Origin of the sequence: Streptomyces sp. NPDC007084 (assembly GCF_040703595.1) — a bacterium.
In the GTDB taxonomy this organism is placed as follows: domain Bacteria; phylum Actinomycetota; class Actinomycetes; order Streptomycetales; family Streptomycetaceae; genus Streptomyces.
The window spans coordinates 103,614-157,582 of record NZ_JBEYFY010000008.1; the positions used below are offsets into that span (position 1 = coordinate 103,614).

Sequence of the window (53,969 nt, forward strand, 5' to 3'; positions counted from 1 at the left end):
CCCACACGGTTCCTGGGGGGGCCTCCCACCAATTATATGGGGGGGGGGGGTCAACAACCCCCACCCCCCCCCCCCCCGGTCCCGCCAAAACCCCCCCACCGCACCAACTAGCCGACGTAACTCTTCCGGCTACGTGATGCACATCACTATGCAGCTTGATGAGGTGTCAAAATAACTGCAGGTCAGCGCTGTTAATCGGAAGTGCCTCGGAAGGAAAGTCAGGAGCATCAACGCTCGACAGGCGGCCCTCCGCATCGCGCGCCGCACGGCCGCACCGCAAGCGCACCAGATCGAGCGGGGAACAGCTGGGAACCACGGTGTAAGCAGTCGGCCACGACGAGGCCGCATGGCGGCCGTTCGCCAAGGTCAGCGGCAGAATCGGCCCCAAATGCCCGCAGCTTCCCAAGCTGATAGCTCAGGCATTGTGGTTGCGGGTCGACCGTCGTGGCTTGCTCTGGTCGACGGCACCGGCAACGTGGTGGAGGCCGGTGGGGCGCAGCGAGGTATACGCGCGCGTGATCAGTCGGCGTCGTCGCTGTCGTGGCTGACTGTCGTCGGCTGGGGTAAGAACCAACCCGTTTCCAGTTCTGAGCAGACGTCATCGGTCACCCACCTGCGGCCGCCGCGTCAGGCGTCTGCATCCTTGGCACCATGACGAACCCCGAGGTCCCGTACGTGAAGGTGCACTTCCGGCTTGAGATCGAGAACGACTGGCCCCCGGCGTCGGTGGAGAGTCTGTGGGCGGTTGACGAGGGCGACGGCACCGCGCGGCTCCACAACATCCCGTGGTTCGTTCGCGGCATCGCTTGCGGGGACGTTGTGGCCACCGAGCCCGACGAGGAAGATGTGCGGTGGGCCGGCGAGGTGGTCCGGCGTTCGGAGAACTGCACCATCCGCCTGATCGTCCTCCGAGACGGCGGTTCGGGAGCAGCACGGCAGAGCGTGATCAACGCGTTCCGCGAACTCGGCGTCGACGGCGAGGGCATCGAGAGGTTCCGCATGGTTGCCTTGGACGTCCCGCCCACCGCTGATCTCGCCAGGGTCCAAAGGCTGCTCCAGCACGGGGTGACCGAAGAGTGGTGGCACATGGAAGAGGGCTGCATCACCGCGCAATGGCGAGCCGCCTCCGCCGGCTGACGCCGTTCACGTGACCCATGGCTGGGCCGTCCCTGGGCCGTCCGAGGCTGCTCAGCAGCGGCCAATGACGACCAACGGCGACCATCAGGCGCACGAGCCCACCGCCCCTGACCAGCAAAAACCCAGCTCACCAAGATCCCCGGCAAGACCCAGGGCAAGAAGAAGTAACCCGACACCAGTAAGCCCCCGCCCTGCCGTTTCCCGGCAGGGTGGGGGCTTACTGGTGGGGCCGGGCCGCGTGCCCCGCCATCGCCACCCCCGGCAGCCCGGCTCGTGCGCGTCAAGGGTGTCAAAGCCGGCCTGCCGCATGGCTGGCTCAAGGGCATCTGCCTTGTCGCCGGCCTCCCGCCTGGATCGATGTGGCGCCCTTCGCCGAGGCATTGGTCCTGCTTGCCGAGGCCGACGCCCTTCACTCAGGGATCAACTCCTGACCCGAAAGACCATTCGTGGGGAGTTCTCAGCGCGTCGCATACGCGCGGATGAAGGCGTGGGCTCCGTTGACCATGATCTGGCGGATCTGGTCAGGGTCGGCGTTGGCGGGGACCGGTTGGCGTTCGTAGGCCAACAGGAGGGTCAGGGCGCCGAAGTGATCGGCGGCCAGGCGCGGGTTGTCCGTGTCCAGGAGTCCGGCATCGGCAAAGTGGGCGATGCGTTCCGCGAGCGCTGCCTGCATCGGCGCCGTCTCGATGTCGTCCTCGGTCGTCGGCGTCCGCAGACGCTCCTGGGCGACGAGGGCGAACCCGGCGGAGAAGTCGGCGGAGCCGACGACGGTCGCGCCGAGGTCGACCGCCAACGCGATGAACGCCGACTCCAGTTGCGGCACCGTCGTGATCGGCGCGTCTTCCGGGAGGTGTTCCTCGATAGCCCGGCGGCCGGTGGCCAGCAGTGACTCCGACACGTCGGAGAGGATGGCCAGGAAGAGCCGCCGCTTGTCACCGAAGTAGTCGTACACGGTGCGTTTTGAGACGGCCGCACGGGCCGCGACGGCATCCATGCTGACGCGGTCCACACCCTCGCGGACGAACAGGTCCCGGGCAGCGGTGAGGATCGCCTTCCGCTTCTCCGAGGACCCCTCGCGCACCGTCTTCTCCATACCGGCAGGGTTCACTTCCACCTCCGGCAGGCAACCCTACACTGCCCGGTTTACCTACTGCACTGCACGGTGTAGTTTCCTCGGCGTAGCGCCGCCCAGACCTCCTGAAGGGAGGAAGCGCCCATGCCGCAAGCACCCGCCGTCATCGGCAATCTCGTCGAATCCGCCCTGGGACGCCCGGCTCGTCTGCTCGACGTGAGTGAGCCCGCCCCCGGCTTCCTCGAACTGGAACTGCGGGCCGAGCCACCGCCCGGCGGATGGCATCCGAGCAATGCTCAGGACTTGGGGATCGGGTTCCCGGGGGTGCGCGAAGGGCGTACCTTCCCGGTGATCTACAAGACACCGAGTAGAGGTCCGCGTTGCGCGCGGGTCGGGAAGGTACGCCCTGTGCTCCGCGTAGTGAACGCCGACGGATCGACCGAGTCCGGCTCCCTGATCGACGACATCGTCCGCGAGGGCGCCCGGCGGATGCTGGCCGCGGCCCTGGAGGCGGAGGTTGACCAGTACATAGCCGAGCTGGTGGGCGAGCGGGATGCGGCCGGCCGCCGGCTGGTGGTCCGTAACGGCCGCCACCGGCCGGGGAGCATGGTCACCGCCGCCGGTGCGGTCGAGGTCAGCGCGCCGCGGGTGAACGACCGGCGGGTCGATGCCGCCGGCGTCCGGCTGGACGGCGTCAAGGAACTGATCGCGCTGGCCGAGGGGCTGCGCGAGTCGAGCGAGTCATGGGCCGATCTGCTGCGCGACTGCCGCCGACGCGGCATGTGTGATCCCGAACTCGTGGTCGGTGACGGCGCGATGGGCCTGTGGCGGGCGCTCGCCGAGGTCTTCCCCGCCGCCCGGCAGCAGAGGTGCTGGGTCCACAAGGCGAAAAATGTGACAAACGCGCTGCCGAAGTCCGCCCAGCCGGGCGCCACCAAGGCGATGCGGGAGATCTGCAACGCCGAGGACCGCGCCCACGCCGAGAAGGCGATCGCCGCGTTCGCCAAGACGTACGGGGCGAAGTTCCCCAAGGCCGTCGCGAAGATCACCGATGACGCCGAGGAGCTGCTGGCGTTCTACGACTTCCCGGCCGGGCACTGGATCCACCTGCGTACGACAAATCCCATCGAATCTCCCTTCTCGACCGTGAAGCTCCGGACCAAGGCCACCCGCGGCGCGGGTAGCCTCGCCGCCGCCCTGGCGATGGTGTTCAAGCTGGTCGAGTCCGCTCAGGAACGCGGGCCATCACCGGAGCCCACCTCGTCGCCCTCGTCCGCGCCGGCGCCCGCTTCGAACGCGGCCACCTCGTGGAGCGGCCCGAGGTGGCAGTCGCGTGACACGGCCCCACTATGACGCTGCCGACCGATGACTCCCAGGTGGTGGACCTGGGTCACCAGGGGACCGGTCCGGTGTCGCGTCGGTAGGAGCCCGTCTCGGCACGATCGCCGAGGGTGGCCAATTCGCAGATGACCCGGGCACCTTCGGCTGCGGTCCGCTCGACTCCGGGCATCCCCTTGGTGAAGTCGGTGCGGCAGGGGCCGGGATCGGCGGCGTTGACGAGGATCCCATCGGGACGCAGTGCCTTCGCGTACTGCAGCGTCACTTGGTTGAGGGCGGTTTTGGAAGCCGGGTAGCCCAAGAGCGCGGGCATGTTGGCGAAGTAGTGACCGGGATCGCTCATGCGGGCCAGCGATCCGAGGCTGGAGGACACGTTCACGATGCGACCGGATGGCGAGCGCCGAAGCAGCGGGATCATTGCCTCGGTCACCGCGATCACGCCGAACACATTGGTGGCGAAGACCGCACGGACCGCGTCCAGGTCGACGTGGCCGGCAACCTGGAGACCCGGGTCGCCGGCGATGCCGGCGTTGTTCACCAGGACGTCCAGCCGCCCGTACTCGTGGTCCACCCATGCGGCTGCGGCGGCGATCGATGCGGCGTCGTCAACGTCGAGTCCTACGGCCACGACGTCACCGCCACGAGCACGCATCGAACGGACGGTCTCATCCACGCTCTCTGGGTTGCGGACCCCCAGGAGTACTCGCATCCCTCGATCGGCGAGGCCGTTGACGACCTCGAGCCCGATGCCGCGCCCTCCGCCAGTGACCAGGGCAAGCGTCTTGTCGTCGTTCATGCCCGCAACCTCCTACTTGGATGTTTCTTCCAATTAGTAGCCTAGCCTGAAGTGGAGTAGAGTTCCAGTTATGTCCATGCCTCAGCGTGCCGACGGACGGCGGAGACGGGAGTCGCTGCTCGATGCGGCACTCGACTCGTTCGCTGAGCATGGCCTTCTTGGTGTGGGCATCGAGCAGATCCGCAGACGAGCGGGCGCAAGCCCATCGAGCGTCTATCACCACTTCCGCGATATCGGCGATCTGACCGCCGCGCTCCTGCTCAGGACCTTCGAGCGAGTCACAGACCACATGTACCAACGTGTCACTGCCGCGAGTACGGCCGAGGACACGGTGCGGGGTCTGGTCGATGCCTATCTCGAATGGGCTCTCGAGCATCCCAACGAGGCGCGGTTCATGTACCAGGCGATGGCCCTGGAACTCAGCGGGGAAAGGTATCGCGAACTACTCGCGGCCAAGGCCCTACTCCAGCGACCGCTCTTCGCGCGCCTGCAGGCACTCTCCCAGGCCGGCCAGCTACCTCCGTGGCCGCCGGAGCACCTCCACTCGATGCTGCTGGGAGCAGCCCACGACGCCTGTCGACACTACCTGTCAGGCGCCGAGACGGACCCGGCCTGGATGCGCGCGACACTTCCCGGTGTCGCCTGGCGATCACTGCAATCGGGCGAGCGGCACGACGGCACGGAAACCGTGGCACCTACGAATCAGGACGAGATGGTCAGGCCGCCTGACACACCGATCCACCGGTCTTGACTACTCCTCATGGCATCCCGGCCACGAGATACAGGTCCGCGCCACCCCACCCAGGGGCGTCGCTACACCGTGCGAGCGGTGAGCGTCACGGACTCCGGCGCCGAACGCATCGCCGTCCTCGCCGCCACCGACGCCGAAGGGCCCGGCACGACGTGGATACGCCGACTTCGTGTCGGCAGCCGCACGACGGTGCTGGCCGGTCGCCACCGGCCGCTCCGCGAGTACGGAACCCGCCGCCTCTACCTCGGCGACGGCTGCGCCCTCGGCACCCTCGACGCCTGCGCCCAGGGCGGCGGTACACCGATCGTGGCCGTCGAGGTACCGGCGGACGCCGTCGAGCCCCTCGCCGGCCGCTGGCCCCGGTACCGCTTCCTGCCCGCCGCCGGAGCGCCGGGCGACGCACTGCAGTCCTGGCTCGAACGGGCCGTCCTCAACGACGAGTTCAGAGACGTCGACGGCGCCGTGCTGCTGGGTCACGCCCAGTCGATCCAGCGCCAGCGGCAGGTGCTCACCGACAGCCTGAACCTGCCGCGCCGTGCCATCACCACCAGGCCGTACTGGGCCACCGGCAAGGCGGGACTGTAGTAGCGCCCGCCGACATGACCTGCGCGGAGCGGTACCCGGGCCGACCCGCCCGCCCGCCCGGCCGTAGGCGTACATCCGGGAAAACCCGACAAACCCGAAGGGCTCAACATGACCGAGGCGCACCGCTCCCACCGCAACCGCTCCGTCCTCGTCTCCGGGGCGAGTATCGCCGGTCCCGCGATCGCCTACTGGCTGCACCGGTACGGCTTCGACGTCACCGTCGTGGAAAAGGCAGGCTCGGTGCGCGGCGGCGGCTATCCCATCGATATCCGCGGCACCGCCCTGGAGGTCGTGCGGCGCATGAACATCCTGCCCCGGCTGCGGAAGGCGCATGTGAACACGCAGCGCATCACCTTCGTGGACGCCGACGGCAGCACCATCGCCGCGCTGAGCGCCGAGAGCATGGCCATCGGAGCGGACGGAGACCTTGAGGTACAGCGCGGCGACCTGACCGAGACCATCTACGACGCCGTCCGCGAAACCGCCACGTTCATGTTCAACGACTCCATCGCCGTCCTCGACGACCGCCCCGACGGCATCGAGGTGACCTTCCGCAGTGGTGCGCGCCGCACCTTCGACGTCGTCATCGGGGCGGACGGAATCCACTCCCACACCCGACGGCTGGTCTTCGGCCCTGAGGAGCCCTTCCACCACTACCTCGGCTCGTGCTTCGCCGGTTTCACCGTGCCCAACCACCTCGGGCTCTCCCACGAGGGCATGCTGTGGAACACCCCCAGCCGGCGAGCCGCTCTCTACGCCGCCGGCTCCGGCGGACAGGTGTTCGGGCTGCTCTCGTTCCGCCGCCCCGACCCGCCCTTCGACGTCTTCCGCGACCCGGACGCGCAGCGCGAACTGGTCGCCGACGCCTTCCCGGACGCATCCTGGGAGATCCCCCGGCTGGTCGCCGAGATGCGAGCCGCCGAGGACCTGTTCTTCGACGCCATCAGCCAGATACGGATGACGCACTGGTCCCGAGGCCGGGTCGCGCTGGTCGGCGACGCCGCCTACGCCCCGTCGTTCCTGACGGGACAGGGCAGCAGCCTCGCCCTGGTCGGCGCGTATGTCCTGGCCGGAGAACTGGCCACACATGCCGACCACGCCGAGGCGTTCGCCGCCTACGACAGGGTGCTGCGGCCGTTCGCGACCCTCAACCAGGAACTCGCCAACGGGGGCGACACCCCGCTCTTCCCCGCCACCGAGGAGTCACTCCAGGAGCGCAACGCGGCCCTCCGCGCGCTCTCGTCCCTCCCCGCCGAACCGGAGCAGGCCACGTACAGCGCGCTCACACTGCCCGAGTACGAGTAACCCCCGTGAGTGAGTGCGAGGTCGGCTACCTGGACCCGTACCCGTTCGTACGGGGGGCACGGCCGGCGGTGTCCACGCGTACCGTCAGGGGCGTCACGCCGTCGTCTCGTACCGCTGGGAAACCTCGGCCCAGTCCTCGGCCCACCAACCTGCGAGGCGGTAGATCTCCCCGGCCCTCGGGTCCCGGGGCTTCGCCGAGCGCAGGTGGTCGAGCAGGCCAACCTTGTGGCGGCGCGCTGCGATGACGTACGCGAGTACGTCGTCGCCGGTGACGTGGTCGTGGTCCGTTGCCCACAGGGCGTATTCGGGCCAGAGGAGGCCCGCGTAGTCGTGGAACTCTCCTAGGTCCTCCGCCGAGTCGTTCCACGCCTCCAGGTAGGAGTCGAAGTCGTCGACGGAGGCCCGGCCTTGGAGTACGTCGTCTATGAAGGTCATGCCTTGATCTTTCGTGCGTTTTCGAAGGGCCTCGGTGAGCGGCGGGGCGGTCGGCTCACCAGCGCCGCGATCGTTCGGGCGCGGACTGCGGGCGGCCCCCTGCCCGCGGGTTGTCCGCGAGGCGCGGGCCGCTTGTCAGCCCGTCTGTACGGCGGTTGGAAAGGTACAGGTACGTCCAGGCTCCGTACGTCGTGGAGTTGACGTTGTCGCCGGAGTAGTTGTTGATGTACGAGCCGCGCACGTGGACCTTGATGCCAGCGGCGCCGGGGGCGTCCAGGGCGACGGCGGACCTGCCGTTCGAGGCGAGCTTGAAGTACTGCGGGCCGGCCTGAAGACCGCGGTGACCTCGGTGTCGAGTGACGTGGGCCGTCCTCGGCGCGGCTCGCCGTGCGGCTCAGCTCGCCGTGCGCAGGCCGTCTCTCGACCGGCAGTCCCGGCAGTCCCGGCAGTGGCCCGGGGCCGGGGCGCGGAAGGCTCGTTCGCAGCCGTCGCAGGTCTGGAAGGGGTGAACTGTCCAGGCGCGAGTGGGGAGGTCGGGTTCGGAAGTTCGGGTCTGGACCGGCAGGGGGGTCGCCCGCAGGCGGTATGCCAGGAGGCCCGAGGGGCGGTTGAGGAAGCGGTCGGGGAGGCCCGTGGTCAGCAACTCCGTGATCCTGTACGGCTCCACGCCCGCCGCGAGCCACTCCGTCACCGCCGGAGCCAGCCGGCACGCCTCCGCCTCCGAGAGGATCAGACGCGGGTCGACCCTGCGCAGGGCGGCGAGCACTGCGACGGCTGCGGGGTCGGCGTCGGCGAGGGAGGTTCCGGCCGACGGCACCGGGCGCCCGTCCGGTTCTCCCGACTCGGGCGTCGACTCCGCCGGCTCCGCCAACTCCGCCGACTCCGAAGAGTTCGACGAGTTCGCCAGGATCGCCGCTTTCCGCTGTTTCAACGGGCGTCGCGGACCTGGGGGTTGAGGAGTGTCGTCCGGGTCCGGGTCCGGGTCGCCGCCGGGGACGGTGTGGAAGTACGTCCGCGTGCGGATCTGACCGGTGGAGATCCGCTCCTTACGCCGCTCCAAGTACCCGGCGTCCTCAAGCTCCCTGAGGGCCCGTGAGATCAGGATCTCGCCCTCCGTGAAGTGCTCGCACAGGGCGGCGATGCTCACCGGGGAGCCGTCCGGCAGGGAGAGGATGTACGCCGCGACGCCGATCGTGACCGCGCTGCCGCGCCGCTGTGCGAGGGCGTTGGCGATCACGGTGAAGTCGGCGGTGAGGCGGGTGCGGACGTGGATCACGCCGGAGGTCACGGCTCCGGCGTCGGCGCACAGGCGCGCGTTAGACTGAGATTCAGCCATCGGGAAGTTCTGCTCTTCCTGATTGGTCAGGCCCTCGTTCGGGATTGCCGTCCCGGCCGGGGGCCGTATCTGTTTGCGGTTGTCGCGGCGAACGTAACCGTCCGTATCCCTCCGCCGCAAGCGCGTCACTCGGACGGGTGACATGCGCGGGAGGGTGGGTGGGCGGGTAGTTCTTTCTCCCGGTTCTTAGGGAGGTCAGCGGGCCGCCGGTCCCTCGTGAACAAGGCCCCGGCGGACCCGGATCGCGGAGGCCGACCGGGGCCCGGCTCGCTCAGGAGCGCCGGTCGCCGGCCCTCAACTCCGTGACGAACACGGCCCAGGCGTCGGTGTCGAAGGTGAGCGCGGGTCCGTGGGGGGCCTTGCTGTCACGCACGGGGACGACGCCGGGGATTCCGTCCAGCACCTCCACGCAGTCCCCGCCCTCCTGATTGCTGTAACTGCTCTTGCGCCAGGCGGCGCCGTTCGGAACGGGACGGGACCTTCGCTCCACGGTGGTTGCCCTCCATCACGGATCGGATCATGCCGAGTGACATGAGCGGGGGCAGCGCCGCTGCCCGCAGCCGATTGTAGGTCAGGGAAAACTTCCCCACCTCGGCTGAATCCTCGATGAGTTGGCCGTAGTGCGCGCCTTCGGTGTAGGCCGCTTCGGTGCCGTCCGTAAGGGTCAGGATCGTCAACGAACCGCCCATGGCGCCGTGTTCGCCCTGCTCGAAGGGGAGTACCTGCACGGTGATGTTCGGCTCTGCCGCCGCCACGAGCAGTCGCTCCAACTGTTCGCGCATGACGGCGGGCCCGCCGACGGGCCGCCTCACCACCGCCTCGTCCAGGATCACCCACAGGTCGGGGCGGTCGGCCGAGTCGAGCCGCTCCTGACGCCCCATGCGCGCCGCGAGCCTTTCCTCCAACGTGGCTTCGCTGCTGAGTGTCAGGCCAACACTCAGCACGGCCCGCGCGTATGACTCGGTCTGGAGCAGACCCGGCATCACGTGTGCCGCGTACACCCCGATGGACACCGCCTGCTCCGAGTACTCCATGAACTTCCGTGACCAGTCCGGAAACGCCTCCCGGTACACGTACGGCCACAGCTCGATCAGCAGGTTGTCCGCCTTGAGCGCCTTGTCGAGGGCGCGTGTCAGCTCCAGCGTGGGCTTCGCTCCGGAAGCCCGTTCGATCTGGGTGATCCGGGTACTCACGACGTGGGTCTTGCGGCCCAGCTCCTCCTGGGTCAGCCCCGCTTCCATGCGGAGTCGGCGCACCCGCGAGCCGAAGAGCGCCGCCATCGACGTACTGGGGTCAATTCCGTTGGCCAAGGCGTCACTTCCGTTCCTTACGAACCGAAAGGTAAGGCTGCTGCACCTTCCGAGCGTAGGGGGGACTGACGACTCTTGAGTACGGAACGTGACGACTCGCGCGCGGTGCGGGACGACCCAAAGATGACGGCAAGGACGGACACGCTGTGCTGACAGGAACGACCACCTCGGACGAAGAACCCCCGATGGACGTCGACGCGGACGTGGACGCGGACCCGGATGCCGGGGCGCTCACCGCGCGGTTCGTCTCCTCGCCGCGCGGAGCCCGGCTCGCCCGGCGGCTCGCCGTGCGGCGGATGGAGGAGTGGGGGTATCCGCCGGAGTCCGACCCTTCCTGCGCCGTCGCCCTCGTCGTCGGGGAACTCACCGCGAACGCCGTGCGGCACGGGCACGTCCCGGGGCGTGACTTCCGGCTCCGCCTCGGTCTCGCCAAGGACGCCGGGCTCGTCCGGATCGAGGTCTGCGACGCCGCCGCCGCGAAGCAGCCACTCGCCGCCCCGCCTTCGGCGTACCCGGACGGGGAGTCCGGGCGGGGTTTGCTGCTCGTGGACGTCCTCGCCGCGCGCTGGGGCTGGACCCCTCGGGAGCCCGTGGGCAAAACGGTCTGGGCAGAGGTGCCTACCGAGCCGGTCGAGCCGACCGAGCTGGGGGAGGGGGCGATCTGAGGGAGGGGGCGAGCTGAGGGAGGGGACGATCTGAGGGGACGGGGCCCGGGGGAGTTCAAGGACCCCCGGACCCCCGGGCCGTACAGCGAGAAGGGCCCCGTCAGTTCGACTCGACGGGACCCCTCTTCTCGTACCGCCCGGTCAGCCGCACTGGCACGGATTGCCCGACTGGCAGCCGCAGCCGCAGCCCGAGCCGCAGCCGCACGCGCCGAACAGCGGGAGGTTCTTGGTCTCGGCGGGCCGCCGGGTGTCGCGGTCCTGCGTGGGATCGGGCGTGCTGGGCGATTCGGCCATGGAACCCTCCTTCAGGCACGGAGGCGTGCGAGGCGGACCGCGCCGCACAGCTCCTGTTCGCCCATCTCATGCCCACTCGGCCCGGCGCATCAACAGCGCACTGGGGCTTCTCCCGCGCCCCGGGCGTGAATCCCGCGCCCGGGGCGAGAGGCGGCAGGGCCCGGTGAGGGGGTCAGACCCCCTCCACTCCCGTCGCCGGCTGGATGTCGGGCTGGATGTCCGGCTGGAGCTCGTCCGCGTGCTCGCCGGTGACCAGGTAGACGACGCGCTTGGCGACCGAGACCGCGTGGTCGGCGAAGCGCTCGTAGTAGCGGCCCAGCAGGGTGACGTCGACGGCCGTCTCGATGCCGTGCTTCCACTTGTCGTCCAGCAGGTGCTGGAAGAGCGTGCGGTGCAGCAGGTCCATCTCGTCGTCGTCCTGTTCGAGCTGGAGCGCCAGGTCGACATCCTTGGTGATGATGACCTCGGCCGCCTTCGCCATCAGGCGCTGGGCGAGCTGGCCCATCTCCAGGATCGTGGCGTGCAGGTCGTGCGGGATCGCCTTGTCCGGGAAGCGCAGCCGGGCCAGCTTGGCCACGTGCTGGGCGAGGTCGCCCGAGCGCTCCAGGTCCGCCGACATCCGCAGCGAGGTGACGACGATGCGCAGGTCGGTGGCGACCGGCTGCTGGCGGGCCAGCAGGGCTATCGCGCGCGCCTCCAGCTCGTGCTGGAGATCGTCGACCTTCTGGTCGGCCGCGATGACGGTCTCGGCCAGCTTCAGGTCGGAGTCGAGGATGGCAGTCGTGGCGCGCCCGATCGCCGACCCGACGAGCCGGGCCATCTCGACCAGGCCGTCGCCGATCGAGTCAAGTTCCTCGTGATACGCGTCACGCATGTGGTTGTCCCTCTCTTACGTCAGCTTCGGGGGGTCCGGGGTCCGGGACCGGCCTGTTCCGGCCACCTGGCGGACGGCGGACGGGACCCGTGAACCCCACGCTCCCACGTTCCGTCCCGTACGCGTCCGTTTCCGGCACCCCAAATGAACCAACACTGGCTCCTGGGTGAACTCTGGGCGACGAGTGTTCGAGCTGACACTCGGATGGCTGTGGCCAGGAGCGACGGCATGCCTAACCTGGGTGCATGGACGTGAACGCGGCGGTCGCCGCAGCGGCAGCGATCGCCGGAGTGCTCACCGGTGTCATCGCCATGCTGGCGTTCCGCTGGAGCGAGCGCGACCAGAAACGCCCGACCCGCACATCCCTGCACACGGACCCGGTGCTCCCGCCGGGTGTCGACACCGTGCTGTCCGTGCTCAGGTCGTCGGCAGTCGTACTCGACGAAGCGGACGCCGTGGTCAAGGCCAGCTCGGCGGCGTACGCCCTCGGGCTGGTGCGCGGCGGCAAACTCGCCGTCGAACCGATGCTCCACATGGCCCGTGACACCCGGCGTGACGGGGAGATACGCCAGGTGGAGCTGGACCTGCCCCGGCGGGGCACCGGAAGGGGAGAGGCCCTGGCCGTCTCCGCGCGGGTGGCCCCCCTCGGGTCCCGCCTGGTGCTCCTCCTGGTGGAGGACCTGACGGAGGCCCGCCGCATCGAAGCCGTACGCCGCGACTTCGTGGCGAACGTGAGCCACGAGCTGAAGACCCCGGTCGGCGCCCTCTCCCTGCTCTCCGAGGCCGTCATGGACGCCTCGGACGACCCGGAGGCCGTGGAGCGCTTCGCCGGACGCATGCAGATAGAGGCCACCCGCCTCACCAACCTCGTCCAGGAACTCATCGACCTGTCGAGGGTGCAGAACGACGATCCGCTGGAGGACGCCGAGCCCGTCCGGGTGGACGAACTCGTCGCCGAGGCGATCGACCGCTGCCGCCACCAGGCCGGCACCAAGCAGATCACCATGGCCGCCGGCGGCACCGCCGACCTCAGCATCTGGGGCAACCGCGGCCAGCTCGCCGCCGCTCTCGGCAACCTCGTCGAGAACGCCGTCAACTACTCGCCCGCCCGCACCCGCGTCGGCATAGCCGCCCGCCGGGTGATGGCACCCGGCGGGGAACACATCGAGATCGCCGTCACCGACCAGGGCATCGGCATCTCGGAGAAGGACAAGGAGCGCGTCTTCGAGCGCTTCTACCGCGTCGATCCCGCTCGCTCCCGTGCCACCGGTGGTACGGGCCTCGGGCTGGCGATCGTCAAGCACGTGGCCGCCTCGCACGGCGGGGAGGTCACGGTGTGGAGTTCCGAGGGTCAGGGCTCCACGTTCACCCTGCGGCTGCCGGAGGCGGGTGCGGCCCGCGACCGCGTGACCGATCACCACATGCCCGGCCTCGACCAAGAGGACGAGACCGCGCAGCCCGACGGGACGACCACCGTCACATCCCCGTACGAACCGCTTCCTGCCCCGGAGGTCCTTCCGTGACCCGTGTGCTCGTCGTCGAGGACGAGGAGTCCTTCTCCGACGCCCTGTCGTACATGCTCCGCAAGGAGGGCTTCGAGGTCGCCATCGCGACCACCGGGCCCGATGGACTCGACGAGTTCGAGCGCAACGGCGCCGACCTCGTGCTCCTCGACCTGATGCTGCCGGGCCTGCCCGGCACGGAGGTGTGCCGGCAACTGCGCGGGCGTTCCAACGTCCCGGTCATCATGGTGACCGCCAAGGACAGCGAGATCGACAAGGTCGTGGGTCTCGAAATAGGAGCCGACGACTACGTCACCAAGCCCTTCTCCTCCCGGGAGCTGGTCGCCCGTATCCGGGCCGTCCTGCGCCGCCGCGGGGAGCCCGAGGAGGTCACCCCGGCCGCCCTGGAGGCCGGTCCGGTCCGGATGGACGTCGACCGGCACGTCGTCACCGTCTCCGGCTCCAAGGTCGACCTGCCGCTGAAGGAGTTCGACCTGCTGGAGATGCTGCTGCGCAACGCGGGCCGCGTGCTGACCCGTATGCAGCTCATCGACCGGGTCTGGGGCGCCGACTACGTCGGTGACACCAAGACCCTCGACGTCCACGTCAAGCGCCTGCGCGCCAAGATCGAGCCGGACCCGGGCGCGCCCCGGTACCTGGTCACGGTGCGCGGCCTCGGCTACAAGTTCGAGCCGTAAACCGGCGGGCACGACCGGGCGACACGGGCCACCGGACGGGCCGGTCCGAGCTGACGACCGGGCGGCACACATGAGGCGACCGGACGGCACGCATGAGGCGACCGGACGGCACGCATGAAGGGCGGGACCCCTCTTCTCGGAGGGGTCCCGCCCTTCATGCGTGCCGCGTGGCGGGCGGGTGCCCGCCCGTCACTGGCCGGCGGAGGCCGACGAGGTGGCGGTGGCCGAGCCGGACGGCGTGGTGGACGACGAGGCGTCGTCGCCCGGCGTGGCGGACGAGGACGGGGAGCCTGTCGCCGAGCCGGACGGGGTGGCGGAGGCGTCCGCGGACGCGCCGGGCGCCGACGGAACGGCGCTCGGGCCCCACTTGGTGAAGTAGGACTCGGCCGGCACGACGAAGGCGCGCAGGCTCACGTCGCCGGTCTCGCTGAAGCCGAAGGTGATCTTCTGGGCGCTGCCGTTCAGGACGCTCTCGCCCGGGTTGGCCAGCGCCGCGGAGGCGTTGCCCTTGCCGCCGAGGACGACCGAACCGCCGGCCGGGACGGTCAGCTTGCCCTTGCCGCCGACGGGCGTGAGCTTGGCGGTGCCCCCGCCGTCGACCGCGATCGAGTCGAGGGTCTGGTCCTCGCCGCCGCTGTTGAACACCGTCGCGGAGATCACCGCGGGGCCGGTGGCCTTGACGTCGGGCTGGGTGATGACGAGCGCGTTCTGGATCTTGATGTCACCCACGGAGGTGGCCGCGTTGTCCGGCTTGACCTCCAACGTCTGGGCGTCGCTGCCTGCACCGCACGCGGCGAGCGAGGCGATCGAGAACGCGAGGACGGCGGCGGCGGAGGCGCCGCGTCGAAGGCTGCTGCTCACGGCGGCGGCAACTCCTTGAACGTGGGCGAAGCAGGGCGACTCCTGTGTAAAGCCGCCCTAAGGGTCTGTCAGCGGCCTTAGGTTACCGATCCGTTCCCACCGGGCCGCACCCGACCCTCCCCAAGGGCCCGACTTTGCTCGGCGCGGGGGCCACGGCCCCCGCCCGACGCGCGGCTCCGGTGTGATCGCCGAACTCCTCGCGCTGACCGACAGGCCGCGCGACGCGCCCGCGGGGCTCCGGTGCGCCGGATGTGCGCCCCGGTCCGCCCGTCCCGCCCGGCCGCGGTGTCCGTTAGTTTGATCGCGCCTCGTCCGCCATTCACATAAGTTCCACAGCGCCGGCCTCACCTATTTCGGGGAATGAATGCGGGTCCTCCGGCGAGTTCCGCGAAATCGATCACGGCAATCACGGCAATCACCGCGGCAGAACACCAGGTCATCCCGGCCTGATCATCACGTCATCACACCCGCTGTCCGGCATGGGATCACCGATCGTCTTGATCAATTCCGGATTCGGCCCGCTTCCGGCTCCGCTCATCGAACGGAGTAGCGGAAGTCGCGCTCCTGGAGGCGGACAAATCGGGATGTTCGGACCCTGGCCGCGGCTTCCGGATGTGTGTAACGTACGCGTTTCACTCCGCCTGGACAGCCGCTCCCACCTGCGAATACCCTCTTCCGCCCGCCCCTCGCAGCACGTTCCTGTTGAGGTTGTCAAGCCCCGAGATATGCCCTGACCTGCGAAAACGCCATTCAGAAGACGCCGTTTCCGTGTTACTCTGGATAGCCACGGAAGGGGTACCTGTCACATGACGTTCAAGGTTGGCGACACCGTGGTCTATCCCCATCACGGGGCCGCGCTGATCGAGGCCATCGAAACTCGCCAGATCAAAGGCGTGGACAAGACCTACTTGGTGCTGAAGGTCGCCCAGGGCGACCTGACGGTACGTGTGCCAGCGGACAATGCGGAGTTCGTCGGCGTGCGTGATGTGGTCGGTCAGGACGGGCTGGACCGGGTCTTCGAGGTGCTGCGCGCGCCGTACGCCGAGGAGCCCACGAACTGGTCGCGTCGTTACAAGGCAAATCTGGAGAAGCTCGCCTCCGGCGACGTCATCAAGGTCGCGGAAGTCGTGCGTGACCTGTGGCGTCGTGAGCGCGAGCGCGGACTCTCCGCCGGTGAGAAGCGCATGCTCGCCAAGGCGCGCCAGATTCTGGTCAGCGAGCTCGCCCTCGCGGAGAACACCAACGAGGACAAGGCCGAGGCCCTGCTCGACGAGGTTCTCGCGTCCTGACGCCGGCTCGGTCGCCGAGACGTCGCCGTCTTGACGCACGCACAGCCCGCGCAGCAGCGCAATGAAATGCCGCGGTGCCCGATGACGCTTTTGCTGTCGCCGGGCGCTGCGGCATGTTCGTACCCGCACACACCCGTACCCGCACACACCCGTGCGCACTCGCGCCCGTACGCAATCGCGTCCCGCCCCGTCCGGCTCGCATCCCGGCCGGCCGCACCACCCCGGCTCACCGGATGGTCGCCCGGCGGCTCACCGGATGTTCACCCGGCATCGGCTTTCCCCCGCCGCACCCGCATGTCCGATACTCGATGTGCCCGGCGGCCGACTCGACCGGATGTCACGGAAGGGTCCCCGGTCAACGCGTCTCGCCCGGCACTCCCCCGGCTCGCCGAGCAGGGGGCACTCACCAGGCCATACCCACACCGGTCGAGCACACAAACCTGACAGGAACCGATGTCTGACGTTTCGCTCCCCGCGCCGCCGGGGTCCCGTACCGCCGTCGTGATTCCGGCCGCCGGACGGGGCGTACGCCTTGGTCCCGGCGCGCCGAAGGCACTGCGCGCGCTCAACGGAACGCCCATGCTCATCCACGCCGCCCGCGCGATGGCCGCCTCCCGCGCGGTCTCCCTGGTCGTCGTCGTGGCGCCGCCCGACGGCGCGGCCGAGGTGAAGTCGCTGCTGGACGCGCACGCGCTGCCGGACCGCACCGACTTCCTCGTCGTCCCCGGCGGTGAGAGCCGCCAGGAGTCCGTGAAGTACGGGCTCGACGCGCTGCCGCCCGGCATCGACATCGTCCTCGTGCACGACGCGGCCCGGCCCCTCGTGCCCGTCGACACCGTGGACGCCGTCATCGAGGCCGTCCGGGACGGCGCCCCCGCCGTCGTACCGGCGCTGCCGCTCGCCGACACCGTCAAGGAGGTCGAGCCCGCCGCCGTCGCCGGAGCGCCCGAGCCCGTCGTGGCCACGCCGGTCCGGGCGCGGCTGCGGGCCGTGCAGACGCCCCAGGGCTTCGACCGGGCGACCCTCGTCCGCGCCCACGAGAGCGTCGGCGACGAGGTGACCGACGACGCGAGCATGGTCGAACGGCTCGGCCTCCAGGTCGTCGTCGTGCCCGGTCACGAGGAGGCGTTCAAGGTGACCCGCCCGCTGGACCTGGTCCTCGCGGAGGCGGTCCTCGCGCGACGGAGGCTGAACGATGGGTTCTGAGACGCCGAGGCAAGCCGGGACACCGGCGTCATCCGGAACGCCGACGGGTTCTGGGGGGCCGGTGGGCTCCCCGGGTCCGGAGCAGGTGGCGGGGGCCGCGCATCCGGTGTCGGTGCCGGTGTCGGTGCCGGTGCTTCCGCTCGTCGGGATCGGCACCGACATCCACGCCTTCGAGGAGGGCCGGGAGCTGTGGTGCGCCGGCCTGAAGTGGGAGGGGGAGGGGCCCGGGCTCGCCGGGCACTCCGACGCGGACGTCGTCGCGCACGCCGCCTGCAACGCGCTGTTCTCCGCGGCCGGTCTCGGCGACCTCGGCGCCCACTTCGGCACCGGGCGCCCGGAGTGGTCCGGGGCGCCGGGCGTCGTCCTGCTGACCGAGGCGGCCCGGATCGTCCGCGAGGCCGGCTTCACCATCGGCAACGTCGCCGTCCAGGTCGTCGGACCCCGCCCCAAGATCGGCAAGCGGCGGGACGAGGCGCAGAAGATCCTCTCGGACGCGGCGGGCGCCCCGGTCTCGGTCTCCGGCGCCACGACGGACGGCCTCGGCTTCCCCGGTCGCGGGGAGGGGCTGATGGCGGTGGCCACGGCCCTGGTGGTCCGGACGCCCTGACCTGGTGAACCGGACGCCCGGAGCGGAGTGGCCGGGCCCGGCGGGGGGACGGGCGGGCGCCCGGTGGGGGCCGGACGTGGGTGGGCGGCGCGGGAAGGCCGGGTCCCAGCGGGGTCCTAGGCGTCCCAGCGGGGTCCTAGGGGACAGGCCGGCCCGACAGTCCGGCGCGCGTATGTCACGAATCCGTGGCCCTTGGCGGGGAAGGGTCGCGGGGCACTACCCCCGGCCCACTACCCTGGAGTGGTGACCATTCGCCTGTACGACACCAGCGCCCGGCAGATCCGTGACTTCACCCCGCTCGTGCCGGGTTGTGTCTCGATCTACCTCTGTGGCGCCACCGTGCAGGCCGCACCGCACATCGGGCACATCCGCTCGGGCCTGAGCTTCGACATCATGCGCCGCTGGTTCGAGTACCGCGGCTACGACGTCACGTTCATCCGGAACGTCACGGACATCGACGACAAGATCATCGCCAAGTCGGCCGACCAGGGCCGCCCGTGGTGGTCCATCGGCTACGAGAACGAGCGCGCGTTCAACGACGGTTACGCCGCGCTCGGCTGCCTGCCGCCCACGTACGAGCCGCGGGCGACCGGGCACATCCCCGAGATGATCGAGATGATGCGCGGCCTCATCGAGCGCGGTCACGCCTACGCCTCCGACGGGAACGTCTACTTCGACGTCCGCTCCTTCCCCGGTTACCTCCAGCTCTCCAACCAGGAGCTGGACAACCTGCTCCAGCCCTCCGGCGAGGGCGAGACCGGCAAGCGGGACCCGCGTGACTTCGCCATGTGGAAGGCCGTCAAGCCGGGCGAGCCGAGCTGGGAGACGCCCTGGGGGCGGGGCCGGCCCGGCTGGCACCTGGAGTGCTCGGCCATGGCCCACAAGTACCTGGGCAGCGCCTTCGACATCCACGGCGGCGGGATCGACCTGATCTTCCCCCACCACGAGAACGAGATCGCGCAGGCCAAGGGCTTCGGCGACGAGTTCGCGAAGTACTGGGTGCACAACGCCTGGGTCACCATGAGCGGCGAGAAGATGTCGAAGTCCCTCGGGAACTCGGTCCTCGTCTCCGAGATGGTCAAGGCCTGGCGCCCCATCGTGCTGCGCTACTACCTCGGCACCCCGCACTACCGCTCGATGATCGAGTACAGCGAAGAGGCGCTGCGCGAGGCCGAGTCGGCGTTCGCGCGCATCGAGGGCTTCGTGCAGCGGGTGGTCGAGAAGGCGGGGGGCGCCGTCGAGCCGTCCGCCGAGGTGCCGCCCGCCTTCGCCGAGGCCATGGACGACGACCTCGGCGTCCCGCAGGCGCTCGCCGTCGTGCACACGACGGTCCGCCAGGGGAACTCCGCGCTGGCCGCCGACGACAAGGAGGCCGCCGTCGCCCGCCTCGCCGAGGTGCGCGCCATGCTCGGCGTCCTCGGGCTCGACCCGCTCGACGCGCACTGGGCCGGCGAGGGCGACCGCGGCGAGGACCTGCACGGCGTGGTCGACACCCTCGTCCGGATGGTCCTCGACCAGCGCGAGGCCGCCCGCACCCGCAAGGACTGGGGCACCGCGGACGCCATCCGCGACCAGCTCAACCAGTCCGGCCTGGTCATCGAGGACAGCCCGCAGGGGCCCCGGTGGACGCTCGGACCGCGCTGAGCGGGCGGGCCGGGCACGCTCGGACGCCGCTGGGCAGGGGGGCCGGGCACGCTCGGTCCGTGCCGGGCGCGGGGGCCGGGCACGCTTGGTCCTCGTCGGGCGGCAAGCGCTTCGCGGGGTCGGCCGGCCGCGCTCGACCTTGATCGATTGTGCCGCCCGGGCCTTCGGGCGGCACACTTCATAGACGTACACACGCACGCCTCACACAGACAGGTAGGTCATGGCCGCTAACAACCGCCGCATGTCCGGCAAGAAGGGCGCGCAGGTCGGCAGTGGCGGCCAGCGACGCCGGGGCCTCGAAGGCAAGGGCCCGACCCCGCCCGCCGAGATGCGCAAGGGGCACAAGAAGAACCGCGTCGCCAACGCCAAGGCGAAGCAGCTCGTCCGCAAGCCCGCCCCCCGGGGCCGCGGCGCCAAGGCCTCGTCCGAGATGGTCGTGGGACGCAACTCGGTCGTCGAGGCGCTGCGCGAGGGCGTCCCCGCCTCGATGCTCTACGTCCAGCAGTTCATCGACAACGACGAGCGGGTCCGCGAGGCGCTGCAGCTCGCCGGTGAGCGCGGCGGCATCCACCTGATGGAGGCCCCCCGCCCCGAGCTGGACCGCATGACCAACGGGCTCAACCACCAGGGTCTCGTCCTCCAGGTCCCGCCGTACGAGTACGCGCACCCCGAGGACCTGGCCGCCGCCGCGTACGACCAGGGCCAGGACCCGCTGATCGTCGCCCTCGACGGGGTGACCGACCCGCGTAACCTCGGCGCCGTCGTCCGCTCGGCCTCCGCCTTCGGCGGCCACGGCGTCGTCGTGCCCGAGCGGCGCGCGGCCGGCATGACCGCCGGTGCCTGGAAGACGTCGGCCGGTGCCGCCGCCCGTACGCCCGTCGCCCGCGCCGCCAACCTGACGCGCGCCCTGGAGTCGTACAAGAAGGCCGGGCTCGTCGTCGTCGGTCTCGCCGCGGACGGCGAGGTCGAGGTCGGTGAACTGGACGCCCTCGGCGGCCCCGTCGTCATCGTCGTCGGCAGCGAGGGCAAGGGACTGTCCCGACTGGTGGGCGAGACCTGCGACTTCCGCGTCCGCATCCCGATGCCCGGCGGCGGCGAGTCGCTGAACGCCGGTGTCGCGGCGGGAGTTGTGCTCTACGAGGCATCCCGGCGACGCGCCTGACGAGCCGGCGGCGGATGGCCGCGGGGTTCGGTGGGCCGGTGGCGGATGGCCGCCCGGGCTCGGCGGGTCGGCGGCGGATGGCCGTGCGGGCTTGGTGGGTTGGGGCGCCTGGTGTGGTGAACAAACGTGCCAGGCGTAACCCCCGTGGGGTAATCGGGATGTTCGGGGCGACCTTGACGCGGTCCGGACAGATCGGCGCGGTCAAAGCAGTGTCCTAAACACACGTCACTCGGTTAGATGAGTGTGGACACCAGAACACCCCGCACACCCACGGGGGACCGCTCGTCGGGATTCGACGACGCTCCCGCGCTGAGCATGGTGAAGGTGCCGAGCGATCCGGCGCAGGTCATCGTCAATCATGCGAGCTTCCGCGTCCAGCTAGGATCCGCGTCGCGGGGCCAATCCGCGCGCGTCGCGCGGCACTTGAGCTCCGCCGACACCGCGCGGTTCCCCGCCGCCGGCACGCCGGGCAGAGCGGGCGGGGCCGGCCCGGCCGGTGGTGCCCGCCGCCGCGCCCCGGTCGTCTGGAGCGGGAAGTCCGCGCCCGACGACACCGGCGCCCACCGGCTGCTCCAGGCCGTACGGAGCGCGGGCGTCGGCCACGGCGGCGCGCCGACCGCCGACGCCGGGGCGACCCAGGTCATCCCGCGCATCGGCGAACAGCCGGGCTACGCGGGCGACCTGACCGTCGACACCGTCGAGACGCCCCTCGTCGGCAGCCAGCGCGCCCCCCTCGGCGAGGAGCAGCGCCTGCTCCCGCAGATGCGCACCGTCGGCAGCGCCTACGACGAACCCGCCTTCACGGACACCGACTTCGCGGACGAGGGCGCCGACGGCCTCGACGGCCCGGGCGGCACGGACACCGCCCGGCGCGTCAAGCGCGGCGAGTCCGACCCGGCCCGGCACGCCTACCACCCCGGCCGCCGGATGAACCTCGGCGTCGTGCTGCTCCCGCTGCGCGTCTTCCTCGGCTTCATCTCCATCTACGCCGGCATGGGCAAGCTCTGCGACCCCGTCTACTTCGACGGTGGCGAGCGCGGCTCCATGATGAAGTGGCTGAACACGCTGCACCCGTGGGAAGTCGCCGAGCCGCTGCGGCAGTTCGCCCTCCAGCACCCCGTCGGCTCCGGGCTCGTCATCGCCTTCTTCCAGGTCATCGTCGGCGTCCTCACGGTCCTCGGCCTGTGGCAGCGGGTCGCCGCCGTCATCGGCGCGATGCTGTCCGCCGCGCTCATCGTCACGGTGAGCTGGAAGACGGTGCCCGCCTACGACGCGCCCGACATCATCTACCTCGCCGCCTGGTCCCCGCTGATCATCGCGGGCGCCCCCGTCTACTCCGTCGACGGCCGCCTCGCCGCCGAGGCATGGCGCACGCTCGGACCGCGCGCCGACATCTGGGACCTGCGCGGGCGCGTACTGCGCCGCGGCGCGATCGCCACCGCCATCGTCGTCGGTCTCACCCTGCTCATCGGGTCGCTGCTCGGCGGCGCGGTCCGCGACTCCGACCGTGTCGTCGTCCCCGGCCCCGGCGAGGCCCCGCGCAACGAACTGCCCGGCTCCCCGCTGCCGGAGACCCCCGGCAAGCGGCACCAGAAGGCCAGCCCGTCGGCCTCCGAGGCGCCCGCGCAGCGCCGGCAGAGTTCCACGGCGCCCTCGAAGGCCGCCACGACGCCGGGCGCGACCCGGGAGTCCGGTTCGGCCGCCGGCGTCGGGCAGCAGCCGAGCGCCACGCAGGGCAGCGGTGGCCAGGCGCCGCCGCAGCAGTCCTCGCCGGCGGGCCAGGCCCCGAGCACCAGCGCGGGACCGACCAGCAGCGGCGGCCCGTCGACCGGCGGCACCGGCTCTCCGGGGGGCGCGCCCGCGCCCGGCGGCGACGGCGGTGGCGGCGGCGACTCGTCCACCGACCAACGGGGCCTGGTCGGCGGCCTCCTCGGCTGACCCCCCCCGCTCGGCGCCGCACAGACCGCGGCAACCGCGAGAACGGCTTCAGGGCCCCGCACGGGATCGTGCGGGGCCCTGATGTGTCTGGGGGGCGCGGGACACGTAGGGGACACGCGTAGGGGATGCGTGTGGGGGATGCGTGTGGGGCGCGGTGGGCCTGTATGGGCGGGGTGGGGCCTGTACTACGGGCGGGGTGGGGCTGTACACGGGCGTACGGACGCGTGGGGGGCCGTACGGTGCCGGGGGCCTGTACGGAGGCGTATGGCCCCGGCGGGCGACGCGTGCGGTTCCGTATGCCCGTGTGCGGCCGCGTATGCGACACGTGCCGTGGGGGCTACGGCGAGGGCCGGGAGGGGTGTTGGCCGGGAGGGGTGTGGGGGGCCCGGGGCTCAACGGCCCAGGGCCGCGAGTTCCTTCGCCGCTTCCGTGAGGTCCTTGGCGGTGTCGATGGCGCGCCAGTAGGCGCCCTGCGGGATCGGGAAGCCGGCGAGCCGGTTCTCGCGGGCGAGGCGCGGGAAGGTGGTCCGCTCGTGGTCGCCGCGCTCGGGGAGCATCGCGGTGAACTCGGGGGAGAACACGTACACGCCCGCGTTGATCTCGAAGGTGGAGGGCGGTGCCTCGATGAAGTCGGTGATGTGTCCGAAGCCGTCCGTCTGGACGGCGCCCCAGGGGATACGGGGGCGGGCCAGCGCGAGGGTCGCGACGGCGTCCCGCTCGGCGTGGAAGTCGGCCATGTCGCGCAGCGAGAAACGGGTCCAGATGTCACCGTTCGTCGCGTACCAGGGGCGGTCCGGGTGCGGGAGACGGGCCGCGGCGTAGCGCAGGCCGCCGCCCCGGCCGAGGGGCTCCGACTCGACGACCGTCGTCACCCGTACGGGGAGGTCGGCCGAGTCCAGCCAGGTCTGGAGGACGTCGGCGAGGTGGCCGCAGGAGATGACGACGTCGGTGACGCCCTCCTCGGCGAGCCAGGTGAGCTGGTGCCCGATGATCGGTGTCCCGGTTCCGGGGATCTCGACCATGGGCTTCGGCCGGTCGTCGGTGTAGGGACGCAGCCGGGAGCCCTGGCCGCCGGCCAGGACGACGGCTTGGACGGGGCGCGCCACGGCGTTCGGATCGGTCATGACCGAACTGTACGTGGCGGTGTGCGAAGGGGTGTGCGAGGTGATGTGTGTGACGCGGTGAGGTGAGTGGGGCGCGGTGTGCGTGTGCCCCTCGGAGGACGCTCGGTGGCCTCCGAGGGGCGGTGCCGTCCCCCGGGGGAGGGACGGGGGACCTCAGAAATGGGTGGTCGCGACCCCCGAGGCGAACGAGGTGTCGCAGACGGGCCGCGCGAACGACTGGGCGCGCGTGGGTCCGTAGGCGCGGACGGCGGCGCGGCCCAGGGCGCGGGCGATGGACACGCAGTGCTTCGCGAGCGACGGACGGCCGTTCACCGCCTCCTGGAGGTGGGTGAGGGCGACGCCCGGGTTCTTCTCCTGGAGTTCCAGGAGGAGTTTGTCGCGCAGGACGTCCTGCGGTGCGCGGGAGACGGCTCGCGAGGAGACGTTTTCGGAGGACGCGGTGAGCACCGAGTTCGAGGGATTCCCCGACCAGTTGACTCGGGTGACCGCGAGAGTCCCGGAGAGCACCAGGACGACAGGCAGAACGAGGGCGAGGGTGCGGCCGACCCGGCGGGCGGGGCCACGGCCACGCCGGGTCCGTTGGGTAGTGGTGGAGTGCTTCACGCGAGTGAGAGTAGCGCGGGGTAATGATTTGGCGACATTTAGTCACCGTTTCGGGGGACGGGGAAACAGGGTTTTCGGGGCGCGGAGTTGACGTACGGGGATCGAAATGACCGGTCTGCCAGGGTATTTGTCGACAACGAAGAAGGCCCCGCAGCAGGCTGCGGGGCCCTCTTCGTCAACTTGGGTGAATTCACCCCAGGTGGGGGTGTGTTCGACCGCGAGGCGGTGACGTCAGGCGGTGCGAGGTGGTGACGTCAGGCGGTGCGGTCGGTCGGTGGCGTCGGCCGGTGGCATCACCCGGTGCCGTCCCCGGTGCCGCCTCCCGGGCCGTCGGCTGGTGCCGTCCCCCGGTTCCGTCGGCCGGTGTGCCGTCAGTCGGAGAGGCGCTCGCCCGTGGAGGTGGAGAACACGTGGATCTCGCCCGGACGCGGCACGACGTGCAGTGTGGCGCCCTTGTCCGGGACGGCACGGCCGCTGACGCGGACGACGAGGTCCTTGTCCTCGTCGCCGACCTTGGCGGAGCCGTAGACGTAGCCGTCGGCGCCGAGTTCCTCGACCACGTTCACCGAGACGGCGAGGCCCGCCGGGGCGTCCTCGGTGTCCTTGGTGAGCGACTTGGCGGCCTCGCCGTTGTGCTCGACCACGTCGAAGTGCTCCGGGCGGACGCCGACGGTGACCGTGCGGTCGCCCTTGTCGGCGGCGGCCGCGAGGGCCTCGCGGTTGACCGGGACGACGCTGTTGCCGAACTTCACGCCGCCGTCGGTGATCGGGACCTCGACCAGGTTCATGGCCGGGGAGCCGATGAAGCCGGCGACGAAGAGGTTGGCCGGGCGGTCGTACATGTTGCGCGGGGAGTCGACCTGCTGGAGCAGACCGTCCTTGAGCACGGCCACGCGGTCGCCCATGGTCATGGCCTCGACCTGGTCGTGGGTGACGTAGACGGTGGTGATGCCGAGGCGGCGCTGCAGCGAGGCGATCTGCGTACGGGTGGAGACGCGGAGCTTGGCGTCGAGGTTCGACAGTGGCTCGTCCATGAGGAAGACCTGGGGCTCGCGCACGATGGCGCGGCCCATGGCGACACGCTGGCGCTGACCGCCGGAGAGGGCCTTCGGCTTGCGGCCGAGGTACTCGGTGAGGTCGAGGATCTTCGCCGCGTCCTCCACCTTCTGGCGGATCTCGGCCTTGTTGACGCCGGCGATCTTGAGCGCGAAGCCCATGTTGTCGGCGACGGTCATGTGCGGGTACAGCGCGTAGTTCTGGAACACCATGGCGATGTCCCGGTCCTTGGGCGGCAGGTGCGTGACGTCGCGGTCGCCGATGCGGATGGCGCCGCCGTTCACGTCCTCGAGCCCCGCGAGCATGCGGAGCGAGGTGGACTTGCCGCAGCCGGAGGGACCGACGAGGACGAGGAACTCGCCGTCCTCGATGTCGATCTCCAGAGCATCGACGGCGGGCTTCTCGGAACCCGGGTAGATCCGGGTCGCCTTGTCGAACGAGACAGTGGCCATGGTGATGGGCCCCCTTCACCGGCAGGAACGTGCCGGACGATCCGTTGTAAAGGTGGTGATCCACTACGAAACCGTCGTAGTGGTGTAGTCCACATGGGTGAACTGGTTCAGGACGCTACCTGCCGTTCACGTGTTCTGTCAGTACTCCGGGGGCGGTGAAGTTCGAGGAAATTTTCGACGGGGCCGTCCCCGCCGACGGCGAGTCGGCGCGGGGACGGCCCCGGGTGCGCGAGGCGGTGTGGTCAGGACAGGGCGTCGCGCAGGAAGCCGGTGGCCTGTGTGATCGCGGCCTGGGCGGCGTGCGTGCCGCGCAGCGCGTTCAGCATGACGAAGTCGTGGATCACTCCCTGGTAGCGGGTGGCGGTGACCGGCGTACCGGCCTGGCGCAGCTTGTTGGCGTAGGCCTCGCCCTCGTCGCGCAGCACGTCGGCCTCGGCGGTGATGACCAGGGCCTGCGGCAGCCCGGCCAGCCGGGAGACGTCCGCCCGCAGCGGCGAGGCGGTGATCTCGGCCCGCTCGCCGGGGTCGGTCGTGTACTGGTCCCAGAACCACTGCATGCCGTCGCGCCGCAGGAAGTAGCCCTCGGCGAACTGGTGGTAGGAACCGGTCTCGAAACTCGCGTCCGTCACCGGGTAGAACAGCACCTGGGCGGCAAGCTCCGGTCCGCCGCGCTCCTTGGTCATCAGGGTCAGCGCGATCGCCATGTTGCCGCCCACCGAGTCGCCCGCCACCGCCAGCCGGCCGGCGTCCAGGTCGTGCGCGGCGCCCTCGGCGGCGACCCACTGGGCGACCGCGTAGTTCTGCTCGATGGCCACCGGGTAGCGGGCCTCGGGCGACAGGTCGTACTCGGGGAACACCACGGCCGCGCCGGCGCCGACGGCCAGCTCGCGTACCAGGCGGTCGTGGGTGTGCGCGTTGCCGAAGACCCAGCCGGCTCCGTGGATGTACACGATCACCGGCAGCGGGCCGGTGGCGCCCCGCGGGCGGACCAGGCGGACCCGCACCGAGCCGGTCGGGCCGCCGGGGACGGTCACCCACTCCTCGTCTACCTCGGGCTTGGCCGTGTCGCCGGACTGCGCCTCGTCGACGGCCTTGCGCCCCTCGGCCGGCCCGAGGTCGAAGAGGTAGGGCGGGTTGGCGGTCGCCGCGGCGAAGCCGGCGGCGGCCTCCTCCAGGACGGGCGGGACGGGAAGGTAGCTCTCTGACATGCCTGTTCCTTCACTCGGGCGGGGCAAGCTGCTCGCCCCGTGCGGTTCTCTGTCCGGCCGGGTGGCTCGTTGCCCGGCCTGTCTGTCGCCGGTCCGGCCGGCGGGCGCGGGGTCAGCCGGCGGCGTGCTCGCCGATCATCGACTGCGCGTAGACGACGCCCATGCCGTAGGCACCGCCGTGCTGCTTCACGACGTCGAGGACCTGGGTGTACGTCTCGGACCTGGCCCAGTCCCGCTGGAGTTCCAGCAGCACCTGGAGCCAGGTGACCGGGACCGCGCCGGCGGCGGTCATCCGGTCCAGCGCGTGCTCGTGGGCCTGGGCCGTCACGCCGCCGGAGGCATCGGCGACCACGTACACCTCGAAGCCCTGCTCCAGCGCCGACAGGGCCGGCAGGACGAGGCAGACCTCGGTCCACAGCCCGCTGAGCACGATCTTGCGGCGCCCGGTGGCGCGGACCGCGGCGACCACGGCCTCGTCCTCCCAGGCGTTCATCGTGGTCCGGTCGAGCACCTCGTGGCCGGGGAAGACCTCGGCCAGCTGGGGCAGCAGGGGCCCGGAGAAGCTGCTCGCGGCCACCGTGGTCAGGACGGTGGGCACGTCGAAGACGCGGGCCGCCCGGGCCAGGCCGACGGTGGCGTTGATGATGCCGGCGCGGTCCGAACTGCCCACGCCGAAGAACATCTGCGGCTGGTGGTCGACGAACAGCATCACGGCGTTGTCGGGGGTCAGCAGGTCCGCGCTCGGGGCTGCGTGCGCGTCGGTCGGTGCGGACATGGTGAGAACGGTCTCCTTTCGCCGGCGGGTGGCGCCGGGGTCGGTTGGGGGTGGTGGGTGCGTGTAACGGCACGGGTTGGTCGGGCGTGGCTGGGTGGGTGCGCGTGGTTGGCGCCGTGCGGGTGGGGCGTGCGCGTGCGGGCGCTCGCCCTGGTTTCAGGGGGTGTTGGTGGTCGGCGTCGTGGGGGCGCCGGGGGTGGTGGATGTGGCGGGTCGGGAGATGGTCGCCTGGTCCGGGCGGTGCAGGACCAGGCGGGTGGCGAGGCCGCTGCCGACTCCGCCCGCCGTGGCGAGCGCCGCCCACCACAGCGGCCACGGCGTGAGACCCAACGCGTGGTCCACCGACCAGTTCCCGGGGCCGGTGGCGGACAGCACGGCGGATACCACGATCAGCACCAGCGGGTACTCGTAACCGTCGTTCTGCACCCACAGGCCGTGCCGGAGCTTCACGGTGGCCGCGACGGTCATCACGCCCATCGCCGTCAGCGCGGCCAGCGGTGTCAGCGCCCCGGCGGCCAGGAACAGTCCCGAGCCGATCTGCCCGGCACCGGCGGCGAGCGCGGTCACCGCCCCGCCCCGGAAGCCGTCTCCACGGAACTCCGCCACACCGCCGGCCAGTCCCTTGCCGCCCAGCAGGAAACTGATCTTCTGCACGCCGTGGCCGGCGATCAGCAGCCCCACGACGAGGCGCAGCACGAACAATCCGAGATCCATGAGCGGTCTCCTAGCAAAGGTGTGTGCAGGTGAACGGGCCCGCCTCCGCCACACGGGCGTCACGCCGGGCAGCACTCTTCGGTGCGACGCCCAGCACGCTAGGGCCGCTGCCCGCAACGGCGTTGCCCGTGCGCGCCCGTGGTTGTGCCCTGCGCGCACTCCCGTGAACGGAGCTGCCGAATGCCGTCGCGCCCCGGCTGTGTCCCGGCTTGCCTCGGCCGCCGCGGGGGGCCGCGCCGGGGCTGCCGCAGCGACTGGCCCCGTGCGGCAACGAGTGGACTGCCCCGTGCGGCAACAAGTGGTGCGTTCTGCGCACAGCGGGGCGGCCGTGACGCCCCTACGGTGCGCCAGGACCTCCGGGTCCTCCGGGTTCTTCGAGCCCTGGGAGTCCTTCGGGACCTTCCGGCTCTTCGGGGCCGTCTCGTGTGAACCCCCCTGCCTCGTAACCGAGTTGAGGAGACACCTTGCCCTCCATGCCCGTCGCGGGAGTCACGGCAGGCCGACCGGCGGAGCCCGCCGATCTCGTTCTGCGCAACGCCGCCATCCACACCGGGGACCGGCTGCGGCCCGAGGTCTCGGCGCTCGCGGTGCGGGCCGGCCGGATCAGCGCGGTCGGTGACGACGCCGACATCGCCCCGCTCGTCGGCCCGCACACTCGCGTCGTCGACGCGCTGGGACGACGTACCGTCCCCGGCCTCAACGACTCCCATCTGCACGTCATCCGGGGCGGGTTGAACTACGTCCTGGAACTGCGCTGGGACGGTGTGCCCACGCTGCGGCAGGCGCTCGCCATGCTGACCGAGCAGGCCCGGCGCACCCCGCCCGGCCAGTGGGTGCGGGTGGTGGGCGGCTGGTCCGCCGACCAGTTCGCGGAGCGCCGGCTGCCCACGCTCGCCGAGCTGAACGCGGCGGCCCCCGACACCCCCGTCTTCGTGCTCCACCTCTACCAGTCCGCGCTGCTGAACCGGGCGGCCCTGGCGGCGGCCGGCATCGGCCGGGACACGCCCGCGCCGCCCGGCGGCCAGATCGTCCACGGCCACGGCGGTGAGCCCACCGGGCTGCTGCTGGCTGCGCCCAGCGCCCTGCTGCTGTATTCCACGCTGGCGAAGGCGCCGCTGCTGGACGAGGGCGACCGGGCCTCCTCCACCCGCCACTTCCTGCGCGAGCTGAACCGCTTCGGCCTGACCTCGGCGATCGACGCCGCCGGCGGCTTCCAGAGCTTCCCCGAGAACTACGGGACGGTCACCGACTTGGCCGCCCGGGGCGAGCTGACCGTACGCATCGCCTACCACCTGTTCCCGCAGACGGCCGGCCAGGAGCTGGACGACCTGCGGCGCTGGACGGCCACCACCTCGGTGGGCGACGGTGACGAGTGGCTGCGGCTGAACGGCGCCGGCGAGAACCTCATCTGGGCCGCCGCCGACTTCGAGAACTTCTCCGAGCCGCGGCCCGAACTCGACTCCTACGAGGACCGGTTCGAGCAGGCGGTACGGCTGCTGATGGAACAGGGCTGGGGTTTCCGGCTGCACGCCAGTTACGACGAGACCATCCGCCGCGACCTGGCCGTGTTCGAACGGCTCGCCGCCGAGGGGCTGTTCCCCTCGGGCAACCGCTGGCTGCTGGACCACGCGGAGACGGTCACGCCCGCGAGCCTGGACCGGGTCGCCGCGCTGGGCGGGGGCGTGTCGGTGCAGAACCGCCTCTCCTTCCAGGGGCAGGCGTTCCGCTCCCGCTACGGGGCCGCGGCGGCGGCCGAGGCCCCGCCGGTCGGCGACATGCTGGCCCGGGGCCTGACGGTCGCGGCGGGCACCGACGCCACCCGGGTCTCCTCCTACAACCCGTGGGTGGCGCTGCACTGGCTGGTCAGCGGCCGGGATGTCGCCGGCCGGGCGCTGCGAGGGGCGCGCCACCGGCTCAGCCGCGCCGACGCGCTGGAGCTGTACACCCTGGGCGGTGCCCGGCTCACCGGCGAGGACGACGTCAAGGGTGCGCTGCGGCCCGGCGCGTACGCGGACTTCGCGGTGCTCACCGAGGACTACTTCACCGTCGAGGAGGCGGCCATCCCCCGTATCGAGGCGGTGCTGACCGTGGTCGGGGGGCGGGTCGTGCACGCGACGGCGGAACACGAGGGGCTGGCCGCCGAGTTGCCGCCGGTCTCCCCGGACTGGAGCCCGGTGGCCCACTTCGGCGGCTACCAGGCCACGCCGTCCGGCGCGGTGCAGGCGGACGCGTTGCGGGAGGCGGCGGCGGACTCCCTGGCGCAGGCCGCGTGGCGCCGGGAGCGGGGGGACGCGGGCGGGGGCGCGCGGCTTTCGGGCGACCCGTGCTTCCTGTGAGGCAACGTGAGGTGACCTGACCTGACCTGACCTGACCTGACCTGACCTGACCTGACCTGGTCTGGTCTGGTCTGGATTGGTGGGAACTGGCCCGACGTGACCTGGCTCGATCTGGCTGACGGGCCGGGAGCGTGTACCCGGGCGCCGGTCCGTTGTCGTGGACCGGCGCCCGGGGGGGGCTGGGGTGGGGCGTGGGGTCTGGGCGGGTCAGAGGGTGCGGCGGACGCCTGGGTGGCGCTCCAAGTCCCGCAGCTGGAAACGGAGATCCCCCTCGACCGCGTTGTGCGCGGGGCCGGAGCGGCCGATCGGCAGGATCTCCTTGCCGCGCAGATCCTCCAGCATCAGCGCGTACGCCACGTACATCGCGACGGCGGCGAGCAGCAGGCCGACCGCACCGGAGGCGTGGCCGATCCAGCCGACGCCGGTCACCCCGGCCAGGCCCGCCACGAGGTAGCGCGGCACCGCGATCACCAGGACCAGCCACAGGGCCCGTTTCGGCGCCGCGACCGAGGCCATCAGGGCGGCGAACACCGTGAACACCAGGTTCAGTACGCCCAGCACCCGGGAGCCGCCGGCCGCATCCGAGGCCGTCACGAGCGCGTTCGCCAGCCAGGTGCCGGCGAAACTGGCCATCAGTGTCGCCGCGATGACGTCGCGCGCGCCGAACGCCAGGATGCTGACGACCAGTTGCAGCGCGAAGGCGGGCAGGATGGTCAGGGCGACCGCCTGCCGGTCCGCCGCGGGGATGATCCCTATCTGGAGGCAGCTCGTCACCGTTGACGCGATCGCCACCGTGTAGAAGCCCAGCGGCAGCGGGGACGCGATCGGCCGCAGGTTGAGCCGGACCATCCGGCGCAGGTCGGGCTCGTGGTACCGGCCGCCGGGGCCGTCCGGGACGTGGGCCTCGGCGCCGGGGTCCTGCGGGGGGTCCGTGTCCTCGACGGTGCCGTCCGTCGGGGGCGGGCTCGGCTCCTCGACGGTGCTGTCCGTCGTCGGCCCTGTCGGTTCGCTCACCATGCCTCTTCCTCGTCCTGTCGAAGCCCCGTTCCAGCGGGGTGTGTGGAGTTCGGGGCGACGCTACGGACGGACGGCGCGGCCCAGTTGACTCCTGGCGCACCCTGTCGTGCCGACAGCGCATGTCCGCCGGAAGCCGGTTGCGCGCCGGGGGCCGGTTGTACGGGGGGTGTGTCCCGGGGTGCCGTGTCGCTGCGCGCCACCAGGGCGGCGCGGGTGTCACGCCAGTCGCGCGGCGCCCGGCCGTAGGCGGCGTGGAACACGCGGCTGAAGTGGGCCGCGTTGGCGAAGCCCCAGCGTTTGGCGGTCACGGAGATCGTGCGGCCGGCGCGGCCGGGTCCCGCAAGCTCGCGGCACGCCTCCTCCAGGCGGCGTCGGACGACCCAGCGCCCGACCGTGGTTCCCTCGTCCCGGAAGAGCTTGTGCAGGTAGCGGACCGAGATGTAGCCGTGGGCGGCGATGGTGCCCGGCGAGAGCGTCACGTCGTCGAGCCGGTCGTTCACCTGCCATCGGATCTCCTCCAGTAAGTTCCGTCCGGCGGTGGGGCGTTCGGGTGCCGTCGCCTCGCACACCAGCGTCGCGACGAGGTCGACCAGATGCGCGGCGACGTGGGTCGCCTCCAGGGAGACCGTCCCGTCGAGGAGGGCCAAGACCAGGCCCCGGACCAGGGAGGCGCCGACGGACACGGGAAGCGGGCCGACGGGCAGGGGCGTGCGGTGCGGGCCGGGCGGGGGCGCGGAGGGTCGGCCGGGTGCGGGTGCGGGTGCGGGGTGCCGGCCCGGCGAAGGGGCGGGGTGCCGCCGGGGCAGGGCGATCGCCGCCTGCGGCACGATCAGGGCGGCGGGCGTCGCCCGGACCAGGTCGGGTAGCCATGCCCCGGCGGCCGCGGGGCCGTCGTACAAGTGGATCGCGGTTCGCTCGCCGGTCGTGGGGACGAGCAGGACCAGCCACTCCCCGTCGGTGCCGTCCCAACGTTGTCTCCGTAAGGCGTCCGCGTCGGCCAGGAGGAATACCGGCTTCTCGGACATGGTGGGGTGGCCCTCCGATCGGATCGGACGTCGCGGTCGCGGCGGCCTGCCGCGTGCGGGCCGCTCCCCTTCAGCCTTGACGGCCGGGATGCCCGGAGATCAGGTCATGTGACCGGTCGTTTCGGTGTGTATCGCCCGCTGGTCCGCGGTACCGGCCCCTGCCCGGTGCCTGCCCCGGCCCCCGTCTCGGCGACGGAAATGACCGTCCGTGGTGCGGCGGGGGCGGGCCGGGCGGCGGAGACGCCCGCGCCGGCCGTGTCGCGCCAGACGCGGGGCGAGACTCCGTAGACGGCGCGGAACGCCCGGCTGAAGTGCGCCGCGTTGACGAAGCCGTAGCGCTGGGCGACGGCGGAGACCGTCGGGCTGGACCGGCCGCGCCGGCTGAAGCTGCGGGCGCACGCCTCGACCCGGCGCACCTGGATGAGCCGGCTCACGGTCAGTTCCTCGTTCTCGAAGAGACGGTGCAAATAGCGCACCGAGATCCGCAGGGCGGCGGCGACCATCTCCGGTCCGAGGTCCGGGTCCTCCAGGTGCGCGGCGACGAACTCGTGGGCGCGGGCAAGCAGTTCGTCACCGGGGGAGACGTCGGGGCGTTGCCGTCGCCCGTGCAGTACGGCCGCGTCGACGAGCCCGGCGACATGGCCGGCCACCCGGGGCGCGGCGTCCGGGTGCAAGTCGGTTCCGGAGTGGGCGAGTTCGGTCAGCAGCAGCGCCAGCGCCGCACCCGGGCCGCCGTCCGACGACATTTCACGGCCGGGCAGCTCCGCGAGTACGGGGCCGGGGTGGCCCAGTACCCGGGAAGGGAGCTGGAAGAAGCCGGCGCCGAAAGGGTGCGGAAAGTCCAGCGAGAAGGGGCGCTTGAGGTCGATGACCGTCAGGTGACCTTCGGCCAGGAGCAGTTGGTGCCCCGCGTGGGTCAGGGAGGCGGCGCCGGTGTGCTGGTGCAGGAGGGCGAATCGTTGCCGCGCCGTACCGTGGCACAGCCGGGCCGGCCGGCTCACCTTCTGCGGGGTCGCCTGGACGGACGACGCCTGGAGGTAGCCGAGCCGGTGTGTCGTCACGGTGCCCTGGAGTCTTCCCCGGGGTGCCACGGTGACCGGGGTGAGGAGTTCTTCCAGCGCCCGCTGCCAGGCCGCGAGCCGCTCCTCGTCGGACTGGCCCTCGGCGTCTTCCTGGCCCACGGACCTGACCCAGACCGTCATCGGCACCCCATTCGTGCGCATGCCTGACCGCGCCCGTTGGCCCGGGCGCGACCCCCGCCCCACGATCACCCGTCGCGGGCGGTGAGGACCACGCCATATGACTGGTGTGGTGCGGCCGACGGCCGTTCCGGCCCTGGGCGAGTCCGGCCGGCGGGCGCCAGACTGTGCACGCACAGGCACGAGTTGTGAGCGGGGGCGGCTGCGCGGCGCCGGGTGCCGCTCCTAGAGTTCGGGGCTCCGGGCGCGTCGGCCCGGGCCGATCGACCGTGGTTGGAGCCTCCGTGGACCCGCTCGCCTCGCCCGCGCCGCCCGCCCGCACGCCTACGGCCGCGCAGGCGCCGGCGTCTGCTTCTGTCGCCGGGGCTGCTTCGGGGCCTGCGCCGGGTTCCGTCCGGGGGGCTGTTTCCGGTTCGGGTGCTGTTCCGGGGGCCGCTTGCCGTCCGGGTCCTGTACCGGGCCCCGCACAGGGGTCCGTCCCCGGGTGCGCTTCCCATCCGGGGCCTGCGCCGGGTTCCGTCCGGGGGGCTGTTTCCGGTTCGGGTGCTGTTCCGGGGGCCGTTTCCCGTCCGGGTCCCGACCCGGTCATCGGGTCCGCTTCCGGTTCGGCGCCCCGCTCCGCTCCCGTATCCACGTCTGCCGAGGCGACCGGCGCCGCGCCGAAGCCGTTCGCCGGGGTGGACGGGTCGGGCGGGCCGGGCGGGCCGCTGGTGTCCGACACAAGGCTGACGGTCGTTCTGCCCGGGACGGGGCCTGCCCGGGTTCGGCTGGTGACGCCCGAGGGCTCGCCGCCCGGTCTGCCGGTGGTGCTGTATCTGCCGGGACCGGCCTGGCTGCCGTCGGACCCGGACCCGGACCCGGACCCGGACCCGGACCCGGACCCGGACCTGGACCCAGACCCGGACCTGGACACCGACCCGACCCCGGACATCGACCCCGGTGCCGACCCGGGCACCGAACCGGGTCTGGACCCGGCGTCGGCCTCGGACTCGGCCTGGTTCTCGGCCTCAGCCTCCGAGGAGCGGTTCATCGCCGATCTGGCGCTGGGCGCGGACGCCGCCGTCGTCGTACCCGAGATCGGACGGGCCGGCAGCCGCCGGGCCGCCGCGCGTGCCCTCGTGCGCGAGCTGGCCTACTGGCTCGCCGACAAGGGACCGGCCGCCGGGCTGGACGGCTCCCGGGTCGCCCTGGTGGGGAGCTCCACCGGCGGAGCGCTCGCGGTGGCCGCGCTCGCCGCCGGGCGCCATGGCGACGGCCCCCGTTTCCGCGCCCTCGTCCTGCTCGGCCCCGCGCTCGACGCCACGATGGACACCCCCTCACACGGGCGGTTCGGCACCCGGGCACCGGGGCGCGGCGCGCTCGCGGAGTTCTGGCGGCAGTACACCTCCCGTGACCGCACGTCTGGTGAGCACACCCGCGGTGACCTGGACGGCGGCGGGTCGCCGGGGGCGCCCTCCCCGGCCGAGCTGAGCGGCGCGCCGCCCGTTCTCGTCGTGACCGCCGAGACGGACGTGCTCCGGGACGAGGGCGAGGCGTACGGGCGCGGGCTGTGCGAGGCCGGCGTGTCCGCCGTGACCGTGCGCTACGCCGGGGCCGGTCCCGGGTTCGTGACGCTCGACGCCCACCACGCGAGCGCCGCCGCCCGGGCCGCCCGCAGCCAGGTGGTCGACACCCTCTACGTCGCCCTGCACGTACGCGGGCACTGCTGACCTACGGGGCTTCACGCGTCCCTCGTACGACCCGGCCGCGCGGCTCGAACTCCGTTCCGTCTGCCGCTGCCCAACGCCTCCCGCGCTGGACTCTGCGCTGCTCAGAGCGGTTTGACAGCGGTATCCGGCCACGGGTAAGCAGGCCCGGGGGCGGAGAGCGGGGGGTACGTGTGGGCATCGTCGGCCGCGAGCGGGAACTGGCCGTACTGGAGCGGCTGTTCGGCGACGCCGGACCGCCCGCCCTCGTCGCCGTAGGCGATCCGGGGGTCGGCAAGAGCGCGCTGCTGGCCGAGGGGGAGGCGCGTGGCGTCGGCCTCGGGTACACGGTGCTTCGCACGGCGGGGGCCGAGGGGGCGCTGGGTCTGGGGCTGGCGGGTCTGCGGGGGTTGCTGCTGCCGCTGCTGGAAGGGGCGCCCGCCCTGTCGGACGGGGCACTTTCGCCTACGCCACCGGCGCCGGACACCGCGGTGACGCCTTCTGCGCAGGCCCCACACCCCGGGCCGCTCCATGCCGGGGAGGCGGCCGATCGGGCACAACTGCCTCCCGTACAGGCGGCGAACCGGTCACAACTTCCGCCGGTCCAGGACCCGAATCGGGTACCGCTGTCGCCCGTACAGGACCCGGACGGGGTACGGATACCGCCCCTACAGGCCGCAGACCTGGCACAAAGCCCGCCCGTACAGGACCCGAACCGGCTACGAATACCGCCCGTAAAGGCCCCGGACGGGGTACGAATACCGCCTCTACAGGTCCGGGACCGGGGCCGGGCACAACCGCCGCCCCCACAGGACCCGGAGAGAGCGCGACTGTCTGTCGTGCAGGCATTGGACCCGGCGCGACCGCCTGTGGCGCAGGCCCCCGACCCGGCCCTTCAGCCCGCCGCGGAAGCCTCCCCTCTGGTGCTGGCCCCTGCCGTACCGGCCGCGGGTCCCGCACGGCCGCCCATCGCCCAGCCTCCGCATCTGACCCTCCTGCGTACCGCGTTGGGGCTGGTCGAAGCGGGCGGGCGGCCGCCGGCCGATCGTGCCGCGCAGGCCATGGCGACGCTGACGTTGCTCTCGGACGCCGCCGTCGTACGGCCCGTTCTGCTGCTCGTCGACGACGTGCAGTGGCTCGACGAGGCCTCGCTCGACGTGCTGGCCTTCCTGGCCAGGCGACTTCGGGACGAACCCATCCGGCTGCTCGCGGCGTCCCGGCCGGAGGTCCCGGAACCCATCGCCCGCGAGGCCGCCCTGCTGCCGGTGGGCCCGCTGGACGAGTCCGCGTCCGAGGAACTGCTGGCCTGCCAGCCGGTGCCGGTGACCGGCCCGCTGCGTCGCCGTATCCTCGCCGAGGCCCGCGGCAACCCGCTGGCGCTGCTGGAGTTCGGGCGGGCCGCGATGCTGGACCCGGCCGCGTTCACCGGCGGCCCGCTGCCCGTCACCGCCCGGCTGGAACAGGTGTTCACCAGCCGGGTGACCCCCTTGCCCGCCGCGACCCGCCGGGCCCTGCTGCTGGCCGCGGTCGCCGCCGACACCGACGCCCCCGCCGTCTTCGCCGCCGCCGGCCGGCACGCGGTGGAGGGAGAGGTGGGAGGGGAGAACGGCCGGCCCGTGCTGGACAGGTCCCTCCCCGGCAAACCCCCGTCCGCCGACGACTACGCCGTGTGGCGGCCCGCCGAGAGCGCCGGTCTCGTACGGCTGGACGCGGGCGGCGGGGTCGTCTTCCGGCACCCCTTGGTGCGCTCGGCACTGTCCTCCTCGGCGCCGTTCGGAGAGCGCCGCGAGGCGCATCTCGCGCTGGCGGCGGAACTCGGGGCGCGCCCCGACCGGCAGGCGTGGCACCGCGCGGCGGCTACCGTCGGCCCCGACGAAGAGGTGGCCGCCGCGCTCGCCGCCACGGCCGGGCGCGTCCGGGCCCGGGGCGGCTACGCCGAGGCCGCGCAGGCGTTCCAGCGGGCCGCCGCGCTGACGCCCGACCCCGACACCCGCGCCCGGCGCCTGGTGGACGCGGCCCAGATGGCCCTGGTGGCGGGCCGGCACAGTTGGGGCGAGGCGCTGGCCACCGAGGCCGTCGGGCTCACTGACGACCCGGAGCTGCTGGCCGAGGCCCATCTGCGGGCGGGCTGGTCGCTGGCCGGTACGACCCGCCAGTCCCTCGCGCTGAGCCACCTGCTGCCCACCGCCCGCTCGCTCAGCCGTGACCATCCGAGCAGGGCGATGGAGACCCTGTCGTACGTCACCACGTCCGTCTACAACCAGGGCGGCGCCCCCTACCGCCGCGAGGCGCTCGGCCTGCTGGACGATCTGCGGGCGTGGCACGGTTCCGGCACCGAGGCACGCTGGTCGCTCTGGACCGCCGCCGGGCTCGACCCGTACGGGCCCGACCGCCCGCGGCTGCTGCGCGTCCTGCGCGCGACGGCCGAGGACACCGGGCTCGGCTTGCGGGAGCTGGGCATGGTCGGTTCGGCGGCCTGGGTACTGGACGAGAGCGGGGTCGCCGCCCGGCTGCTCGCCGCGGCGCACGCGCTCCACTGCGACGCCGGTTCCGGCCCGAACACGATGATGACGCAGGTCCTGGCCCTGGCCCAGCTCGACCACGGCTCGTGGAACGCCGCCTGGACGATGAGCCAGGAGACGATCCGCGTCGGCACCGAGCAGGGTCCCGAGATGGCGACGGCCGCAGGGGCGTACGTATCCGCGACGCTGCTGGTCCACCGGGGAGAGCCGGCCGAGGCCCGCCGGACCCTGGACGCGGCCATGGCGGGCCTGGACCCTTCGCTGAACCTGTCCATCGAGGTGCGGGGCCGCTCGGTGACCGCGGCCATCGCCGCGCTGGAGGGCGACCATCTGACCTGCTACGAGCACCTGCGCGGCGCGTTCGCCCCCGGGGAGACGGCCGAGCCGGTGCACTACCACGCCTCCTACTACGCGCTCGCCGACCTCGCCGCGGCGGCCGTCCGCGCGGGGCGGCAGCAGGACGCTCGCCGGGTGGTCGAGGCGGCGGAGCAGGCGCTCGGCCCCCGGCCGCCACTGCGGCACGCGTTGCTGCTCGCGCGGGCGCGGGCGCTGCTGGCCGCGACGCCCGGGGTCGCGGACGGAGCCGGGGCCCGGTCCGGCTCCGGCGACCGGTCCGGCTCCGGCGACCGGTCCGGCTCCGCCCACCGGTCGGTTTCCGGCCGACGGTCCGGCGCCGGTGAGCCCGAGCGGTGGTTCCGCTACGCGTGCGCGTCGCCGGCGGGGGACGCGTGGCCCTTCGAGCAGGCGCTGGCCCGGCTGGACTTCGGGGACTGGCTGCGCCGCCGACGGCGCACCGCCGACGCCCGCCCGCCGCTGACGCAGGCGCTGATCACGTTCGAGCGGCTGGGCGCCAAGCCCTGGGCGGAGCGTGCCCGGGAGGCGCTGCGGTCCTGCGGGGTCGTGATGCCCCGGCGGGCCGGCAGCCCGGTGGAGTCGCTCACCGCCCAGCAACTGGCCATCGCGCGGCTGGCGGCCGACGGCCTGACCAACCGGCAGATCGGCGAGCGCCTGCTGCTGTCGCCGCGCACCATCGGGTTCCACCTCTACCAGGTGTATCCGAAGCTGGGCATCAGCTCGCGCACCCAACTTGCGGCGGCGATCAGGGAAGCGGCGGACTGACCGGCGCACACGGAACCGGACCACGAGCCGCACGAAGAAAGGTCCCGACCCAAGGGGTCGGGACCTTCACGGAGCCCCCGGTCGGACTCGAACCGACGACCTTCTGTTTACAAGACAGATGCTCTAGCCAACTGAGCTACAGGGGCAGGCCGGGATGACACTCACGGTACTGTACCGCCCCACCCCGGGTGTAGTGAGTTCCCCGCGACCGGACCACCTGGAGCCTCAACGTGATGCTCAGGTGACGGAGCGTGCGCGGCGCCGTGTCAGTCCGCCCTTTTCAGGGACCCGGGTTGGGTCAGGGGGTCTGGGGGCTGCGCGGGACCGGGGTCCTCGTCAGGGTTTTCAGGGCCGGCCAGTCGACCTTGGGGCGGGGCAGGGACCGTTTGGCCAGGTACGCCTTGGTCGTGCGGCGGGCCGTGCGCAGGGTGCGGAGCATGTCGCGGGTGTCGCCCGAGCCCGACGGTTCGATCACGCGGCTCGGGCGGAACAGCCAGCGGCCCTCGTCGGCGGGCGCCAACTCGCCCCGTACGAGGGCGTTGTAGAGGCCCGAGAGGTTCTCGTCGTGGCGGTGGACCAGGAGTCCCGCCGGTCCCGGCGCGATCTCACAGTCCGGGGCCGGCTCGACCAGGAAGCCGTCCGGCGTCGGTGTCGTCCGTGTGCGCGAGAGAAGCGGGGCTCCTGACGCGTCCCGGGCACTGAGTACGGCCGTCGGGAAGCGGGAGAGGATCTCGGCTCCGGGGAGGGGTGAGGGCGCTGGCTCCGGCCGTGTGTCCGGGCTTGGTCCCGGTCGTGGGTCCGCGATTGGTTCCGGTCGCGTGTCCGGGGTTGGTTCCGGGTGCGCGTCCGTTCCGGACTTCGGTGCCGGGGCCGGGGCCGGGGCCGGGGCCGGGGCCGGGGCCGGGGCCGGGGCCGGTGTCGTCGGCGTCGGGGGGTGTTGGGCCGGGCGGGTGCGGATGTCTGTGGGGGTGATCGTGATCAGGAGGCGCAGGTAGTACCAGTCCATCAGCCAGCGGGCCGGCGCGTCCACGTAGCGGCGGCTGTCGGGCTGGCGGTCGAACAGCATCGACCAGTACGGCTCCTCGCCGGCCGGCGAGGTCACGATCTCCTCGGGGCACACGGCCGTACCCGCGATGAAGACCTGATCGGGGCGGTCCAGGCCGCTCGCCGTGGGGTCGGAGAAGAGGAGTGCGACGCGGCCGTCGCGGCGGACGTTGAAGGCCTTCTGCGCGAAGGCGAGGGACGTCGTGACGAGGAACGTTCCGTCGTCACGGCGGAACGCCGCGGTCGGCCAGACGAGCGGGGTGCCGTCGCGGCCCAGAGTCACGAACTCGCATGTGCGGTAGGCGTCGACGGTCTCGGCGACTGTCGAGGGGAGAGATATCACCTCGTCAACGTAGTTGCGGGTGGCGCCTGTTGGCACGCCGGAAGGCGGTGTTTCAGGGCCGCCTTCCGTGTCCTAAAGGGCAGTTGGCGGGGCAGCCGGAAGGGGGTGCGAGGGCACACTGACCGGCCGTCCGGCCCGAGCGGCGCCTCTTCCCCCGGCCCCACAACCGCTCACACCCGCAACTACTCGGACATACGCCATTTCAGACGCCCCGTCAGACCGTGAACTTGACCGCCTCCAGGTAGCGGTCGTTCTCCAGGGCGCCGCCGAAGACGTAGCCGGGACGGGCGTCCGCGCAGCCCTGGCCGCCCCAGTCGAACGAGTGGACCTTGGCCGTCTGGCAGATCCGGCCCTTGCCGATGTTGATGGCGAAGCCGGACATGTTCGGCGCGCCCTTCTTCGTACTGCCGATGTAGTTGTTCGTGCCGTCCGCCTTGATCGCCGTCCAGGACGGCATCCACTTGCCCCGGCCGTCCTTGGAGGCGGGGTTGTGGACGAAGGCGTTCGCGGCCGAGCCGCCGCTGCCGGACACCGCGATGTTCAGGGCCTTGATCGCACGGTTCTGCTTCGTGGTGCCGGCCATCGTGCCGTCGCACACCGGCTTCTGCCAGCCCTGTCCGGAGACGTAGGCGCGGTAGCAGATGTGCCGTCCCGACGGGTCGTTCTTGGCGAGCCGGCGTACCGCGCTCGCGGCCGTGTCCTGCGGGGGCTTCGCCGTCACCGTCGCCTGCGGCGGCCTCGCCGTGATGGTGACCACCACCCCGCCGCCGTTCCTCGGGTCCGCAGGCTTCTTCGTTTCCTTCGGCTTCTTCGACTTCTCGGGCTTGGCCGACGGGGACGCCGAGGCGGAGGCGCTGGGCGTCGGCGGCAGGCTCGGGGACGAGGTCGAGATCGGTCCCGGCTTCCCGGCCTGCGGGCTCTTTTTCGTCTCGGCGCTCGACCGGGCGGCCTCCGTCCGGTGGCCGCCGTCGTCCGAGCCGCCGCTGCCGAGGATCACCAGCGGGACGATCACCAGGGCGGCCACGATGAGCGCCATCGGCCCGACGACCAGCGGCCTGTGCAGCAGGCCCGGGCCCTCGTACTCGTCGTCCGACTGGCGTGCGCCGGGCCTGCGGACCAGCTGCGGGGCGGGGCGGGAGGGGGCGGCTTCGGGGGACCGGGCTTCGCCGAAGTCTCCGCCGGGGCCCGCGCCGGGGCCGGTTCCGGCGTCCGCGCCGAAGGCCGTCTCCTCCTCGGCTTCGTCATCGGCTTCGGCCCCGGCCTCGGGGTGGTCCTCGTCCTCGTCCTCGTCATCCATGTACTCCGTGTACGTGTACGAGGACGAGGGGGCGTTCGGGGCCGGGGGCGGTGGGGGCAGGGGCAGGGGGATGGCCCGAGGTTCCGGGGTCGGGTGGTGGGGGTCCTCCGCCGTGTACGTCCCTACGTCGTAGTCGGCGTCCTCATCCCCATCCCCGTCCTCCACCTCACCCTCGTTTTCGTCCTCGTCCTCGTAAGCGCCCGGATCTTCGTCGGCCTCGTCGGTCTCATCGGCCTCGTTGATCTCAACGTCGGCTGCCGCCTCGGGCTCCTCCGTCGGCGCTCCCGCGTACTCCGGTACGGGAACCGGTGCTGTGACCGGAACCGGCGCCGGTTCCTGCTGCTCCCGCTGGTCCAGCAGCGTGCTCGACCCGTCGGGCGCCACCTCGACGTACGCCACGTATCCCGCCGACGGGTCGGAGATCGTCGCGGTCACCGTGGTGGCCAGGTCCCGGGCGTAGCCGTGCAGGACGTCGAGGATCGCGGCGTCGACCGTCGTCCCCTCCCGTGCCGGTACGGGTTCGCCGTCGATGGCGGCCGAGCCGTCGCCGGAGATGACCACGGCGAAGCGGGGGCCCGGCTCGGGAGCCTGCCCCTCGGGGTCCGGCTTGCCGAGATCCAGCGGCTGGCCGGGCACGGCGGGGCCGCCCCCGGTGTTCGGCTCGTCGGTCTCTTCGCCCCGGCTCATCGCGTTTCCTTCCCTACGTTCCCCGCCGTACGGCACCGGCGGGTCCGTCGTGTCGGTCCCCGCGTAGCGCAACGGGTGCCGCCCGCGAACGGTTCAATCTCCCGGCGCAGTCGCGCGGACCCGCCACCTCCCCGCCTCCCCGCCCACTCCGCTCTCCGCCTCCTCCGCTCCCTGCCTCCCCGCACATTCCGCTCTGTGCGTTCCTGTCCGTTCCGCGCTGCCCCGGAGGCCGGGAGGCGACGGGCCCTGAGGGCAGCCGGGCGGGCCGGTGGCGGCGGACCGGAACCGTCAAGGCCCGTTGTGCGCAACCGGTGTTCAGTACAGTCCGACGCGTGAAGGCCTACGAGGAATCCGTGCGTTTCGCCGTGCTGGGGCCGGTCCGGGCATGGCACGGGAAACAGGAGGTGGACGTCGGTTCCCCGCAGCAACGGGCGGTACTGGCCGCCCTGTTGCTCCGCCGGGGGCGCCCCGTCATGCTCGGCGAACTCCTCGACGCGGTCTGGGGTGAACAGCCGCCGGCCGCCGCCGTGTCGGTGCTGCGGACCTATGTGTCCCGGCTGCGCAAGGCACTGGAACCGGAACGCGACCCCGCCGACGCGCCCCGGGTCGTCGTGTCGGTCGGCGACGGCTATCTCCTGCGGATTCCCGAAGGCGCCCTGGATCTCGCCGTGTTCGAGCAGCGCGTCGCCGAGGCCAGACGGCTGCGCGCCGACGGAGATCCGGCAGCCGCCGCCGAGCTGCTGCACGCCGCCCTCGCCGCCTGGCAGGGAGCCGCGCTGGCCGGCGTCCCCGGCCCGCTCGCCGAGTCCGAGGCCGCCCGGCTGGACGAACAGCGGCTCGCGGCGCTGGAGACCCGGCTCGACCTCGACGTACAGCTCGGCCGGCACGACCAGGTGATCGCCGAACTCCTCGCGCTGACCGACAGGTTCCCGCTGCGGGAGCAGTTGTGCCGGCTGCTCATGCTGGCGCTGTACCGGTCCGGGAGGCAGGCCGAGGCGCTCGCCGCCTATCGCGGGACGCGCGCCACCCTGGTCACCGAGCTGGGCATCGAGCCCGGCGCCGCGCTCCAGAACCTGCACGACCGCATCCTCGCCGCCGACGCCTCCCTCATCGCCGAGCCGCCCCACGGGGCCGAGCCGCCCCACCCGGCGGGCCCTGCGGGACGGAGGGGACATGAGGGGCAGAGGGGGCAAGGGGCCCAGGTGGGTCAGGTGGGCCAGGCCGGGCAGGTCGGCCGCGCCGGTCAGGTGGAGCGTGCGGAGCGTACGGGCCGTACGGAGGGCGCCGACCGTACGGAGGGCGCCGACCGTACGGAGCCGGCGGGCGGCCCGTCCGCCGAACCCGCCCCGCCCGACGCCACCCCCTCCGCCGCTGCCCCACCCCCCGTCTCCCAGTCCGCCCGCCCCGCCCAACTCCCCGCCGATCTGCCGACCTTCGTCGGTCGCGGTGCCGAACTGGAGCGCGCCCGCGCCCTGTTGCCCGAGGGCGGCAGCATCCCGTCCTCCGTGGTGATCAGCGCGATCGGCGGCATGGCCGGCATCGGCAAGACGACCCTCGCCGTGCACTGGGCCCACGAGATCGCCGGCCGCTTCTCCGACGGACAGCTCTACGTCAACCTGCGGGGCTTCGACCCGACCGGTGTCGTCGTGACGCCGGAGGAGGCCATCCGTACGTTCCTCGACGCGCTCGGCGTCCCGCCCATGCGGATACCCGCGGGCCTCGACGCCCAGGCCGCCCTGTACCGCAGCCTGCTCGCCCAGCGGCGGGTGCTCGTGCTGCTCGACAACGCCCGCGACACCGAACAGGTCCGGCCGCTGCTGCCCGGCTCGCCCGGCTGCCTGGTCATCGTGACCAGCCGCAACCAGCTCACCGGACTGGTCGCCGGCGAGGGCGCGCACCCGCTGACCCTGGACCAGCTCTCGCCCGCCGAGGCCCACGACCTGCTGGCCCGCCGCCTCGGCCCCGAACGGCTGGCGGCGGAACCGGAGGCAGGGGAGGAGATCATCGCCCGGTGCGCCCGGCTGCCGCTCGCGCTGTCCATCGTCGCCGCGCACGCCGCCGCCTACCCCGGCTTCCCGCTCAGCGCGATCGTGGACGAACTGCGCGAGTCCCACGGCAGCCTCGACGCGTTCACCGGCGGCGACGACATCACCACCGACGTACGGGCCGTCTTCTCCTGGTCGTACAAGGTGCTGTCCGCCCCGGCCGCCCGGCTGTTCCACCTGCTGAGCCTGCACTCCGGGCCCGACATCTCCGCGCCCGCCGCGGCGGCCCTCGCCGGGCTGCCCTCCCGGGAGGCGCGCGGACTGCTGGTCGAGCTGACCCGGGCCCATCTGCTCACCGAGCACTTCCCCGGCCGCTACACCCTGCACGACCTGCTGCGGGTCTACGCCGCCGAGCGGGTCGCCGCCGAGGAGACGCCCGAGGAGCGGGACCGGGCGGTGGAACGGCTGCTCGCCTGGTATCTGCACACCGCCGAGGCCGCCTACCCGCACATCACCCCGCACCGGCGCCGGATTCCCCTCGACCCGCCGCCTCCGCTGTGCCGGCCGCTGGAGTTCGCCACGCACGACGAGGCGGTGCGCTGGTGCGAGAAGGAGCGCGGCAACCTCGTCAGCGCCGTGCACCAGGCCGCCGCCTCCGGGCATCCCGGGATCGCGTGGCGGCTGCCCGCCGTGCTGTGGGGCTTCTTCTATCTGCGCAGCCACATCCGCGACTGGCTCGACACCGCGCCGGCCGGACTGGCCGCCGCCCGCGCCGCCCGGGACCGGATCGGCGAGGCGCAGGGGCTCGCGGACATGGCCGCCGCGCTGCGCAGTGCGGGCCGGCTGGACGAGACGATCGACTACCTGCGCCAGGCCATGACCGCCTACCGCGACCTCGGCGACCACGACGGCCGCGCCTCGGCCATCGCCAACCTCGGGGACGCCTACCTCCAGGCCGGGCAGTTCGACAAGGCCATCGAGTACACCCGCCGGGGACTGGCCATCGAACGGGTCATCGGCGGCGCCTGGGGCGAGGGCATCGCGCTGAGCAACCTGGGCGACGCCTACCAGAAGCTCGGCCGGTTCGACGAGGCCGTGGCCTGCCTCGACCAGGCGCTGACCGTGCTGCGCGCGGGCGGCAACCGCTGGGTCGAGGGCGTCACCCTGGACATCCTCGGCACCGTCCACCGCAGGCTCCAGCGGCACGACGCCGCCGTCGAGTACCACCTCCAGGCCCTCAAGACCCACCGGGACATCGGCAACCGGTGGGGCGAGGGCCACACGCTCGGTAACCTCGGGGACGTCCACCTGGACGCGCACGAACCCGAGGCCGCGCGCGACAGCTGGCGCCAAGCGCTCGCCATTTTCGTGGAGTTCGACCATCCGGACGCCGAGAAGGTCCGGGAACGGCTCGGCCGTCTCGAAGACGGTCCGGAGGACGGCCTCGCCGCGGACGCCCGCGCCCCGGGGACCGAGCCGGGACGGACCGCCTGACCCTGACATCCGTCTCCTTCGGTCTCCTTGGGATTCCTTCGGTTCCCTTCGGCAAGGGGCCCGGCCGCGGCCCGGGGGAGAGCCGCGGCCGGGTTCCACTCGTACAACGGAGCACGGGTGCCGGCGGTTCAGCCGGTCCGGCCGGTTCAGCCAGTTCGGCTAGTTCAGCCGGTTCGGCCGGTTCGGCTGGTTCGGCCGAACCGGTCTGCTGGGATACGGGGTTCAGCCCGCGTCGTGATAGACCCGGCCGCTCGCGTTGGCGGTCGCCCCGTCGTACAGGCCGGTCGGGCTGGTCACCGTGGAGAGGGTGAACCACGCGTACCGCTCCACGAAGTCCAGGCCGTCCAGCATCCGCGTCGACGACGTGATGAAGTCGGTCTGCTCCTGCTGGCTCGGATAGCGGGGCGTGCCCTTGGAGAAGTCGATCAGGCCGTACTCGGTCAGCCAGACCGGCTTGTGATAGCGGTCGTGCACCGCCTGGAGGTAGCCGCGGAGCTGGTTGGCGGCGTCCGGGCCGAAGTCGGCGCCGTACCAGTGCACCGGGATGAAGTCGACGCGCAGCCCGCGCTGTTCGGCGCCCCGCATGAACCGGTCCAGCCAGCCGTCGGCCACGTCCGCGCCGGTGGCGACGGCGGGTGCGCCGAGCCGCAGGCCGGTCGCCTGGAGCCGGGGCCACAGGTCGAGCGCCTGCTCGGGGGACATGTTCGACTGGGCCGGCGAGTCCGGCTCGTTGAAGCCGAGAAGTTCCTTGCCCTCCTTTGCGGCCTGGCCGAGTTCGGCGTCGGTGACCGACCCCGGGCCCCAGATCATCGGGACGTAGTCGACGCCGTCCGGCTTGGTCACCGTGCCCGTCGAGGAGGCCCAGTTGAAGTACCAGGACGCCCCCGAGTCGGCGAGCGCCTGGGAGGCGCCGTCGACCGGGTTGAGGCTGACGCCCTTGCGGCCGGCGGGCGCGGCCTTGGTCTCGGGGGCCGGCTGGGTGGCGGCCGGCTGCTGCGGCGGGGCCGCGCCGCCGGTGCCGAACGCGACGGTCAGACCGGAGCACTTGGTGCACTGGTACATGACCTTGTTGCCCGGCTCGGCGTCCTGCTTCGACCAGGCGTACGCCGTCGGGCACTTCTGGTTGATCATGTCGCTGTAGCCGGTCTTGGCGTCCCGGTTCGGGTTGACGCACACCAGCGGTGCGCCCGAGCCCGGGTCCTTGACGAGGTTGTCGGCCGGGCACGCGGAGAGCAGGTCCTCCGCGCAGCCCGCGACCGCGCACTCGCCGCTCTCGGGCGGTGCCACGTCGTTCGGGGTGATGGTGACCGGCGCGGCGACGGCGTTGACGTAGCTCACGTCGTACCAGGGGGCGAGCGAGTCGGCCGGGTCGAAGTTGAACTCGGCCAGCCCGGTGGGCTGTTCACCGGTGGAGCAGCGGTCGGCGTACGGTCCGCAGTCGCCGACGGCGCAGTGGAAGGAACTGCCCTCCTCGCCGCCGCAGCCCTGCCGGGCGAAGAAGGTGCCGCGCCAGTGCCCGGCGCCCGCGCGCTCGGGGATGGTGACCGTGGCGGACTGGCCCGGGTCCAGCACCGGCAGGCCGGTGAGCGCGGTGGAGCCGTCGGCGTTGACCGTGCTGCCGACCCAGATACGGCTGTCCGTCCTGTTCTGGAGGGTGACGGTGTGCTCGGCCACGTCGGCGGCCGGGGTTCCCTGGATGTTCTGGCCGGCGGAACGGTGGGACTGCACCGCGAGCGCGGTGCCGGTCACACCGACGACGACCAGGAGCAGGGCCAGGAGTAATGATGTGCGTCTGCGCATAGAGCGTGCCTCTCCGTGGGGCGTGCGCTGGTTCGGCGTTCGGATGGCTTCGCCGATCGGGCTGCGTCGCCGATCGGGGTTGCGTCGCCGCAGGCACGACGGATGGGCGGGGGTGGATGGTTCATCCGGTGGGGGATGTCACTTGCGCCGGACCGTCGAGGCGTTCGAGGAGTTCGAGGCGTTCGAGGCGTTCCTGACGGGAGCCGGGGCGGTGGCGGCGGCCCGTGTGGACGAGTCGGCGCCCCGGGAGCCCGAGGCCACCGGGAAGGCGTCGAGTGAGTCCCGTAGCGCCTGTCGGCCGGCGCCGCTGAGCAGGGAGGGGACGACGGCGGGACTCGACGGCGGGGAGACCGGGGTCGCCGGGCTCGCCAGCGGTGACACCGGGGTCGCCTCGCTCGGGAAGGGGGACACCGGGGTCGCGTGGGTCTGGAGGGGCGAGACGAGGTGGGCGTGCTCCGGCAGGGGTGACACCAACTGGGCCTGATCCGTTACGGAGGTGGCGAGTTGGGCCTGGTCCAGCAGCGGTGAGACCGGGGCGGGCTCGTTCAGCAGGGGGGAGACCGGGGCGGGCTCGTTCAGCAGGGCTGGGAGTACGGGGGTTGGTGTGGTCGGTGTCGGAGGCGCCGACGGCTCCAGTCCCGACACCGTGCTGAAGGCGTGGTCCCCCAACAGGCTCGCCCGGTCGGTGCTTTCGGTGGTCGGGAAGCCGTGGGCGCCGAACGTGTCGCTCTCGCGGGGGATCACGGTGGCGCTGGTGGTGCGCTCCGCCAGGCTCAGGCGTTCGGCCTCCCGGAAGCCGTGGCCGTCGGTCATGTCGTCCGCGCGGGGGGCCTCGAAGCTGCTCCGGGGCGAGGAGGTGACGGAGTTCTCCGCGGCGGGGGCCAGGCGTTCCCAGCGGGCGCGGAGCTGCGCGAACTGCTCCTGGTCGCGGGCCATGATGGCGTGCTGGGCGCTGGTCATGGCCTCCTCGGCCGTGACCGTCGCGGGAGGGACGGCCCGCGACGTGCTCCGCTCCCGCGTCGCCGGTTCGGTGCTCGGGGGAGCGTCGCGCCGCAGCTCCCTCAGATAGGCGTTGTTGGCGTACATCGCGACACTCGGCATGTCGGCGGGCGACTTGTCGTACGCCTTCTTCCACTTCTTCTCGGTTCTGACCAGATGCAGCACCGCGTCCTCGAAGGCCTCCCGGGCGGCCGGCGGAAGCTGGGCGATCGTCCCCTCGAACGCCGCCCTCGACGAGAGCATCGACCGGTCGGAGGGGGTCTGCGGTGCCGCCGCCCGCATCCCCGGTGCCGGGTACGGCTCGGACTGCCCGGCTCCCGCCGTCTCCTGCGACCCGCCGCCGGTCCCCACGGCCGAGCCGCCGGACGGCGAGCGGCCCCGGAGGCGGTCGATGAAGCGGGCGAGGTCGTCCGCGAGCCGGTCCCAGGCGCTCTCCCCTCTCCCCGAGCGCGTCCCGCTTCCGGGACGCAGGCCGCGCACGGCGTATTCCGTGGTGAGCAGGCTGCGCGCCAGGGCGACCTCGGGCGGGTCCGGCTGCTTGGGCGGCGTCTTCCTGGTCAGCCGCTTCCTGGCCGAGGACGCCGTGCTGTCGTTCGCCACGGGTACCCCTCAAACAGGTCGGAGGTGCTGTCACGGGCCACAACGGGCCCCCGGGACGGACGGTTCAGATCCCGGCGGCCGGCGCGGCGGCTCAGGAAGCGGCGGCTGCCGGGGCCCGCGTGATCGCCGGCTCGAATCCGGCGGGCAGGGGCAGCAGGCCGGGCGGCAGCGGGGCGTCGGGGAACCAGGGGGCACCGCCGGCCGGGCGGGGCGGGTCCTCTCGGTCGTAGCACCCGGTCCCGCCGGGCGCGGACCGGCGGCGCTCCAGCAGGCCTTGCGGCGCGAACCGTCGTACAGGGGCAGCGGACATGGGCGGACCTTCCCAACCTGTCGGCCGTGAACCCGCGGCCGGATGCCGATACGGGCCCGGCAGGCACAACGGCGTGGATCACCGCCCGGTTCAGCACGGGAGCGACGGCGCACGGCCGCCCCCGAAGGGAACGGCCGTGCGCGTGTGTCGGGAGCCGGGCCCGCTCAGTGGCTGGGACCTCCGCCACCGCTCTTCTTGACGACTTTCTGCTTCTGCTTCCGGTCCTTCTGCGTGGACGCGGAAGCCTCGGCCGTCGTCCTGCGGGACACGTGGCCCGCAGGCGGACTGAACGACGAGACGGAGGACGCCGGCGGGGACGGGTTCCAGCCGGCCGGGACCTGTCCCGGCTGGTTTCCGAGGTTCGGGTTGTTGTGCAGCCCGTACATCTGGACCTGGGCCTCACCCGGCGCCAGGTCGGTCGGACGGGGCTCCGCGTGATGCATGAGGTCGGCGGTGGTCGCCGCCGCGGCCACCCACGTTCCCGCGCCGTCGATCGACCTGGTGAGCGGGGCGTCCTGGTCTGCCGCGGCGGCGCCGTACGCGTTGAGCCCCGCGGACACGAGTCGCGCGGTGCTCGCGGCTATCTGAGTGCCGTCGAGGTGCCCGCCCGCGAAGTACTGCCTGCCCTGGCCGTACATCTCATAGCCGGCCACCAGACCCTGTGCGGCGACGCCCGCCGCGTTGACAGCCGTGGCGGCGCGCCCCTCGGGAACGAATTTCGAGGCGCCCTGGATGAGAGTGGGGGCGACGTCGATCACGGCCTTGATGGCCTTGCCCTTGTTGGACTTCAGCCACTCCCCCCAACTCCGCGCTTTGGCGTCCCAGCGGGCGGCCCTCCCCCGTTCGACGTCGACCGCGTAGAACGTGCTGGCGCTCTGGTCGTACATGCCGGTGGTCGCACGCGCGGGCAGATCGGGCGCGGTGTCCGGGACCGGCTGGCTGGACCTTTCGGCTGTGCCGCTGCTGCGGACCCTCACCGAGTGGTAGGAGCTGGCGTTGGAATGTTCGCTGTCACTTGACTGGGCTGTTTCCATGGTCACCCTTCGTTTCTGGGGTGGGCCGTCACTCCGCACGGAGCGGTCGGTGGCGTTCGGATCGATACGGCCCACCGGGTTCGTACTCCGCTCGACAAGCACAACGCGTCCGATGGGGAGCCCGGTTCAGCGTGCCGGGCCTCAAGTACCTTTCCTTGTGGCTCTATTGCCCGCCCCGAGGCGCCGCCGGTGTTCGTCAGGAGTGGGCCGGGGGCGGGGCGAACGGGTCGATGACGGCGACCTTGGGCGTGTCCTTCGGGCGGTGCATCCCGGGCTTGCAGCCGGCGAAGGGGCCCTGCGGGTCCCGCAGGGTGTCCATGACCGAGGACAGGTAGTCGCGGTGCCAACTGGCCGGCCCGGTCATCGTGGAGCCCGGCCCGGTCAGGTCGCCCCAGGCGAGCCACAGGCCGTGGAGCTGGGCGACGGCTTCGGGGTGCTCCCACCAGGTCGGGCACCAGGGGGCCGCGGATGTGACCTCCCGGCCGTAGACCGGCAGCAGCACGTGGTGGACCCACAGGGTGAGCCCGCGCAGGGCGCTCGCGTAGGCGGGCCCCTCCATGTAGAGGATGAACAGGGGCGCGGACTGGTCCTTCTCCTCGGGGGCCGCGCCCGTCGTCCCGGCCGGGGCCGAGGTCTCCGTTCCGGCCGGGGCCGCCGTCTGCGTCCCGGCGCCGTTCCCGGTCGCGGGAGCGGTGGCCCGCTCGGTCCCGGAGGTCCGGGGCCTCTCCGCTGGCATGGTCGACATGGCCCTCCTGCTGTCTCGTGGCGGCCCGGACGCGGTGTGCCGCGCCGGTCGGCTCGTGCAGCACAACGGGAGCCGGGCGCGGGGGGTTCAGGCGTCCGGCCGGACCACCCCGAGGATCTCCATCGACGCGGCCGGGGAGACGTACACCCAGCGGCCGGGGCGGGGGGCCTGGATGATCTTCCCGTGGCCGATGTAGAGGGCGACATGGCTGGCGTCGGCGAAGTAGATGATGAGGTCGCCGGGGCGCATGTCCTCCAGGGGGACGTGCTTCAGGCGGCGCCACTGCTCTTCCGAGGTGCGCGGGATGACGCGGCCGGCGGCCAGCCAGGCCTGTGAGGTGAGGCCGGAGCAGTCGAAGGAGTCCGGGCCCTCCGCGCCCCACACGTAGGGCTTGCCGAGCTGGCGGGTGGCGAACGCGATGGCTTTGCGGCCGGCCGGGGTGGCGTCGGTGCCGACCTTCTTGAGGATGCCGGTGTCCACCCACTTCGCCTGGGCGTCGTCGGCCTCCTTCTTCTCCAGCGCCGCGAGCCGCTCGACCTCCTTCTTCTCCAGCCGGGACTCCAGCTCCTTCGCCTCGTCGATGTGCTTCTCGACCGACCGGCGCTCGCTGTCCTTGGCGTGGCGGCTCGCGCGCAGGCTCTTCAGGACGCCGGTGGCCTTGGCGGTCTGGGTGCCGAGATCCTCGCGGGTGGCGGTCAGCGCGGTCAGCACGCCCTGGGTCGCCTGCTGCGCCTGGCGGGCCAACGAGGCGTTGTCCAGGGCGTGTTCGGGGTTGGCGGACAGCGCGAACTGCATCTCGGCGGGCAGGCTGTCCCCCCGGTACTGGGCGCGGGCCGCCGCGCCGGCCAGCCGGGTGAGCCGGGTGAGTTTCGCCTCGGCCGTCTCGATGCGGACCTGGAGGGAGCGGACGCGCTTCTCCTGCTTGGTCACCTTCTCGTCGGCGGCGTTGTACTTGTCGGTGGCCACCTCGGCGTCGTGGTAGAGCCGCTTGAGTTCGGCGCGTACCTCGGTGAGGGTGCGCGGGCCGGGGCGGGGGCCGGGTTCGGCCCGGGCCGGCTGCTGGGCCGTGGCCGTGGCCGTCGCGGTCAGCGCGAGGGCCAGGGTGAGGGTCGCGGCCGTCCGGCGGCCGGGGGCGCGCAGGGTCCGTCTCATCTGGGCCGAAGCTCCTTTCGTAGGCGGCGCGGGGGCGGGGGCCGGGGCAAACCGGGGGGCGGACCGGGGGTTCATCTCCAGAACGGGCGGCGGTGTGTGGTGGTTCAAAGCGTTCGGTGGCTGCGGTGGCTGCGGTGGCTCCGGTGCCTTCGGTTACTCCGGTGGCTCCGGTGCGTTCGGCACGGTGGGCGCCTTCGGCGGCGTTCGGGCACGGGTGTGAACCGGTGCACATCCCGGCCCGTTGTGGCTCCGAGGGCGTACGAAAGGATCGGGATGGCTGCGGAGTTGCTGCTGCCGGCGTTGTGCACGGGGCTCGGCCTCGGGTTCCTGACGCTGGCGACACGGTCGGTGCTGGGGGCCGTACGCCTGTGGCTGCGCGGGCTGCGGGTGATGGGCCGGGTCACTCCCCGCAAGGGCATCGACCGGCGGCCGGGCGGACTCGTGGTCTTCTCCGACCACCTCGGGCGCGGTCTCGTCCTCGACCCGGGCTGGCGGGGGCCGCTGTGCGGGCTGCCGCCGGTCGGCGGCACCGTGCCGGTGGTCTACGTCCGCAACCGGCCCGCCTCCGCCCGGCTGTGGACCCTGCGCTATCTGCTGGCCCCGTCCTTCGGCTGGTTCCTGTCCTCGACCCTCGCCTTCGGCACCGGCCTCGCGGTCACGCCGTGAACGGCCCCGAAGCCGCGCCGGCGCGCCAAGCCGACGGGCCGGGCGGGCGCGAGGCGGCGAGCGCCGCACGGGCCGGCGAGCCCGTCGGGACCGCGCGTGCCGGAGAACCCGCCGGGACCCCGCCTGTCCGCCAGCCCGTCGGGACCGCGCGTGCCGGAGAACCCGCCGGGACC

At 72.3% G+C, this 53,969-nt stretch carries 45 protein-coding genes, 1 tRNA gene and 1 pseudogene; 19 read left to right on the top strand and 28 right to left on the bottom strand.

Going from position 1 to position 53,969, the window contains the following annotated elements; translation table 11 throughout:
• Positions 1-651 precede the first annotated feature (651 nt).
• A complete protein-coding gene (locus AB0912_RS10215; protein ID WP_366697710.1) occupies positions 652-1,137 on the top strand; it encodes a DUF4265 domain-containing protein in 486 nt (161 codons plus the stop codon).
• A 457-nt stretch (positions 1,138-1,594) separates the two neighbouring features.
• On the opposite strand, the gene AB0912_RS10220 is transcribed toward AB0912_RS10215, so the two are convergent.
• Positions 1,595-2,230, bottom strand: coding sequence for a TetR/AcrR family transcriptional regulator (locus AB0912_RS10220; RefSeq protein ID WP_366697712.1), 636 nt, complete (start codon positions 2,228-2,230; stop codon positions 1,595-1,597).
• Between the two features lie 387 nt (positions 2,231-2,617).
• On the opposite strand from AB0912_RS10220, the pseudogene AB0912_RS10225 reads away from it, so the two are divergent.
• Positions 2,618-3,546 (top strand): annotated as a pseudogene (locus AB0912_RS10225) (IS256 family transposase).
• A 53-nt stretch (positions 3,547-3,599) separates the two neighbouring features.
• Here the strand turns inward: AB0912_RS10225 and AB0912_RS10230 are convergent.
• Positions 3,600-4,343, bottom strand: coding sequence for an SDR family NAD(P)-dependent oxidoreductase (locus AB0912_RS10230; protein WP_366697714.1), 744 nt, complete (start codon positions 4,341-4,343; stop codon positions 3,600-3,602).
• A gap of 70 nt (positions 4,344-4,413) precedes the next feature.
• Between AB0912_RS10230 and AB0912_RS10235 the strand changes: the two genes are divergently transcribed.
• From AB0912_RS10235 to AB0912_RS10245, 3 genes are all read left to right on the top strand, one after another.
• Positions 4,414-5,094 (top strand): TetR/AcrR family transcriptional regulator, encoded by a 681-nt coding sequence (locus tag AB0912_RS10235; RefSeq protein ID WP_366697716.1) that lies wholly within the window; start codon positions 4,414-4,416, stop codon positions 5,092-5,094.
• A gap of 78 nt (positions 5,095-5,172) precedes the next feature.
• Complete coding sequence (locus tag AB0912_RS10240) at positions 5,173-5,679, top strand: hypothetical protein (RefSeq protein ID WP_366697718.1); 507 nt, start codon at positions 5,173-5,175, stop codon at positions 5,677-5,679.
• 108 nt (positions 5,680-5,787) lie between these two features.
• Complete coding sequence (locus AB0912_RS10245; protein WP_366697720.1) at positions 5,788-6,984, top strand: FAD-dependent monooxygenase; 1,197 nt, start codon at positions 5,788-5,790, stop codon at positions 6,982-6,984.
• A gap of 93 nt (positions 6,985-7,077) precedes the next feature.
• Here the strand turns inward: AB0912_RS10245 and AB0912_RS10250 are convergent, their stop codons facing one another.
• The 5 genes from AB0912_RS10250 to AB0912_RS10270 form a co-directional block, all read right to left on the bottom strand.
• Positions 7,078-7,419, bottom strand: coding sequence for a hypothetical protein (locus AB0912_RS10250; RefSeq protein WP_366697722.1), 342 nt, complete (start codon positions 7,417-7,419; stop codon positions 7,078-7,080).
• A gap of 55 nt (positions 7,420-7,474) precedes the next feature.
• Positions 7,475-7,660: a hypothetical protein gene (locus tag AB0912_RS10255; RefSeq protein ID WP_366697724.1), complete on the bottom strand. Its 186-nt coding sequence runs from the start codon at positions 7,658-7,660 to the stop codon at positions 7,475-7,477.
• Positions 7,661-7,813: 153 nt separating this feature from the next.
• Positions 7,814-8,755 carry a hypothetical protein gene (locus tag AB0912_RS10260; RefSeq protein ID WP_366697726.1) on the bottom strand — a complete coding sequence of 314 codons (942 nt, stop codon included), beginning with the start codon at positions 8,753-8,755 and terminating at the stop codon, positions 7,814-7,816.
• A gap of 271 nt (positions 8,756-9,026) precedes the next feature.
• On the bottom strand, positions 9,027-9,164 hold the full coding sequence (locus tag AB0912_RS10265) for a DUF397 domain-containing protein (protein ID WP_366697728.1): 138 nt from the start codon (positions 9,162-9,164) through the stop codon (positions 9,027-9,029).
• A complete protein-coding gene (locus AB0912_RS10270) occupies positions 9,121-10,035 on the bottom strand; it encodes a helix-turn-helix transcriptional regulator (RefSeq protein ID WP_366697730.1) in 915 nt (304 codons plus the stop codon). The genes AB0912_RS10265 and AB0912_RS10270 overlap by 44 nt, the downstream gene beginning before the upstream one ends.
• 215 nt (positions 10,036-10,250) lie before the next feature.
• Between AB0912_RS10270 and AB0912_RS10275 the strand changes: the two genes are divergently transcribed.
• On the top strand, positions 10,251-10,730 hold the full coding sequence (locus AB0912_RS10275; RefSeq protein WP_366697902.1) for an ATP-binding protein: 480 nt from the start codon (positions 10,251-10,253) through the stop codon (positions 10,728-10,730).
• 141 nt (positions 10,731-10,871) lie between these two features.
• On the opposite strand, the gene AB0912_RS10280 is transcribed toward AB0912_RS10275, so the two are convergent.
• On the bottom strand, positions 10,872-11,024 hold the full coding sequence (locus AB0912_RS10280; protein WP_366697732.1) for a hypothetical protein: 153 nt from the start codon (positions 11,022-11,024) through the stop codon (positions 10,872-10,874).
• 172 nt (positions 11,025-11,196) lie between these two features.
• Entirely contained in the window at positions 11,197-11,898 is a 702-nt protein-coding gene (gene phoU, locus AB0912_RS10285; RefSeq protein ID WP_366697734.1) for a phosphate signaling complex protein PhoU, read from the bottom strand.
• 245 nt (positions 11,899-12,143) lie between these two features.
• On the opposite strand from phoU, the gene AB0912_RS10290 reads away from it, so the two are divergent.
• Both AB0912_RS10290 and AB0912_RS10295 read left to right on the top strand, forming a co-directional pair.
• Positions 12,144-13,421, top strand: a complete 1,278-nt coding sequence (locus AB0912_RS10290) for an ATP-binding protein (RefSeq protein WP_366697736.1) — start codon at positions 12,144-12,146, stop codon at positions 13,419-13,421.
• The gene (locus AB0912_RS10295; protein ID WP_009340348.1) at positions 13,418-14,098 is read left to right on the top strand and encodes a response regulator transcription factor; all 681 of its coding nucleotides are present in this window, start codon (positions 13,418-13,420) and stop codon (positions 14,096-14,098) included. The genes AB0912_RS10290 and AB0912_RS10295 overlap by 4 nt, the downstream gene beginning before the upstream one ends.
• A 189-nt stretch (positions 14,099-14,287) precedes the next feature.
• Here the strand turns inward: AB0912_RS10295 and AB0912_RS10300 are convergent, their stop codons facing one another.
• Positions 14,288-14,959, bottom strand: coding sequence for a DUF461 domain-containing protein (locus AB0912_RS10300; RefSeq protein ID WP_366697738.1), 672 nt, complete (start codon positions 14,957-14,959; stop codon positions 14,288-14,290).
• 806 nt (positions 14,960-15,765) lie between these two features.
• On the opposite strand from AB0912_RS10300, the gene AB0912_RS10305 reads away from it, so the two are divergent.
• The 6 genes from AB0912_RS10305 (at position 15,766) to AB0912_RS10330 (ending at position 22,805) form a co-directional block, all read left to right on the top strand.
• Positions 15,766-16,248, top strand: coding sequence for a CarD family transcriptional regulator (locus AB0912_RS10305; protein ID WP_003953493.1), 483 nt, complete (start codon positions 15,766-15,768; stop codon positions 16,246-16,248).
• Between the two features lie 453 nt (positions 16,249-16,701).
• On the top strand, positions 16,702-17,454 hold the full coding sequence (gene ispD / locus AB0912_RS10310) for a 2-C-methyl-D-erythritol 4-phosphate cytidylyltransferase (protein WP_366697740.1): 753 nt from the start codon (positions 16,702-16,704) through the stop codon (positions 17,452-17,454).
• Positions 17,455-17,578: 124 nt separating this feature from the next.
• Positions 17,579-18,061 (top strand): 2-C-methyl-D-erythritol 2,4-cyclodiphosphate synthase, encoded by a 483-nt coding sequence (gene ispF, locus AB0912_RS10315; RefSeq protein WP_366697904.1) that lies wholly within the window; start codon positions 17,579-17,581, stop codon positions 18,059-18,061.
• 243 nt (positions 18,062-18,304) lie between these two features.
• The gene (cysS, locus tag AB0912_RS10320; protein WP_366697742.1) at positions 18,305-19,705 is read left to right on the top strand and encodes a cysteine--tRNA ligase; all 1,401 of its coding nucleotides are present in this window, start codon (positions 18,305-18,307) and stop codon (positions 19,703-19,705) included.
• Positions 19,706-19,925: 220 nt separating this feature from the next.
• Positions 19,926-20,867 (top strand): 23S rRNA (guanosine(2251)-2'-O)-methyltransferase RlmB, encoded by a 942-nt coding sequence (rlmB, locus tag AB0912_RS10325; RefSeq protein ID WP_366697744.1) that lies wholly within the window; start codon positions 19,926-19,928, stop codon positions 20,865-20,867.
• Between the two features lie 237 nt (positions 20,868-21,104).
• On the top strand, positions 21,105-22,805 hold the full coding sequence (locus AB0912_RS10330) for a DoxX family membrane protein (protein ID WP_366697746.1): 1,701 nt from the start codon (positions 21,105-21,107) through the stop codon (positions 22,803-22,805).
• Between the two features lie 392 nt (positions 22,806-23,197).
• Here the strand turns inward: AB0912_RS10330 and AB0912_RS10335 are convergent, their stop codons facing one another.
• The 6 genes from AB0912_RS10335 to AB0912_RS10360 all read right to left on the bottom strand — a co-directional run bounded on the left by AB0912_RS10335 (position 23,198) and on the right by AB0912_RS10360 (position 28,737).
• Complete coding sequence (locus AB0912_RS10335; RefSeq protein WP_366697748.1) at positions 23,198-23,929, bottom strand: nucleotidyltransferase family protein; 732 nt, start codon at positions 23,927-23,929, stop codon at positions 23,198-23,200.
• Between the two features lie 153 nt (positions 23,930-24,082).
• Complete coding sequence (locus AB0912_RS10340; protein WP_366697750.1) at positions 24,083-24,532, bottom strand: hypothetical protein; 450 nt, start codon at positions 24,530-24,532, stop codon at positions 24,083-24,085.
• A 371-nt stretch (positions 24,533-24,903) separates the two neighbouring features.
• The gene (gene ugpC / locus AB0912_RS10345) at positions 24,904-26,040 is read right to left on the bottom strand and encodes a sn-glycerol-3-phosphate ABC transporter ATP-binding protein UgpC (RefSeq protein ID WP_366697752.1); all 1,137 of its coding nucleotides are present in this window, start codon (positions 26,038-26,040) and stop codon (positions 24,904-24,906) included.
• 242 nt (positions 26,041-26,282) lie between these two features.
• On the bottom strand, positions 26,283-27,248 hold the full coding sequence (locus AB0912_RS10350; protein ID WP_366697754.1) for an alpha/beta hydrolase: 966 nt from the start codon (positions 27,246-27,248) through the stop codon (positions 26,283-26,285).
• A 112-nt stretch (positions 27,249-27,360) separates the two neighbouring features.
• Positions 27,361-28,023, bottom strand: coding sequence for a hydrolase (locus AB0912_RS10355; protein WP_366697756.1), 663 nt, complete (start codon positions 28,021-28,023; stop codon positions 27,361-27,363).
• A 156-nt stretch (positions 28,024-28,179) separates the two neighbouring features.
• The gene (locus AB0912_RS10360; RefSeq protein ID WP_366697758.1) at positions 28,180-28,737 is read right to left on the bottom strand and encodes a DoxX family protein; all 558 of its coding nucleotides are present in this window, start codon (positions 28,735-28,737) and stop codon (positions 28,180-28,182) included.
• A 473-nt stretch (positions 28,738-29,210) separates the two neighbouring features.
• Between AB0912_RS10360 and AB0912_RS10365 the strand changes: the two genes are divergently transcribed.
• Positions 29,211-31,073 (top strand): amidohydrolase, encoded by a 1,863-nt coding sequence (locus tag AB0912_RS10365; RefSeq protein ID WP_366697760.1) that lies wholly within the window; start codon positions 29,211-29,213, stop codon positions 31,071-31,073.
• A 207-nt stretch (positions 31,074-31,280) separates the two neighbouring features.
• On the opposite strand, the gene AB0912_RS10370 is transcribed toward AB0912_RS10365, so the two are convergent.
• The 3 genes from AB0912_RS10370 to AB0912_RS10380 form a co-directional block, all read right to left on the bottom strand.
• Positions 31,281-32,087, bottom strand: a complete 807-nt coding sequence (locus tag AB0912_RS10370; protein WP_366697762.1) for a hypothetical protein — start codon at positions 32,085-32,087, stop codon at positions 31,281-31,283.
• The gene (locus tag AB0912_RS10375) at positions 32,084-33,115 is read right to left on the bottom strand and encodes a helix-turn-helix transcriptional regulator (RefSeq protein WP_366697764.1); all 1,032 of its coding nucleotides are present in this window, start codon (positions 33,113-33,115) and stop codon (positions 32,084-32,086) included. Before AB0912_RS10375 ends, AB0912_RS10370 begins: the two co-directional genes overlap by 4 nt.
• Before the next feature lie 104 nt (positions 33,116-33,219).
• On the bottom strand, positions 33,220-34,338 hold the full coding sequence (locus AB0912_RS10380) for a helix-turn-helix domain-containing protein (protein WP_366697766.1): 1,119 nt from the start codon (positions 34,336-34,338) through the stop codon (positions 33,220-33,222).
• A 746-nt stretch (positions 34,339-35,084) separates the two neighbouring features.
• On the opposite strand from AB0912_RS10380, the gene AB0912_RS10385 reads away from it, so the two are divergent.
• Positions 35,085-36,023, top strand: coding sequence for an alpha/beta hydrolase fold domain-containing protein (locus AB0912_RS10385; RefSeq protein ID WP_366697768.1), 939 nt, complete (start codon positions 35,085-35,087; stop codon positions 36,021-36,023).
• An 899-nt stretch (positions 36,024-36,922) separates the two neighbouring features.
• Entirely contained in the window at positions 36,923-39,640 is a 2,718-nt protein-coding gene (locus AB0912_RS10390; protein WP_366697770.1) for a LuxR C-terminal-related transcriptional regulator, read from the top strand.
• Between the two features lie 72 nt (positions 39,641-39,712).
• Here the strand turns inward: AB0912_RS10390 and AB0912_RS10395 are convergent.
• The 3 genes from AB0912_RS10395 to AB0912_RS10405 form a co-directional block, all read right to left on the bottom strand.
• Positions 39,713-39,786 (bottom strand) — tRNA-Thr (locus AB0912_RS10395).
• A 152-nt stretch (positions 39,787-39,938) separates the two neighbouring features.
• Positions 39,939-41,027, bottom strand: coding sequence for a pyridoxamine 5'-phosphate oxidase family protein (locus AB0912_RS10400; RefSeq protein ID WP_366697772.1), 1,089 nt, complete (start codon positions 41,025-41,027; stop codon positions 39,939-39,941).
• A gap of 214 nt (positions 41,028-41,241) precedes the next feature.
• Positions 41,242-43,011, bottom strand: coding sequence for a hypothetical protein (locus AB0912_RS10405; protein ID WP_366697774.1), 1,770 nt, complete (start codon positions 43,009-43,011; stop codon positions 41,242-41,244).
• Positions 43,012-43,343: 332 nt separating this feature from the next.
• Between AB0912_RS10405 and AB0912_RS10410 the strand changes: the two genes are divergently transcribed.
• Positions 43,344-46,490, top strand: a complete 3,147-nt coding sequence (locus AB0912_RS10410) for a BTAD domain-containing putative transcriptional regulator (protein ID WP_366697776.1) — start codon at positions 43,344-43,346, stop codon at positions 46,488-46,490.
• Positions 46,491-46,712: 222 nt separating this feature from the next.
• Here AB0912_RS10410 and AB0912_RS10415 read toward each other — a convergent pair whose 3' ends face one another.
• From AB0912_RS10415 to AB0912_RS10440, 6 genes are all read right to left on the bottom strand, one after another.
• Positions 46,713-48,290, bottom strand: coding sequence for a glycosyl hydrolase (locus AB0912_RS10415; RefSeq protein WP_366697778.1), 1,578 nt, complete (start codon positions 48,288-48,290; stop codon positions 46,713-46,715).
• A gap of 138 nt (positions 48,291-48,428) precedes the next feature.
• Positions 48,429-49,889 carry a hypothetical protein gene (locus AB0912_RS10420; RefSeq protein ID WP_366697780.1) on the bottom strand — a complete coding sequence of 487 codons (1,461 nt, stop codon included), beginning with the start codon at positions 49,887-49,889 and terminating at the stop codon, positions 48,429-48,431.
• Between the two features lie 91 nt (positions 49,890-49,980).
• Positions 49,981-50,199 carry a hypothetical protein gene (locus AB0912_RS10425; RefSeq protein ID WP_366697782.1) on the bottom strand — a complete coding sequence of 73 codons (219 nt, stop codon included), beginning with the start codon at positions 50,197-50,199 and terminating at the stop codon, positions 49,981-49,983.
• A gap of 164 nt (positions 50,200-50,363) precedes the next feature.
• Positions 50,364-51,233 carry a hypothetical protein gene (locus AB0912_RS10430; RefSeq protein WP_366697784.1) on the bottom strand — a complete coding sequence of 290 codons (870 nt, stop codon included), beginning with the start codon at positions 51,231-51,233 and terminating at the stop codon, positions 50,364-50,366.
• 196 nt (positions 51,234-51,429) lie between these two features.
• Positions 51,430-51,792, bottom strand: a complete 363-nt coding sequence (locus tag AB0912_RS10435) for a DUF4913 domain-containing protein (RefSeq protein ID WP_366697905.1) — start codon at positions 51,790-51,792, stop codon at positions 51,430-51,432.
• A gap of 273 nt (positions 51,793-52,065) precedes the next feature.
• On the bottom strand, positions 52,066-53,130 hold the full coding sequence (locus AB0912_RS10440) for an NlpC/P60 family protein (RefSeq protein WP_366697786.1): 1,065 nt from the start codon (positions 53,128-53,130) through the stop codon (positions 52,066-52,068).
• 273 nt (positions 53,131-53,403) lie between these two features.
• Between AB0912_RS10440 and AB0912_RS10445 the strand changes: the two genes are divergently transcribed.
• A complete protein-coding gene (locus AB0912_RS10445) occupies positions 53,404-53,796 on the top strand; it encodes a hypothetical protein (protein WP_366697788.1) in 393 nt (130 codons plus the stop codon).
• Positions 53,797-53,969: the final 173 nt, after the last annotated feature.

Excerpts from the sequence above, each read along its gene's own strand:
- AB0912_RS10220 (WP_366697712.1), bottom strand. The coding sequence starts at position 2,230 with ATGGAGAAGACGGTGCGCGAGGGGTCCTCGGAGAAGCGGAAGGCGATC.
- AB0912_RS10305 (WP_003953493.1), top strand. The coding sequence starts at position 15,766 with ATGACGTTCAAGGTTGGCGACACCGTGGTCTATCCCCATCACGGGGCC.
- AB0912_RS10280 (WP_366697732.1), bottom strand. The coding sequence starts at position 11,024 with ATGGCCGAATCGCCCAGCACGCCCGATCCCACGCAGGACCGCGACACC.
- AB0912_RS10435 (WP_366697905.1), bottom strand. The coding sequence starts at position 51,792 with ATGGAGGGGCCCGCCTACGCGAGCGCCCTGCGCGGGCTCACCCTGTGG.
- AB0912_RS10245 (WP_366697720.1), top strand. The coding sequence starts at position 5,788 with ATGACCGAGGCGCACCGCTCCCACCGCAACCGCTCCGTCCTCGTCTCC.
- phoU (WP_366697734.1), bottom strand. The coding sequence starts at position 11,898 with ATGCGTGACGCGTATCACGAGGAACTTGACTCGATCGGCGACGGCCTG.
- AB0912_RS10355 (WP_366697756.1), bottom strand. The coding sequence starts at position 28,023 with ATGTCCGCACCGACCGACGCGCACGCAGCCCCGAGCGCGGACCTGCTG.
- AB0912_RS10270 (WP_366697730.1), bottom strand. The coding sequence starts at position 10,035 with ATGGCGGCGCTCTTCGGCTCGCGGGTGCGCCGACTCCGCATGGAAGCG.
- AB0912_RS10230 (WP_366697714.1), bottom strand. The coding sequence starts at position 4,343 with ATGAACGACGACAAGACGCTTGCCCTGGTCACTGGCGGAGGGCGCGGC.
- AB0912_RS10260 (WP_366697726.1), bottom strand. The coding sequence starts at position 8,755 with ATGGCTGAATCTCAGTCTAACGCGCGCCTGTGCGCCGACGCCGGAGCC.
- AB0912_RS10440 (WP_366697786.1), bottom strand. The coding sequence starts at position 53,130 with ATGAGACGGACCCTGCGCGCCCCCGGCCGCCGGACGGCCGCGACCCTC.
- AB0912_RS10425 (WP_366697782.1), bottom strand. The coding sequence starts at position 50,199 with ATGTCCGCTGCCCCTGTACGACGGTTCGCGCCGCAAGGCCTGCTGGAG.
- AB0912_RS10380 (WP_366697766.1), bottom strand. The coding sequence starts at position 34,338 with ATGCGCACGAATGGGGTGCCGATGACGGTCTGGGTCAGGTCCGTGGGC.
- AB0912_RS10215 (WP_366697710.1), top strand. The coding sequence starts at position 652 with ATGACGAACCCCGAGGTCCCGTACGTGAAGGTGCACTTCCGGCTTGAG.
- AB0912_RS10430 (WP_366697784.1), bottom strand. The coding sequence starts at position 51,233 with ATGGAAACAGCCCAGTCAAGTGACAGCGAACATTCCAACGCCAGCTCC.
- AB0912_RS10330 (WP_366697746.1), top strand. The coding sequence starts at position 21,105 with ATGAGTGTGGACACCAGAACACCCCGCACACCCACGGGGGACCGCTCG.
- AB0912_RS10405 (WP_366697774.1), bottom strand. The coding sequence starts at position 43,011 with ATGAGCCGGGGCGAAGAGACCGACGAGCCGAACACCGGGGGCGGCCCC.
- ugpC (WP_366697752.1), bottom strand. The coding sequence starts at position 26,040 with ATGGCCACTGTCTCGTTCGACAAGGCGACCCGGATCTACCCGGGTTCC.
- AB0912_RS10275 (WP_366697902.1), top strand. The coding sequence starts at position 10,251 with ATGGACGTCGACGCGGACGTGGACGCGGACCCGGATGCCGGGGCGCTC.
- rlmB (WP_366697744.1), top strand. The coding sequence starts at position 19,926 with ATGGCCGCTAACAACCGCCGCATGTCCGGCAAGAAGGGCGCGCAGGTC.
- AB0912_RS10350 (WP_366697754.1), bottom strand. The coding sequence starts at position 27,248 with ATGTCAGAGAGCTACCTTCCCGTCCCGCCCGTCCTGGAGGAGGCCGCC.
- AB0912_RS10375 (WP_366697764.1), bottom strand. The coding sequence starts at position 33,115 with ATGTCCGAGAAGCCGGTATTCCTCCTGGCCGACGCGGACGCCTTACGG.
- AB0912_RS10250 (WP_366697722.1), bottom strand. The coding sequence starts at position 7,419 with ATGACCTTCATAGACGACGTACTCCAAGGCCGGGCCTCCGTCGACGAC.
- AB0912_RS10365 (WP_366697760.1), top strand. The coding sequence starts at position 29,211 with ATGCCCGTCGCGGGAGTCACGGCAGGCCGACCGGCGGAGCCCGCCGAT.
- AB0912_RS10445 (WP_366697788.1), top strand. The coding sequence starts at position 53,404 with ATGGCTGCGGAGTTGCTGCTGCCGGCGTTGTGCACGGGGCTCGGCCTC.
- AB0912_RS10335 (WP_366697748.1), bottom strand. The coding sequence starts at position 23,929 with ATGACCGATCCGAACGCCGTGGCGCGCCCCGTCCAAGCCGTCGTCCTG.
- ispD (WP_366697740.1), top strand. The coding sequence starts at position 16,702 with ATGTCTGACGTTTCGCTCCCCGCGCCGCCGGGGTCCCGTACCGCCGTC.
- AB0912_RS10235 (WP_366697716.1), top strand. The coding sequence starts at position 4,414 with ATGTCCATGCCTCAGCGTGCCGACGGACGGCGGAGACGGGAGTCGCTG.
- AB0912_RS10360 (WP_366697758.1), bottom strand. The coding sequence starts at position 28,737 with ATGGATCTCGGATTGTTCGTGCTGCGCCTCGTCGTGGGGCTGCTGATC.
- AB0912_RS10290 (WP_366697736.1), top strand. The coding sequence starts at position 12,144 with ATGGACGTGAACGCGGCGGTCGCCGCAGCGGCAGCGATCGCCGGAGTG.
- AB0912_RS10415 (WP_366697778.1), bottom strand. The coding sequence starts at position 48,290 with ATGCGCAGACGCACATCATTACTCCTGGCCCTGCTCCTGGTCGTCGTC.